Annotated in this window: 58 protein-coding genes (2 of these 58 only partly in view); 37 read left to right on the top strand and 21 right to left on the bottom strand. The window is 67.9% G+C overall.

Annotation, left to right across the window (positions count from 1 at the left end; genetic code table 11):
- From MUG95_RS01830 to MUG95_RS01785, 10 genes are all read left to right on the top strand, one after another.
- Positions 1–1340, top strand: partial view of a sodium-dependent transporter gene (locus MUG95_RS01830; RefSeq protein ID WP_247009365.1) — the 3' portion only. It extends 58 nt beyond the left edge of the window; 1340 of the gene's 1398 nt are visible here — the last part of the coding sequence; the start codon falls outside the window, past its left edge; it ends in the stop codon at positions 1338–1340.
- A 91-nt stretch (positions 1341–1431) separates the two neighbouring features.
- Entirely contained in the window at positions 1432–3399 is a 1968-nt protein-coding gene (gene acs, locus MUG95_RS01825) for an acetate--CoA ligase (RefSeq protein WP_247009364.1), read from the top strand.
- A gap of 153 nt (positions 3400–3552) precedes the next feature.
- A complete protein-coding gene (locus MUG95_RS01820) occupies positions 3553–5403 on the top strand; it encodes a bacterio-opsin activator domain-containing protein (RefSeq protein ID WP_247009363.1) in 1851 nt (616 codons plus the stop codon).
- Positions 5404–5640: 237 nt separating this feature from the next.
- On the top strand, positions 5641–7623 hold the full coding sequence (gene acs / locus MUG95_RS01815) for an acetate--CoA ligase (protein ID WP_247009362.1): 1983 nt from the start codon (positions 5641–5643) through the stop codon (positions 7621–7623).
- 59 nt (positions 7624–7682) lie between these two features.
- Positions 7683–8129, top strand: a complete 447-nt coding sequence (locus tag MUG95_RS01810) for a DUF4212 domain-containing protein (protein WP_247009361.1) — start codon at positions 7683–7685, stop codon at positions 8127–8129.
- Positions 8129–9766 carry a sodium:solute symporter family transporter gene (locus MUG95_RS01805; protein ID WP_247009360.1) on the top strand — a complete coding sequence of 546 codons (1638 nt, stop codon included), beginning with the start codon at positions 8129–8131 and terminating at the stop codon, positions 9764–9766. Before MUG95_RS01810 ends, MUG95_RS01805 begins: the two co-directional genes overlap by 1 nt.
- A 3-nt stretch (positions 9767–9769) precedes the next feature.
- Entirely contained in the window at positions 9770–10264 is a 495-nt protein-coding gene (locus MUG95_RS01800; protein ID WP_247009359.1) for a universal stress protein, read from the top strand.
- A gap of 64 nt (positions 10265–10328) precedes the next feature.
- Complete coding sequence (locus MUG95_RS01795; protein ID WP_247009358.1) at positions 10329–10544, top strand: DUF8119 family protein; 216 nt, start codon at positions 10329–10331, stop codon at positions 10542–10544.
- Positions 10545–10699: 155 nt separating this feature from the next.
- Positions 10700–12250, top strand: a complete 1551-nt coding sequence (locus MUG95_RS01790) for an acyl-CoA carboxylase subunit beta (protein WP_247009357.1) — start codon at positions 10700–10702, stop codon at positions 12248–12250.
- Between the two features lies 1 nt (position 12251).
- The gene (locus MUG95_RS01785; RefSeq protein ID WP_247009356.1) at positions 12252–12545 is read left to right on the top strand and encodes a DUF8022 family protein; all 294 of its coding nucleotides are present in this window, start codon (positions 12252–12254) and stop codon (positions 12543–12545) included.
- A gap of 1 nt (position 12546) precedes the next feature.
- Here MUG95_RS01785 and MUG95_RS01780 read toward each other — a convergent pair whose 3' ends face one another.
- A complete protein-coding gene (locus tag MUG95_RS01780) occupies positions 12547–13017 on the bottom strand; it encodes a cupin domain-containing protein (protein WP_247009355.1) in 471 nt (156 codons plus the stop codon).
- Between the two features lie 163 nt (positions 13018–13180).
- Between MUG95_RS01780 and MUG95_RS01775 the strand changes: the two genes are divergently transcribed.
- Positions 13181–15034 (top strand): acetyl/propionyl/methylcrotonyl-CoA carboxylase subunit alpha, encoded by a 1854-nt coding sequence (locus MUG95_RS01775; protein WP_247009354.1) that lies wholly within the window; start codon positions 13181–13183, stop codon positions 15032–15034.
- 16 nt (positions 15035–15050) lie between these two features.
- Here the strand turns inward: MUG95_RS01775 and MUG95_RS01770 are convergent, their stop codons facing one another.
- Positions 15051–15497, bottom strand: coding sequence for a MaoC/PaaZ C-terminal domain-containing protein (locus tag MUG95_RS01770; RefSeq protein ID WP_247009353.1), 447 nt, complete (start codon positions 15495–15497; stop codon positions 15051–15053).
- Between the two features lie 111 nt (positions 15498–15608).
- Here MUG95_RS01770 and MUG95_RS01765 point away from each other — a divergent pair, with 111 nt between their 5' ends.
- Positions 15609–16556 (top strand): biotin--[acetyl-CoA-carboxylase] ligase, encoded by a 948-nt coding sequence (locus MUG95_RS01765; RefSeq protein ID WP_247009352.1) that lies wholly within the window; start codon positions 15609–15611, stop codon positions 16554–16556.
- Positions 16557–16583: 27 nt separating this feature from the next.
- Here the strand turns inward: MUG95_RS01765 and MUG95_RS01760 are convergent, their stop codons facing one another.
- Genes MUG95_RS01760 through MUG95_RS01750 form a run of 3 tightly spaced genes read right to left on the bottom strand, consistent with a single transcriptional unit; the run spans position 16584 to position 19441 of the window.
- Positions 16584–17135, bottom strand: a complete 552-nt coding sequence (locus MUG95_RS01760; RefSeq protein WP_247009351.1) for a universal stress protein — start codon at positions 17133–17135, stop codon at positions 16584–16586.
- Between the two features lie 51 nt (positions 17136–17186).
- The gene (locus MUG95_RS01755; protein ID WP_247009350.1) at positions 17187–18212 is read right to left on the bottom strand and encodes an amidohydrolase family protein; all 1026 of its coding nucleotides are present in this window, start codon (positions 18210–18212) and stop codon (positions 17187–17189) included.
- Positions 18209–19441, bottom strand: coding sequence for an HD domain-containing protein (locus MUG95_RS01750; protein ID WP_247009349.1), 1233 nt, complete (start codon positions 19439–19441; stop codon positions 18209–18211). Before MUG95_RS01750 ends, MUG95_RS01755 begins: the two co-directional genes overlap by 4 nt.
- Before the next feature lie 127 nt (positions 19442–19568).
- On the opposite strand from MUG95_RS01750, the gene cofD reads away from it, so the two are divergent.
- The 7 genes from cofD to asd all read left to right on the top strand — a co-directional run bounded on the left by cofD (position 19569) and on the right by asd (position 24563).
- Positions 19569–20546 (top strand): 2-phospho-L-lactate transferase, encoded by a 978-nt coding sequence (cofD, locus tag MUG95_RS01745; protein ID WP_247009348.1) that lies wholly within the window; start codon positions 19569–19571, stop codon positions 20544–20546.
- Positions 20543–21304 carry a tRNA-dihydrouridine synthase gene (locus MUG95_RS01740; RefSeq protein ID WP_247009347.1) on the top strand — a complete coding sequence of 254 codons (762 nt, stop codon included), beginning with the start codon at positions 20543–20545 and terminating at the stop codon, positions 21302–21304. The genes cofD and MUG95_RS01740 overlap by 4 nt, the downstream gene beginning before the upstream one ends.
- A complete protein-coding gene (locus tag MUG95_RS01735) occupies positions 21301–22164 on the top strand; it encodes a triphosphoribosyl-dephospho-CoA synthase (RefSeq protein WP_247009346.1) in 864 nt (287 codons plus the stop codon). The genes MUG95_RS01740 and MUG95_RS01735 overlap by 4 nt, the downstream gene beginning before the upstream one ends.
- Positions 22165–22188: 24 nt before the next feature.
- Positions 22189–22617 (top strand): hypothetical protein, encoded by a 429-nt coding sequence (locus MUG95_RS01730; RefSeq protein WP_247009345.1) that lies wholly within the window; start codon positions 22189–22191, stop codon positions 22615–22617.
- Positions 22610–23188 carry a DUF447 domain-containing protein gene (locus tag MUG95_RS01725; protein WP_247009344.1) on the top strand — a complete coding sequence of 193 codons (579 nt, stop codon included), beginning with the start codon at positions 22610–22612 and terminating at the stop codon, positions 23186–23188. The genes MUG95_RS01730 and MUG95_RS01725 overlap by 8 nt, the downstream gene beginning before the upstream one ends.
- Before the next feature lie 59 nt (positions 23189–23247).
- Positions 23248–23439, top strand: a complete 192-nt coding sequence (locus MUG95_RS01720) for a 30S ribosomal protein S17e (protein ID WP_247009343.1) — start codon at positions 23248–23250, stop codon at positions 23437–23439.
- 86 nt (positions 23440–23525) lie between these two features.
- On the top strand, positions 23526–24563 hold the full coding sequence (gene asd / locus MUG95_RS01715; RefSeq protein WP_247009342.1) for an aspartate-semialdehyde dehydrogenase: 1038 nt from the start codon (positions 23526–23528) through the stop codon (positions 24561–24563).
- Between the two features lie 24 nt (positions 24564–24587).
- On the opposite strand, the gene MUG95_RS01710 is transcribed toward asd, so the two are convergent.
- Positions 24588–26429 carry a bacteriohemerythrin gene (locus MUG95_RS01710; protein WP_247009341.1) on the bottom strand — a complete coding sequence of 614 codons (1842 nt, stop codon included), beginning with the start codon at positions 26427–26429 and terminating at the stop codon, positions 24588–24590.
- Positions 26430–26596: 167 nt separating this feature from the next.
- On the opposite strand from MUG95_RS01710, the gene MUG95_RS01705 reads away from it, so the two are divergent.
- Both MUG95_RS01705 and MUG95_RS01700 read left to right on the top strand, forming a co-directional pair.
- The gene (locus MUG95_RS01705; RefSeq protein WP_247009340.1) at positions 26597–27031 is read left to right on the top strand and encodes a pyridoxamine 5'-phosphate oxidase family protein; all 435 of its coding nucleotides are present in this window, start codon (positions 26597–26599) and stop codon (positions 27029–27031) included.
- An 80-nt stretch (positions 27032–27111) separates the two neighbouring features.
- Positions 27112–27486 carry a VOC family protein gene (locus tag MUG95_RS01700; RefSeq protein WP_247009339.1) on the top strand — a complete coding sequence of 125 codons (375 nt, stop codon included), beginning with the start codon at positions 27112–27114 and terminating at the stop codon, positions 27484–27486.
- Here the strand turns inward: MUG95_RS01700 and MUG95_RS01695 are convergent.
- Complete coding sequence (locus tag MUG95_RS01695; RefSeq protein WP_247009338.1) at positions 27483–28433, bottom strand: D-2-hydroxyacid dehydrogenase; 951 nt, start codon at positions 28431–28433, stop codon at positions 27483–27485. The genes MUG95_RS01700 and MUG95_RS01695 overlap by 4 nt on opposite strands.
- A gap of 170 nt (positions 28434–28603) precedes the next feature.
- On the opposite strand from MUG95_RS01695, the gene MUG95_RS01690 reads away from it, so the two are divergent.
- On the top strand, positions 28604–29968 hold the full coding sequence (locus tag MUG95_RS01690) for an NAD(P)/FAD-dependent oxidoreductase (protein ID WP_247009337.1): 1365 nt from the start codon (positions 28604–28606) through the stop codon (positions 29966–29968).
- A gap of 543 nt (positions 29969–30511) precedes the next feature.
- Positions 30512–30787, top strand: a complete 276-nt coding sequence (locus MUG95_RS01685) for a hypothetical protein (RefSeq protein ID WP_247009336.1) — start codon at positions 30512–30514, stop codon at positions 30785–30787.
- Here MUG95_RS01685 and MUG95_RS01680 read toward each other — a convergent pair.
- A complete protein-coding gene (locus tag MUG95_RS01680) occupies positions 30784–31227 on the bottom strand; it encodes a hypothetical protein (RefSeq protein ID WP_247009335.1) in 444 nt (147 codons plus the stop codon). The two genes, MUG95_RS01685 and MUG95_RS01680, sit on opposite strands and share 4 nt — an antisense overlap.
- Positions 31228–31379: 152 nt before the next feature.
- Here MUG95_RS01680 and MUG95_RS01675 point away from each other — a divergent pair, with 152 nt between their 5' ends.
- From MUG95_RS01675 to MUG95_RS01665, 3 genes are all read left to right on the top strand, one after another.
- Entirely contained in the window at positions 31380–32252 is an 873-nt protein-coding gene (locus MUG95_RS01675; RefSeq protein ID WP_247009334.1) for a J domain-containing protein, read from the top strand.
- A gap of 45 nt (positions 32253–32297) precedes the next feature.
- A complete protein-coding gene (gene hisD, locus MUG95_RS01670) occupies positions 32298–33575 on the top strand; it encodes a histidinol dehydrogenase (RefSeq protein WP_247009333.1) in 1278 nt (425 codons plus the stop codon).
- 83 nt (positions 33576–33658) lie between these two features.
- Complete coding sequence (locus MUG95_RS01665) at positions 33659–34024, top strand: HesB/IscA family protein (RefSeq protein ID WP_247009332.1); 366 nt, start codon at positions 33659–33661, stop codon at positions 34022–34024.
- Here the strand turns inward: MUG95_RS01665 and MUG95_RS01660 are convergent.
- From MUG95_RS01660 to MUG95_RS01645, 4 genes are read right to left on the bottom strand one after another with little or no spacing between them, the layout of a single operon-like run.
- Positions 34021–34221 (bottom strand): dodecin, encoded by a 201-nt coding sequence (locus MUG95_RS01660; RefSeq protein WP_247009331.1) that lies wholly within the window; start codon positions 34219–34221, stop codon positions 34021–34023. The genes MUG95_RS01665 and MUG95_RS01660 overlap by 4 nt on opposite strands.
- Positions 34222–34275: 54 nt before the next feature.
- Complete coding sequence (locus MUG95_RS01655; protein ID WP_247009330.1) at positions 34276–34950, bottom strand: DUF2238 domain-containing protein; 675 nt, start codon at positions 34948–34950, stop codon at positions 34276–34278.
- Complete coding sequence (locus tag MUG95_RS01650) at positions 34947–35540, bottom strand: hypothetical protein (RefSeq protein WP_247009329.1); 594 nt, start codon at positions 35538–35540, stop codon at positions 34947–34949. The genes MUG95_RS01655 and MUG95_RS01650 overlap by 4 nt, the downstream gene beginning before the upstream one ends.
- Before the next feature lie 41 nt (positions 35541–35581).
- A complete protein-coding gene (locus tag MUG95_RS01645; RefSeq protein WP_247009328.1) occupies positions 35582–36571 on the bottom strand; it encodes a metal-dependent hydrolase in 990 nt (329 codons plus the stop codon).
- Between the two features lie 104 nt (positions 36572–36675).
- Between MUG95_RS01645 and MUG95_RS01640 the strand changes: the two genes are divergently transcribed.
- Complete coding sequence (locus MUG95_RS01640) at positions 36676–37857, top strand: pyridoxal-phosphate-dependent aminotransferase family protein (RefSeq protein WP_247009327.1); 1182 nt, start codon at positions 36676–36678, stop codon at positions 37855–37857.
- On the opposite strand, the gene MUG95_RS01635 is transcribed toward MUG95_RS01640, so the two are convergent.
- Both MUG95_RS01635 and MUG95_RS01630 read right to left on the bottom strand, forming a co-directional pair.
- Positions 37858–38172 carry a DUF7116 family protein gene (locus tag MUG95_RS01635; protein WP_247009326.1) on the bottom strand — a complete coding sequence of 105 codons (315 nt, stop codon included), beginning with the start codon at positions 38170–38172 and terminating at the stop codon, positions 37858–37860.
- Between the two features lie 66 nt (positions 38173–38238).
- Complete coding sequence (locus MUG95_RS01630) at positions 38239–38478, bottom strand: DUF5816 domain-containing protein (RefSeq protein ID WP_247009325.1); 240 nt, start codon at positions 38476–38478, stop codon at positions 38239–38241.
- Positions 38479–38575: 97 nt separating this feature from the next.
- On the opposite strand from MUG95_RS01630, the gene MUG95_RS01625 reads away from it, so the two are divergent.
- A complete protein-coding gene (locus MUG95_RS01625) occupies positions 38576–39970 on the top strand; it encodes a bifunctional metallophosphatase/5'-nucleotidase (RefSeq protein WP_247009324.1) in 1395 nt (464 codons plus the stop codon).
- A complete protein-coding gene (locus MUG95_RS01620; RefSeq protein ID WP_247009323.1) occupies positions 39970–40374 on the top strand; it encodes a universal stress protein in 405 nt (134 codons plus the stop codon). The genes MUG95_RS01625 and MUG95_RS01620 overlap by 1 nt, the downstream gene beginning before the upstream one ends.
- A gap of 4 nt (positions 40375–40378) precedes the next feature.
- Here the strand turns inward: MUG95_RS01620 and MUG95_RS01615 are convergent, their stop codons facing one another.
- Positions 40379–41428: a mechanosensitive ion channel family protein gene (locus MUG95_RS01615; RefSeq protein ID WP_247009322.1), complete on the bottom strand. Its 1050-nt coding sequence runs from the start codon at positions 41426–41428 to the stop codon at positions 40379–40381.
- Positions 41429–41505: 77 nt separating this feature from the next.
- On the bottom strand, positions 41506–42360 hold the full coding sequence (locus MUG95_RS01610; protein WP_247009321.1) for an eIF2B alpha/beta/delta subunit family protein: 855 nt from the start codon (positions 42358–42360) through the stop codon (positions 41506–41508).
- Between the two features lie 99 nt (positions 42361–42459).
- Here MUG95_RS01610 and MUG95_RS01605 point away from each other — a divergent pair, with 99 nt between their 5' ends.
- Positions 42460–42834 carry a DUF7969 family protein gene (locus MUG95_RS01605; RefSeq protein ID WP_247009320.1) on the top strand — a complete coding sequence of 125 codons (375 nt, stop codon included), beginning with the start codon at positions 42460–42462 and terminating at the stop codon, positions 42832–42834.
- Positions 42835–42846: 12 nt separating this feature from the next.
- On the opposite strand, the gene MUG95_RS01600 is transcribed toward MUG95_RS01605, so the two are convergent.
- From MUG95_RS01600 to MUG95_RS01585, 4 genes are all read right to left on the bottom strand, one after another.
- Positions 42847–43794, bottom strand: coding sequence for an alpha/beta hydrolase (locus MUG95_RS01600; protein WP_247009319.1), 948 nt, complete (start codon positions 43792–43794; stop codon positions 42847–42849).
- Positions 43795–43867: 73 nt separating this feature from the next.
- Positions 43868–46558, bottom strand: a complete 2691-nt coding sequence (locus MUG95_RS01595) for an RtcB family protein (protein WP_372608209.1) — start codon at positions 46556–46558, stop codon at positions 43868–43870.
- A gap of 305 nt (positions 46559–46863) precedes the next feature.
- Entirely contained in the window at positions 46864–47181 is a 318-nt protein-coding gene (locus MUG95_RS01590) for a hypothetical protein (RefSeq protein WP_247009317.1), read from the bottom strand.
- 121 nt (positions 47182–47302) lie between these two features.
- Positions 47303–47713 carry an archease gene (locus tag MUG95_RS01585; protein WP_247010509.1) on the bottom strand — a complete coding sequence of 137 codons (411 nt, stop codon included), beginning with the start codon at positions 47711–47713 and terminating at the stop codon, positions 47303–47305.
- A 175-nt stretch (positions 47714–47888) separates the two neighbouring features.
- On the opposite strand from MUG95_RS01585, the gene MUG95_RS01580 reads away from it, so the two are divergent.
- The 5 genes from MUG95_RS01580 (at position 47889) to MUG95_RS01560 (ending at position 53072) form a co-directional block, all read left to right on the top strand.
- A complete protein-coding gene (locus MUG95_RS01580; protein WP_247009316.1) occupies positions 47889–48377 on the top strand; it encodes a GNAT family N-acetyltransferase in 489 nt (162 codons plus the stop codon).
- A 93-nt stretch (positions 48378–48470) separates the two neighbouring features.
- The gene (gene priS / locus MUG95_RS01575; protein WP_247009315.1) at positions 48471–49652 is read left to right on the top strand and encodes a DNA primase small subunit PriS; all 1182 of its coding nucleotides are present in this window, start codon (positions 48471–48473) and stop codon (positions 49650–49652) included.
- Entirely contained in the window at positions 49649–50641 is a 993-nt protein-coding gene (locus MUG95_RS01570) for a hypothetical protein (protein ID WP_247009314.1), read from the top strand. The genes priS and MUG95_RS01570 overlap by 4 nt, the downstream gene beginning before the upstream one ends.
- Positions 50642–50672: 31 nt before the next feature.
- Positions 50673–51431, top strand: a complete 759-nt coding sequence (locus MUG95_RS01565) for an ABC transporter ATP-binding protein (protein ID WP_247009313.1) — start codon at positions 50673–50675, stop codon at positions 51429–51431.
- 3 nt (positions 51432–51434) lie between these two features.
- Positions 51435–53072 (top strand): hypothetical protein, encoded by a 1638-nt coding sequence (locus MUG95_RS01560; protein ID WP_247009312.1) that lies wholly within the window; start codon positions 51435–51437, stop codon positions 53070–53072.
- 1 nt (position 53073) lies between these two features.
- On the opposite strand, the gene MUG95_RS01555 is transcribed toward MUG95_RS01560, so the two are convergent.
- Complete coding sequence (locus tag MUG95_RS01555) at positions 53074–54171, bottom strand: LolA family protein (protein ID WP_247009311.1); 1098 nt, start codon at positions 54169–54171, stop codon at positions 53074–53076.
- Positions 54172–54252: 81 nt separating this feature from the next.
- Here MUG95_RS01555 and MUG95_RS01550 point away from each other — a divergent pair, with 81 nt between their 5' ends.
- A complete protein-coding gene (locus MUG95_RS01550) occupies positions 54253–54993 on the top strand; it encodes an ABC transporter ATP-binding protein (RefSeq protein WP_247009310.1) in 741 nt (246 codons plus the stop codon).
- A protein-coding gene (locus tag MUG95_RS01545) for an ABC transporter permease (protein WP_247009309.1) crosses the window boundary here: on the top strand, positions 54993–55966 show its 5' portion. 271 nt of this gene lie beyond the right edge of the window; 974 of the gene's 1245 nt are visible here — the first part of the coding sequence; its start codon is at positions 54993–54995; its stop codon lies off the right edge, out of view. Before MUG95_RS01550 ends, MUG95_RS01545 begins: the two co-directional genes overlap by 1 nt.

Raw genomic sequence — 55966 nt, 5'->3', positions numbered from 1 at the left:
CCGTCGGCATCGGGAACGTCTGGCGGTTCCCGTGGTTCACCGCGGACAACGGCGGTGCCGCCTTTCTACTGCTGTATCTCGTCTTCGTCGTGCTGGTCGGCGTGCCCGGTCTGTTGGGCGAGTTCGTCATCGGTCGCCGCGGTCGGAGCGACCCCGTCGGCGCGTTCTCGGCCCTCGGCGGCCGCAACTGGCGGGCGATGGGCGGCGTCGCGTTGCTCGCCTCGGTCGTCATCCTCTCGTTCTACTCGGTCGTCGGCGGCTGGATTCTCCGCTACCTGCTCGGGAGCGTCACGGGCGCGTACTTCGCGGCCCCGCAGCAGTTCTTCGCGGCCATCGACTACGGCCTCGGGTCGGTCGTCGCCCACGTCGTCTTTCTGCTCGTGACGGCGGGCATCGTCTACGCCGGCGTCGACCGCGGCATCGAGGTGGCGACGAAGATTATGGTTCCCGGCATCGTCCTCTTGCTCGTCGGGCTGGCCGCGTGGGCGAGTACGCTCCCCGACGTGGCCGGTGGCTACAGCTTCTACCTCTCGCTGGACTGGGGCTACCTCCAAGCGAACTTCGTCGACGTGGCCGCGGCCGCCGCCGGGCAAGCCCTCTTCACCCTCTCCGTCGGTGCGGGTGTGATGTTGACCTACGCTTCCTACCTCGGCGAAGACCGCTCGCTCGCCGCCGACGGGACGATAATCGCCGTCCTCAACACCACCGTGGGACTGCTGGCCGGGTTGGTCATCTTCCCGGTCCTGTTCTCGCTCGGCGTCCCGCCCGGCGAGGGCGGCCCCGGCGCGCTGTTCATCAGCCTCGCCGGGGCCTTCGCGGAGTTGCCCTACAGCAGGCTCGTCGGCGTCGCCTTCTTCGGCGTCGTCGCGCTGGCGGCGCTCTCCTCGGCCATCTCGCTGTTCGAGGTGCCCGTCGCCTACCTCGTCGACGAACACGGCATCGCTCGCTCGCGGGCGACCGCTGGCGTCGGCGGCCTGTTTCTGGTCACCGGAAGCCTCGCCGCGCTCTCCCCCTCGCTGTTTACGCTGCTGGCCGATACTGTCGCGAACGTGGCCCTGACCGTCGGACTGCTCGGGTATCTCCTGTTCGCCGGGTGGGTCCTCGGGCGTGACGCGCTGGCGGAGTACGAGTCGGGAGCCGGGCGGGTAGCGCGCGCGCTCGGTCGGCCGTGGCTGTACGCCATCGCGGTCGTGCTCCCGATGTTCTTGACCTTCACGCTGCTTTCCAGTGTCTCGGGCGTGCTCGGCGTGTCGGTCCCCGCACGGTGGCTGCTCGTCGCCGCCGTCCTCTGTGTCGTCGCGGCCATCGCCGTCCTCCGGCGACCCACGTCGGCGTTCTGACCACCGAGACACACGCCGCCCGGTCCAGCACCGCACTGCCGGCCGGAAGTGCCAACGTTTATTCGCGTCAGACCGTAGGTCCGAGCGATAGATGCCCTCTGAGGACCCGGCGGCGCGGTCTGCGAGCGCGTCCGTCGGCGCGGCCGTCGCCCCACCACCGGCGTTCGCCGAACAAGCCAACGTCACCGCGGCGTCGCTCCGCGAGGAGTTCGCGGAGAACTGGCCGGCCTGCTGGGAGCGGGCCGCCGACCTGCTCGACTGGCGAGACGACTACGAGGCGGTCCTCGGCGGCGACGGCCCGCCTTTCCGCTGGTTCGAGGGCGGGTCGCTGAACGCGTCGTACAACTGCATCGACCGACATGTCGAGGCCGGGCGGAAGAACCAAGTCGCCCTGCGGTGGGCGGGCCGCCTCGGCGAGAGTCGTGCGTACACGTACTTGGACCTCCACCGGGAGGTCAACGAGTTCGCCGCCGCCCTCCGCGCGCTCGGCGTCGAGGAGGGCGACATCGTCACGCTGTACATGCCGATGATACCGGAGTTGCCGGTGGCGATGCTGGCGTGTGCCCGCATCGGCGCGCCTCACTCGGTGGTGTTCGCCGGCTTCTCCGCGGACGCGCTGGCCACCCGCATGGAGAGTGCCGACTCGGAGTACCTCGTCACCTGTGACGGCTACTACCGCCGCGGGACGCCGGTTCACCAGAAGAGCAAGGCCGACAACGCCCGCGTCGAACTCGACCACAGCGTCGAGGCGACGGTGGTGGTCGACCGACTCGGTGACCAGCCACCGCTCGACGACGACGAGTACGACTACGAACGCCTCGTCAGACAGCACCACAGCGCGACGGTCGACCCCGTGCCCCGAGACGCCGGGGACATGCTCTTTCTCATCCACACCTCCGGGACGACCGGCGAGCCGACCGGGGTGCGTCACACGACCGGCGGGTACCTCGCACAGACCGCGTGGACGGCCCGGTCGGTCCTCGACATCAAGCCCGAGGACACGTACTGGTGTTCGGCGGATATCGGCTGGATTACCGGCCACTCCTACATCGTCTACGGCCCCCTCGCGTTGGGGGCGACGACGATGCTCTACGAGGGCGCGCCCGACTACCCCGAGAAAGACCGCGTGTGGGAACTCATCGAGCGGAACGCGGTCGACGTGTTCTACACGGCACCGACGGCGATTCGGGCGTTCATGAAGTGGGGCGCGGAGTACCCGGAGAGCCACGACCTCTCCAGCCTGCGCCTCCTCGGCACTGTCGGCGAGCCAATCAACCCCCGCGCGTGGAAGTGGTATCACGAACACATCGGGAACGGCGAGTGCCCCGTCGTCGATACGTGGTGGCAGACCGAGACGGGCGCGATGATGGTGACGACGCTCCCCGGCGTCGACGACATGAAACCCGGGTCGGCCGGACGCCCGCTCCCGGGCATTAGCGTCGAAGTGGTCGACGAGGACGGCGCGCCGACCGACCCCGGCGAGGCGGGCTACCTGACCGTCGACAAGCCCTGGCCCGCGATGCCGCTGTCGATGGTCGAGGACACGGGTTGGTTCGCGGACCACGAGCAGGGCCGCCCCCCGCTCGACCGGTTCGACTGGGCGTACTTCACCGAGGACGCCGCTGCCGTGGACGAGGACGGCTACATCACGCTGTTGGGCCGCGTCGACGATGTCATCAACGTCTCGGGGCACCGGTTCGGGACGATGGAGATAGAGAGTGCCATCACCGCCGTCGAGGGCGTGGCAGAGGCCGCCGTCGTCGGCGCGCCACACGACCTGAAGGGTGAGGCCATCTACGCGTACGTCACGCCGGTGAACGCCGACGACGAGGCGACGCTCCGCGAGCGTATCGTCGCGGGCGTCGAGGACGCCATCGGCCCCATCGCCGTCCCCGCCGGTATCGTGTTCACGCCTGACCTCCCGAAGACGCGCTCGGGGAAGATAATGCGCCGCCTGCTCGGAGCCGTCGCCCGCGACGACGACCTCGGCGACATCAGCGCGCTGCGGAACCCGGAAGTCATCGGCGAACTCGACCCGATTCCGGAGCGCGAGGACTGACCACCTGTCGTCTCGGGACACTCGACCTGCTTCGGGAAAATGAAGTAAAACGAAACGCTGGGACGGATATTTCTCCGTCGGAGGCCCAGAGTTCGGATACACGGGCAGCCTGCGGTGGATTTTTTACTTCGGATTGAGAGATATAGACGAAACATGGTCGGCGGCGAGGCGGTCGCGGACGACGGACTCACCGACTGGCAGTACCAGCAATTGCGGCGCGCGACGCGGACGCATCGGGAGGAACTGGTCGTGCGACTCGGCGGTGAAGTCGGCCTCCGGCCCGCGGAGATGACCCGGATTCGTCCGGCCCACGTGTCGACACACTCCCGGGACGGGCGGGACCACTCGCTCCTCACGGTGCTGGACGAATCGGGGGCGGCGGACCGAACCGCGTACCTCCCGCCCGACGTGGAACACGACTTCCGGCAGTTCGTCCGTGCCGAGGGCGTCGACGCCGAGGACCGGATACTGCCGGTGACGCCCCGCCGGGTTCAGATGCTCGTCACCGAGGTGGCCGAACGCGCGGCCGACCGAACCGGGGACGGTGGCCTCGCCGACGCGTCGAGTCGGGTGCTCCGCCGGTACTTCGCCCACCAGACGCTCACCGACGAGGGCGTGCATCCGCGCGTCGTGCAGGCCGTCGGCGGGTGGGACCGCCTCGCCAGCCTCGAACCGTACTTCGAGACGCCGGAACCGGAGGACGTGGTCGCCGCGTTCGCCGACACGTCTCTCTCGGGGAGCGGTCCCGACGCGGAGACGGCCACCGAGGCTGCCCCGTCCGCCGACGGGGACGCCGGGAAGCCTGCCGACGACAGTCGTCTCGATGCCGTCCTCGACGCCGTCCGGGACGCCGGTGACGCCCTCGTCCGCACGTCGACTGCCGACGAGGCCGCACGGACGGCCTGTGCGGAACTCGTGGGCGACGCGTACGCCGTCGCGGTGTTCTGTGAGCACTCGGGCGACGACGTGCGAGTCGTGGCGGGCGCGGGCGTGGCGGACGCGGCGGCGGTCCCCCTCGGCACGGCGAGTGCCGTCACCGAGGCACGCGAGACAGGCGCGCTACGGGCGACGCGGGACGTGCGAGACGACCCCGCTTTCGCCAACTGGGGGGACCACGCCGCGGAGGTGGGCTACCGGGCCGGGGCCGCCGTGCCGGTGGCACACGGCGAGACGACACACGGGGTCCTCTGCGTCGGTGCCGAGACTGCCGACGCGTTCACCGACCGGGAGCGGACACTGCTCGCCACCCTCGGGACCCGTATCGGGAGTGCCATCACCGCCGCACAGCAGCGGAAGACGCTTCTCGCCGACACCGCCGTCGAACTCGAACTCCGGAGCACCGACCCGGCGTCGTTCTTCGTCGCGGCGTCGGCCGAACACGACTGCACGTTCGCGCTCGAAGGCGTCGTCCCCGGCGAGGACCGCTCGCTGTTGTACTTCGTGGCAGTCGAGAACGTCCCGCCCGACAGCCTGCTCGAATGGGTGAACGACCACGAGTCCGTCGCCGACGCCCGCCTCGTGCGCGAGTACGAGGACGAGGCCCTCTTCGAGTTCGTCGTCGTCGGCCCCGACCCCTCGAAGGCTCTCGTCCAACGGGGGGCGACGGTCCGCGAGATGGTCGCGAGTTCGGGCCAGCAGCGCGTCGTCAGCGAGGTGCCGTCCGACGCCGACATCCGCGCACTGCTCGACGCCATCACGGACGCGTTTCCGGCGACCGAACTCGTCACGAAACGTGAGCGTGAGCGACCGGTCGAGACTGCCGCCGCCTTCCGTTCCTCGCTCCGCGACGGCCTGACCGAGAAACAGTCGGCCGTCCTGCAGGCCGCCTACCACGCCGGCTACTTCGAGTGGCCCCGCGGGAGTACTGCCGAGGAACTGGCCGACGCCATCGGCATCACGTCGCCGACGCTCCACAACCACCTGCGCCGGGCACAGCAGAAACTCCTGAGCGAGTTCTTCGAGGGGGAGGGCGGCCGCCGTCAGGAATCGCCGTGGGACCGCTGACCCGCTAACTGTTTAGTGGTCCGTGGTGCCGCGGACGTAATCCCCGTACTGCGGCGACGTGGGTTTCTAAACTGAAGAAATACACTCTCGATTCCAGTGTCTGAAACACAAATTTCGTTTCTCCTTGTTTGTTTGTAAACCGAATGCAGGCGGCCTGTACGCCGGCGTTCGTAGAATCGGCTTGTCATAATTAGACTCTGGGCTTAACAGGGATGTCGGTGAGTGTAATTATGAATCATGTCCGAAGACGGTGAATCAGCCGGTGAACTCGAAGCGCGATTGCCGGACGGCGAGACGTTCGAGCCACCGGCGTCGTTCGTCGAACAGGCGAACGTGAGCGACGAGGGCATCTACGAGGCGTTCGAGGAGGACTGGCCGGCCTGCTGGGAGCGGGCCGCCGACCTGCTCGACTGGGACGACGACTACGACACGGTCCTCAACGACAGTGACGCTCCGTTCTACGAGTGGTTCACGGGCGGGTCGCTGAACGCGTCGTACAACTGCGTCGACCGACACGTCGAGGCGGGCCGCGGCGACGAAGCGGCCATCGAGTGGGTCGGCGAACTCGGCGAGACACGCACGTACACGTACGACGACCTCCACCGGGAGGTCAACGAGTTCGCCGCCGCCCTGCGTGAACTGGGCGTGGCCGAAGACGACGTGGTGACGCTGTACATGCCGATGATACCGGAGTTGCCGGTGGCGATGCTGGCGTGTGCCCGCATCGGCGCGCCTCACTCGGTGGTGTTTGCCGGCTTCTCCGCGGACGCACTCGCCACCCGCATGGAGAGTGCCGACTCGGAGTACCTCGTCACCTGTGACGGCTACTACCGCCGCGGCGACGTACTCCCGCACAAGGAGAAGGCCGACGAGGGCCTCGCCTCCGTCGGCCACGACGTGACGACAATCGTCGCCGACCGGACGGGCGAGGAGTACGACCACCCGATGGCCGACGGTGAACACGACTTCGACGAGTTGCTCGCGGCTCACGAAGGGGCGACGGTCGAACCCGTCCAACGTGACGCCGAGGACATGCTCTTCCTGATGTACACGTCGGGAACCACGGGCAAACCCAAGGGCGTCAAACACACCACGGGCGGGTACCTGTCCTACGTCTCGTGGACGGCCCACGCGGTGTTAGACATCAAGCCCGAGGACACGTACTGGTGTTCGGCGGACATCGGCTGGATTACCGGTCACTCCTACATCGTCTACGGGCCGTTGGCACTCGGCACGACCAGCGTGATGTACGAGGGGACGCCGGACTACCCGGAGAAGGACCGCTTGTGGGAAATCGTCGAGGACTACGACGTGACTCAGTTGTACACGGCACCGACGGCGATTCGGGCCTTCATGAAGTGGGGCGCGGAGTACCCGAACCGTCACGACCTCTCCAGTCTCCGTCTGTTGGGGACCGTCGGCGAGCCAATCAACCCCCGCGCGTGGAAGTGGTACTACAAGCACATCGGCGACGAGTCCTGTCCCGTCGTGGACACGTGGTGGCAGACCGAGACCGGCGGCATGATGATTACGACGCTCCCCGGCGTCGGCGAGATGAAACCGGGGTCGGCCGGGCCGCCACTGCCGGGCATCAGCGCGAACGTCCTCGACCAGTCCGGCGATCCGGTCGACCCCGGCGAGGCGGGCTACCTGACCGTCGACAAGCCCTGGCCGGGCATGTTGCGGACGCTGTACCGTAACGACGAGCGGTTCGTCGAAGAGTACTGGCGGGAGTATTCGGACCCCGAGGACGACGAGTGGGTGTACTTCCCCGAGGACGGAGCGAAACTCGACGAGGACGGCTACATCACCGTCCTCGGGCGTGTCGACGACGTCATCAACGTCTCGGGGCACAGGCTGGGGACGATGGAACTCGAATCGGCCATCGTCGGCGTCGAAGGTGTGGCCGAGGCTGCCGTCGTGGGCGGTGACCACGACATCAAGGGTGAGGCAGTCTACGCCTACGTCATCACCGAGGACGGCCACGAGGGTGACGAGGCGTTGCGCGAACGCATCGTCACGGGTGTCGAGGACGCCATCGGCCCCATCGCACGGCCCGAGGACGTCATCTTCACCCCCGAACTCCCCAAGACGCGCTCGGGGAAGATAATGCGCCGCCTGCTCGAAGACATCGCGAACGGCGACGAACTCGGGAACACCAACACGCTGCGGAACCCCGAAATCGTCGACGACATCGCCGGAAAGGTCGGCGGGGACTGACTCACACCACGCTTTTCGAACACACACGACGCAAACGACGACACAACACGACCGAAACTATGACAGAGAACAACTCACACGAACCGGCCGACGACGCGGTGGTCGATACCGACGGTGGCACTGTCACCGGTGCCGCACAGCACCACCGCGACACCGACTACCTGAATCGCGAAGTGAACCTCCTGAAACCGAGCACGCCGTTCATGCGTGACCACTTGAAACTGGTCTGGGGCAGTTTCGCCGTCTGGGTTCTCGCCACGTGGGGGCCAGTCGTAGCGACGTTCCTCGCGCCGAGTACGATGACGTCGCTGACCATCCTCGGGTTCCCGGCGCACTACTTCATGGTCGCCCTGTTCGCCCCGACGAGTTCGCTCGTGCTGGCGGCCATCTACGCCCGCCGCCGGGACAAACTCGACGAGAAGTACGGCATCAACACCACCGCCCCGACCGGGACTGCCAGCGGGTCCGGTGAGAAGGCGGCCACCGACGGGGGTGTGAACGAATGATGCCGCTCCCACTCCAGGCGGAGGCACTCGACATCTCGTTCAAACCCACCGGCGCGGTCATCGTCTTCCTGATGATGGCCTCGTTCCTCGCCATCGGCTATCTGTTCAGGGTCGCCGACACCGAGGGGATGTGGGTCGCCGGGCGTGGCATCGGGTTCATCGAGAACGGCATGGCCATCGCGGCGAACTGGATGTCCGCCGCCTCCTATCTCGGACTGGCGGGTCTCATCGCCCTCGCCGGGTTCTACGGCTTGGCGTTCGTCATCGGCTGGACGACGGGCTACTTCGTCCTGCTCATCTTCCTCGCGGCGCAGATGCGCCGCTTCGGGAAGTACACCGCACCCGACTTCGTCGGTGACCGCTTCAACTCCCCGACCGCACGCGCCATCGCCGCGTTCACGACGCTGCTCATCGCGTACGTCTACTCGGTCGGGCAGGCAAGCGGCATGGGCTTGGTCGGGCAGTACGTCTTCGGCCTCGACTTCGTTCCGATGGTCATCGTGATGATGGCGATTACGGTCGGTTACCTCGCGCTCTCGGGCATGCTGGGCGCGACGAAGGGGATGGCTGTCCAGTACGTCATCCTCATCGTCGCGTTCCTCGTGGGCGTGTTCGCCGTCGGCTGGTACCACCAGGGGATGGTCCTCCCTCAGATTCAGTACGGGGCCATGATTAGCGACCTCGGCAACCAGTTCTCGGAGCCGTTCGTCAACGCGCCGTTCTACGTCTGGATTGCCACCGCGTTCTCGCTCATCTTCGGGACCTGTGGCCTCCCGCACGTGCTCGTGCGGTTCTACACCGTCGAGAACGAGCGGACCGCGCGCTGGTCGACCGTCTCGGGGCTGTTCTTCATCATGCTCCTGTACTGGTCGGCCCCCGCGATGGCCGCGCTCGGCGTCGACCTGTTCGCGGCTGACGCCGGCATCTCGGCGTCACAGGTGTTCGCAGGGGCCGAGGCTGGCGGCATGAGCGGTGCGGAAGGGGACGTCATCGTCGTGCTGGCGGCCCAGTTGGCACAACTCCCGCAGTGGCTGGTCGGCTTCGTCGCGGCCGGTGCGATGGCCGCGGCGATTGCGACGACTGCCGGCCTGTTCATCACGGCCTCCTCGGCCGTCGCACACGACATCTACACGGAACTCATCAACCCCGACGCGACCCAACGCCAGCAGGTCCTGCTCGGCCGTGCGACCATCGTCGGCATCGGCGCGCTCGTGACGCTCACCGCGCTCGACCCGCCGGCACTCATCGGCGAACTCGTCGCGCTCGCGTTCTCGCTCGCGGCCATCGTGCTGTTCCCGATGTTCTTCCTCGGCCTGTGGTGGGAGAACACCAACCGTCAGGGCGCGCTCTCCGGGATGACCGTCGGCCTCGTCGTCTGGATTGCGGCCGTGGTCAACGACCTCATCATGCCGTTCAGCGAGTTGTACGGCGAACTCGTGCCGGCCATCGGGGCCGCACTCGTCGGGACGCCCCTCGTGTTCGCCGTGACCATCATCGTCTCGCTCGCGACCAGTGACCCGCCGGAACACATCAAGAAGATGGTCCGGCAGTGTCACAGCCCGGAACCGATGGGCCAGCAACAAACCGCCGAAGACGTCGTCAGCACCGACGGGGGCCAGACCCCCGCGGACGACTGAACCATGTACGAGAACATCCTCATCCCCACGGACGGTAGCAAGACGGCAGAACGCGCGGTCGACCAAGCGGTCGACATCGCCGGAAAGTACGACGCGACGGTCCACGTCCTCTACGTCGTGGACGTCGACGCCACCAGCTATTCGCTGGGCACCGAACAGGTCGACCGCATCCGTCAAGGTCACATCGACGACATGCCGGAGGTACAAGCCGACGCCGACGAAGCGACGGAGTACGTCGCCGACTTAGCCGCCGAACACGGCCTCACCGTCGAGCGACACGTCCGCGTCGGTGAACCGGCCCGGGCGATTCGGAAGTTCGTCGAGGAGAACGACATCGACCTCGTCGTCATGGGTTCACACGGTCGCTCCGGCCTCTCGCGGGTCATCCTCGGGAGCGTGACGGAGAAAGTACTCCGCCGGACGCGACTCCCCGTCCTCGTCGTCGACGTACACGGGGACGATGTCGAAACCGACGCACCGCCGACACAAGAGGAATAGCGGTCCGCACCCGACACACGAACATGCACCACACGACAACACGAACGGGCTGGGGTGACGCGCGGTGAGTCTCGTCGAGACGATTCGAGAACACGTTCGCGAGAACGGGTCTGGCATGGTGTCGGACCTCCTGTTCGCGCTCGTGTGGGTGACCATCGTGGAAGTGTTCTTCACGTTCGTCGACGGCCCGCAGTGGGCGTACTACACGTTCATGCTCGCGGGCGTCGTCGCCTACTTCGGCTTCTTCTGGTCGCTAGATGTGGCACGGGAGCGGGCCTGACTCGCACCGTGCCGCCTGCCCGAGCGTTCCTGCGTGTCGCTCGGTGGCTGTCGGCGACGCACCCGATTGTGTCGAGACAGGTCGGAAAATCCTTTACCTGCGTGTTCGTGTTCACTCCGCATGGACCGACGCCTGACGACGGGATGTGAGACTGGATGACGATGGAAGAACGCGTCGCGGAACTCCGTGAGAAGAAACGCGAGGCCGAACTCGGCGGTGGCGAGGACCGCATCGAGGCTCAACACGACCGGGGGAAGAAGACAGCCCGCGAACGCATCGACTACTTCCTCGACGACGGGACGTTCAACGAAATCGACACGCTCCGGGAACATCGGTCGACCAACTTCGACATGGACGAACGGGAGATGCCCGGCGACGGCGTGGTGACCGGCTACGGCGAAGTCGACGGCCGGAAGGTGTTCGTCTTCGCCCACGACTTCACCGTGATGGGCGGGTCTCTCGGCGAGGCGTTCGCCCAGAAAGTCTGTAAGATAATGGACAAGGCAGTCGAGACTGGCTGTCCGATTATCGGGCTGAACGACTCCGCCGGCGCGCGCATTCAGGAAGGCATCGACTCGCTCGCCGGCTACGCCGACATCTTCCACCGCAACCAGTTGGCCTCCGGCGTCGTCCCCCAGATTTCGGCCATCATGGGGCCGTGTGCGGGCGGGGCCGTCTACTCCCCCGCTATCACGGACTTCATCTTCATGGTACAGGACACGAGCCACATGTTCATTACGGGGCCGGACGTCATCGAGACGGTCACCGGCGAGGAAGTCGGGTTCGAGGAGTTGGGCGGGGCACAGACCCACGCCACCGAGTCCGGCGTCTCCCACTTCACCGCCGCCGCCGAGGAGGAGGCACTGGACGACATCAAGTATCTGCTCTCGTTCCTTCCGCAGAACAACGTCGAGGACCCGCCCCGCGTCGAACCGTGGGACGACCCGGAGCGCGAACCCGACGAACTGCTGGACATCGTGCCGGAGGTACCACAGAAGCCCTACGACATGCGCGAGGTCATCGGCCTGATTGCCGACGAGAACTCCTTCTTCGAGGTGGCCGAGGGGTACGCCCGCAACCTCACCACCGGGTTCGCACGCCTCGACGGTCGGTCCGTCGGCGTCGTCGGCAACAACCCGCACGTCAACGCCGGGACGCTCGACATCGACGCCTCGATGAAGGGCGCGCGGTTCGTCCGCTTCTGTGACGCGTTCAACATCCCGATTCTGACGTTCGTGGACGTGCCCGGGTTCATGCCCGGTACCGACCAAGAGCACGACGGCATCATCAAACACGGCGCGAAACTGCTCTACGCGTACTCCGAGGCTACCGTGCCCCTGCTGACAGTCATCACGCGGAAGGCGTACGGCGGAGCGTACGACGTGATGGCGTCGAAACACGTCGGTGCGGACATGAACTACGCGTGGCCGACGGCCGAAATCGCCGTCATGGGGCCACAGGGCGCGGTGAACGTCCTCTACGACGACGAACTCGCGGACGCCGACGACGTGGAGGCCCGGCGGCAGGAACTCATCGACGAGTACCGCGATGCCTTCGCCAACCCGTACACGGCGGCCCAGCGTGGCTTCGTCGACGACGTGCTCGAACCAGCCGAGACGCGCTCGCGTCTCATCTCGGACCTCGAAATGGTTCGGAACAAGCGGAAAGACCACCCGGACCGCAAACACGGCAACATTCCGCTGTGACATGACCGAGGACCGCACAGGCACGGACGCAGCGTTGCTGGCGGCCATCGCGGCGGAGTTGGAGAACGCCGACGCGGACGAGGCCGCCGCCATCGCCGTCGCGCTCGGTGCCCATCTCAGTGACCGCGAACGCGCGGCCGCCGCCGCGGCGACGGACGACGCGACCCCCGGCTGGGAGGGCCGTCGCTGGGCCTACGCCGGGCGACTCGGACGCAAGCACGGCCGCCACGTCCGCGTGCCGGAGTCGGCACCCGCGGACCCGTGGGCCGCCGCCAGCCGCGCCGACAGACTGTAGGTCACCCGACCGTCGTCCCGCACTCGGGACAGCGGAGCGACCCGCCGTCGCTCCCGAACTCGACACCGAGCGCGTCCACGTCCTCACACTCGGGGCACGCGACGGGGACGCGAATTTTCCCCCAATCGTGGCGCGCGCCGGGCGCGCCGAGTGCCAGCACTTCCGCCGCCTCGTCGCCCTCGTTCTGCCCGTGGTGGTACTCGCCGGCGGCGAAGCGGATAACCTCGTCCGTCTCGACGACTCGCTCGCCGTCCTCGGTGTCGAACGTCACCGCCCCCGAGAGAACGTAGAACACTTCCTCCTGGTCGAGGTGCGTGTGGTAGCCGCCGTCACACGCGTCCCCCGGTTCCAGCGTGTAGTGGTTGAGTGCCACTTCTTCGGTCCCGAGCACGTCCGAGAGCGCGCGCGCACCGTCCGTCGCGCCCGCGGGATGCTCGAACGGGTCGAGGTCCGCGATTGCCGTGTGTTCCATCGTGCGGGTCGGACACGGACCATCGTGATAGCTCTTTCACCTGTGATGTGACCCACCCTGTCCACCGCCGCCGTCTGTCATCCGATTTAGAAACAACTGCTAGGACGTTTACGAGGTCGCCGTTCCGCATACTTTTATCACCCGAACCCCGGATAGGTTGCGTATGTTCGACAAGGTTCTCGTCGCCAACCGCGGCGAGATAGCAGTTCGGGTGATGCGAGCGTGTGAAGACTTGGGCGTCGATACTGTCGCCGTTTACAGCGAGGCCGACAAACACAGCGGCCACGTCCGGCACGCGGACGAGGCGTACAACGTCGGTCCGGCACGGGCCGCCGACTCCTACCTCGACCACGACACCATCATCGAGACGGCACAGAAAGCCGACGCGGACGCCATCCACCCCGGCTACGGCTTCCTCGCGGAGAACGCGGAGTTCGCCCGCAAGGTCGAGGAGACGGAAGGCGTCACGTGGGTCGGTCCCGCCGGAGACGCCATGGAGCGTCTCGGCGAGAAGACCAAGGCTCGAAACGTGATGTCCGACGCCGACGTGCCCATCGTCCCCGGGACGGACCCGATTACGGACCCCGAGGAAGTCGAGGCGTTCGCGGAGGAACACGGCTACCCGATAGCAATCAAGGCCGAGGGCGGTGGCGGTGGCCGGGGGATGAAAATCGTCCGGGAGGAGAGCGAAATCGAGGAGCAACTGGAGAGTGCAAAGCGCGAGGGTGAGGCGTACTTCGACAACGATTCGGTCTTTCTGGAGCGGTACCTCGAAGACCCGCGCCACGTCGAGGTCCAGATTATCGCGGACCACCACGGCAACGTCCGGCACCTCGGCGAGCGTGACTGCTCGCTCCAGCGTCGTCACCAGAAGGTCATCGAGGAAGGTCCCAGTCCCGCCCTGACGGACGAACTGCGCGAACAAATCGGCGAGGCCGCACGCCGCGGCGTCGACGCCGCCGACTACTACAACGCGGGGACCGTCGAGTTCCTCGTCGAGGAGGACCCGGACCGGGACGACGGCGACCTGCTCGGCCCCGACACCGACTTCTACTTCCTCGAAGTCAACACCCGAATTCAGGTCGAACACACCGTCACCGAGGAGATTACCGACATCGACATCGTGAAGTGGCAACTGCGGGTCGCGGCCGGGGAGGAACTCTCCTTCTCGCAGGACGACGTGGACGTCGAGGGCCACGCGATGGAGTTCCGCATCAACGCCGAAAACGCCGCCGAGGAGTTCGCGCCCGCGACGGGCGGTGAACTGGAGGTGTACGACCCGCCGGGCGGCATCGGCGTGCGGATGGACGACGCCCTCCGGCAGGGCGACGACCTCGTGACCGACTACGACTCGATGATAGCCAAACTCATCGTGTACGGGTCCGACCGCGAGGAGTGTATCACCCGCTCCCAGCGCGCCCTCGCCGAGTACGACATCGAGGGCATCCCGACCATCATCCCGTTCCACCGGTTGATGCTCACCGACGACACCTTCGTCGCGGGCAAACACCACACGAAGTACCTCGACGAGGAACTCGACCCCGAGCGCATCGACGAGGCACAGGAGAAGTGGGGGCCGGGCGACACCGAGGCCGAGGACGACGACGAGGACGTCGTCGAGCGCGAGTTCACCGTCGAGGTCAACGGCAAACGCTTCCAAGTCAACCTCGAAGAGCGCGGCGGCGCGCCCATCCCGGCCGGTGGCGGTGGCGGCGGCAACGGACAGCCCCAGCGTCGGAGCGGTGGCGGTGGTGGCGGCGGTGGCAGCGGTGGTGGCGGCGGTGACGCGGCCGCCGCCGTCGACGGCCAGCAGGTCACCGCGGAGATGCAGGGGACCATCCTCGAAGTCGGCGTCGAGGAGGGCGAGGAAATCGCCTCCGGCGACGTGGTCTGTGTCCTCGAAGCGATGAAGATGGAGAACGACGTCGTCGCGCCCCGCGGCGGCACCGTCGCACAGGTGGCCATCGCAGAGGGCGACAGCGTGGACATGGGAGACCTGCTCATCGTGCTGGAGTAGGCCGCCTGCGACCGCCTCAGCGGTCCGCCTCGCGTCGCCCCACCACGAGGTCACTCACCATCGTCATGACTGTCTCCGAGCCGACGTGGGCGGTGAGTTCGTAGTCCACGTACCCGTGCGTGTCCGTGTGGTCAGGTGTCTCCGTCGCCAGCGGTTCGCCCTCGATGCGGAGGGTGTCGCCGGGCCGGACCGGTTCGTGCCACCCCAGTTCCGAGAGGTACCGGGCACCCATGTTGGCGGTGTCGTCGAGGTAGGAATCGACCCACAGGCGCATCGCCACGGCGACGGTGTGGAGGCCGCTGGCGATGAGGCCGCCGTGGACGGACTCCGCCGCCGCGTCCGGGTCGGTGTGGAACCGTTGGGGGTCCCACTGTTCTGCGAACGCGACGATTTCGTCCGCGGTCAGCGTCCACTCACCGAACTCGCGGCGCGTCCCGACCTCGATATCCTCGAAATAACGCATGGGTCGGATTGGACTGACGCGGAATTAAAGCCCGGTCCCGTGCTGTCGACGCCGTTGCCCGCCAGTCGGTGGGTGCGTGCCCTTTTGTATAGCCGGGCTGCTATCGGAGGTATGAACGAGACACGCCGACGGGTACTGGACGCGCTCTCGGACGGGCCGATGTCGGGTCCCGAACTGGCGGAGCGACTCGACGTGTCGCGGGCGGCCGTCTGGAAACACGTCGAGGAACTCCGCGACGAGGCGTTCGAGATAGCGAGTACCGACGACGGGTACGAACTCGTCGGCGTCCCCGAGTTCGGCGGGGCGGCGGTCGAGTTCGGCCTCGACGCGCCCTTCGACGTGGAGTATCACGACGCCGTCGGGAGTACCAACGACCGCGCCCGCGAACTCGCGGAGGCGGGCCGGGAGGACGTCGCCGTCCTCGCGGACGAACAGACCGGCGGCCGCGGCCGACTCGACCGGGAGTGGGCGGCACCCAGCGGCGGGATTTGGCTGTCGGTCCTCACCCGGCCCGACGTCCCGCCGACACACGCCCCGCTGTTTACGCTCGCGGCCGCTGTCGCGGTGACGCGGGCGGCCCGTGAGGCGGGCGTCCCGGCCGAAATCAAGTGGCCAAACGACGTGCTCGTCCCCGCCGACGACGCGGACGCGCCGGTCGGCGGGCGGAAACTCGTCGGGATTCTCACGGAGATGGAGGGCGAAGCGGACCGCGTCTCGTGGGTTGTCGTCGGCATCGGCATCAACGCGAACGTGGACGTGTCCGACCTCGTGTCGGGCGCGACCAGTCTCCGTGCCGAGGGGGGCGACGTGGACCGGCGGCTGTTCACGCAACGCGTCCTCGAAGAGTTCCACGCACTCACCAACGACCTCGACTCGGTACTCCCCGCGTGGCGCGAGTACGCGTCGACGCTCGGCCAGCGCGTGCGCGTCGAGACGCCGAGCGGTGCGGTGGTGGGCGAGGCAGTCGACGTGACGTTCCCCGGCGCGCTGGTGGTCGAGACCGACGATGGGCAGGTCACGGTCACGGCCGGTGACTGCGACCACCTTCGCCCGGTCTGACCCGTCGCGCCCGCGTCTGCCGGCGGTTCACCGAACCCCGGGGTCGGGCGTCGGCTCCCGGTTGCCGCGGTCGGGCGTTCGCTCTTCGGCCGTCCGTTCGTCGGTCGCCTCGGCGCGCTCTTTGGCCACCACTTCCTCGGCACCCTCGGGACTCTCGACGCGGACCGTGAGGACGGGCACGTCGGCGGTGCGGACGACGCGCTCGGCGACGCTCCCCAACAGGAGGCGGTTGATACCGCCCCGTCCGTGTGTCCCCATCACGACGAGGTCACAGTCGTTCTCACGCGCGTACGCGACGATTTCACTGCTCGGCGACCCTTCGACAGTCGCGCGCTCCACGGGGGCGCGGTCACCGACGAGTCGCTCCGCCGCATCGAGCGCGCTCCGCCCCTCGTCGTGCAGTAACTCCGAGATGCCCTCCCACGATGTCTCCATCGGGAGACTGGAGAAACTCGCGGCGTCGACGACGTACAGCACGTGGACGCTCGCCCCGTGTGCGGCCGCGAGCTCCGCCGCGTGGTCCACCACGTCGTCCATTCCCGTCGAGCCGTCGGTCGGCAGGAGAATTCGGTCGTACATTGGCACCGTTTAACACACTTTCCCGCCCACGTACTTGACTGTTCCCCGGTGTCAGTCGGCCGCACCGAGGACCACTTCCGCCACGTCGCTCGTGCCCGCGCGGCGAACGACCGCCCGCACGGGGTCACGCGCGCCGGCGAGGTTGTCCGAATCGCCGTCGAGTACGAGGAGGCGGGCGTCCCGTCCCGGTTCCACGAGGCCGCAGTTCAGCCCCGCGATGGCCGCGCCGTTGTGCGTCGCCATGGCCAGCACCTCGCGGGCGGGGAGGTCGGACAGTTTTGCGGCGAACTCCATCTCCCGGAACATCGAGGGACTGTTGAGCATCACGTTGTCCGTCCCGAGCGCGACGGTCGTCGTGGCGGCCAGTTCGTCGAGGTCTGGCATCCCGACACCGGTGACGAGGTTCGAGCGCGGGCAGGCGACGATGGGGACATCGTCGTCCGCGACCCGCTCCAAGTGGAGCTGGTCGGTGTGGACCATGTGAACCAGAAAGTCCGGGTCGAGGTCGAGGGCGGCGTTCACGTCGTGGCTGTCACGCTCGCCTGCGTGGATGCCGAACAGTTTGTCCGCCTCGCGGGTGGCGGTGCGTTCGCGCCCGAACTCGCCGTCACGCGCGCCGCTGGCTCCGAAGCCGTCGCCAGCCTCCATCGCGGCGAGTTCCTCCCGACCCAACACCACGGGGTCGATATCGAGACCGTGGGCGGCGTCGTGGATTGCCGCCACACCCTCGACGCCACCTTCCCGGAACTCGATGCACGCCGCCGTCCCGCCATCCTGCATGAAGCGCAGGGACCGACGCATCGCCTCGACCATCTCCTCGCGGTCGGTCTCCCGGAGTAACTGGTGTTTCAGCCCGTCCGGCGGCGCGACGAGTTCGTCCAGCGAGAGACCGCCGCCCGCCTCCTTGGCGATGGAGTCGCCGATGTGGGTGTGTGCGTTGACGAACGCGGGGAGGATGATGTCCTCGCTTCTGGCACTCCCCTCCTCGACGGCCGCGATTTCGCCGTCCTCGACGACGACGCGGCCCTCGACGGGGTCGAACGCCGGGCCGCGCAGGACGGTCCCCTCCAGAATCATCGCTCCCCTCCGAAATCGTCGAGCGTGGCGTGGACGCCGGGCCGCGTGTCGCTGACGAGCGACCCGTCGATGTCGAGGCCGAGGACGCGGCTGGCGGCGTGACCGACCCGTTCCGCGGCGTCTTCGGGCGCGTACACCCCGAGTCGCCACTGGTCGCGCTGGACCGCACGGAGTGCCCCGACGAGCGCGGACTGGTCGCCGAGTGGCCGTATCTCCCCGTTGACGACGACGCGGCTGGTCGATTCGGTCATCTCCGGCCGCGCGGGCACGTCGAGGGTGACCGCGGCGGGGTCGACTTCCGCCTCGTCGGCGATTGCGCGTTCCTCGGCCCGGATGTCGTCGTGGTCGGCCGCGATGAGGGCCTCGGGCACGTCGCCCATCTCCGCCCAGACGGCGCGCTTGTAGAGGTCGCGGTAGGTCAGTCGCTCGGCCACGGCCGCCGTCTCGTCGCACTCCCTGAGCGCGACGAGGAGGTCGTGGTCGTCCATCCGCCGGAGCGTCTCGGCGTCGTCGTCGGTCTCCGCGAGCAGTCGCTCGGCGGCCCGCCGGAGCATCGACTTGGCGATGCGGGCGGTGTGGTGCCCGTACACCGTCGGCGTCATCAGTGCGCGCGCGACGAGCAGACTCTCGGCCGTCTGGACGTTCCCCTCGGCGAGGACGAGTTCGCCGTCCCGGAAGCGCAGTTCCCGGACCAGTCGCTCGTGGTCGATGGTCCCGTAGGGGACGCCGGTGTGGTGGGCGTCCCGCACGAGGTAGTCCATCCGGTCCACGTCGAGTTCGCCGGAGACGAGTTGGCCGAGTTTCCCGTCGCCGGCCACGAGGTCGGCCACCGCGTCGGGGTTCAGCCCGTGGTCCGTCAGGACGCTTGCGACCTCTCCCGTCCCGAGCAGTCCGTGTACGTCGTCGTGCCACTTGCCGGTCCGGCGGTGGGTGAGTGATTCGAGGTTGTGGCTGTAGGGTCCGTGGCCGACGTCGTGGAGGAGTGCCGCGGCCCGGACCCGTTCGGCCTGTTGGCCCTCGATGCCGAGGTGGCCGAGTGCCTCGTCCGCGAGGTGGTAGACGCCGAGGGAGTGCTCGAACCGCGTGTGGTTCGCCGAGGGGTAGACCAGCGTCACCGTCCCGAGTTGTTTCAGGTGCCGCAACCGCTGGACCGGCGGCGTGTCCAGCAAGTCGCGCGCCACGCCACGGACCTCGATGTGGTCGTGGACGCTGTCCTTGATGCTCTTCATCGCCCGGGCCTTCGAAGCCCGCCGACAAAAGCCTCCCCTCACGTTCGCGGCGACGAGTGACGGTGTGTCCGAACCCCCGGACCCACCCCGTCGAAAGTGTTTACCGACGGCGTTCCCGACCCGAGATATGGTCACGTATCTCGCCGGCGGGACGGGCACGCCGAAACTCCTCCGGGCCGCCCCGTCCGACGCCACCGTCGTCGCCAACACCGGCGACGACGTGGAGTTGGGCGGCCTGTTGGTCTGTCCCGACGTGGACACCGTCCTCTTCCTCGGCGGCGGCGAACTCGACCGCGAGACGTGGTGGGGCCGTGCCGACGACACCGACGCCACCAACGCGGAGCTCCACCGTCTCGCGGACGCGGCCGGCCTCGACGGTGGCCCGCGATACCTCGCACCCGACGAACAGACCGCGGGCCGTCGGCTGTCACGCTGGCGGCGGTTCTCCGGCGTCGCGGAGTTCATGTTCATCGGCGACCGGGACCGTGCGGTCCACCTCACCCGGACGAGCCTTCTAGACGAGGGCCACTCCCTCACCGAAGTCACGCGGACGCTCGCGGACGCGTTCGGCGTCCCGTGGGACGTACTGCCGATGAGCGACGACCCCGTGGCGAGCATCGTCCACACGCCCGACGGGCCGATGCACTTTCAGGAGTTCTGGGTGGCCCGCGACGGTGAACCGACCGTCGAAGACGTGGAGTTTCGCGGTGGTGCGGACGCGACGGCCACCGACGCGGTGCTGACGGCACTCGCCGACCCCGTGGTCGTCGGCCCCTCGAACCCGGTGACGAGCATCGGCCCGATGCTCGCCGTCGACGGCATCGCGGACGCACTGGCGGACACGCCGGTCGTCGCCGTCTCGCCGTTCGTCGGGGACGAGGTGTTCTCCGGCCCCGCGGCGAAACTGATGGCCGCCGTCGGGGACGAGCCGTCGACCGCTGGCGTCGCGGCCGCCTACGACTTCGCCGACGCGTTCGTGCTGGACGACGCGGACGACACCGAACTGGACCGACCGGTGGTCAGAACGGACACGACCCTCGCCACTGCGGCCGACGCCCGGCGGGTCCACGCGGCCGTCGAGGACGCGCTGGAGGCGGTAGAATGAGCGGATGGGGCGTCGAGTTCACCCCCCGTGTCGCCCTCGCCAGCCTCAGCGGGGAGGCGGACGCGTCGTGGGCGCGCGCCGGGGCACCGTACGCCGGTGCCGCGTTCCTCGGCGGCATCGCGCTGGACGGTCCGACCCGAGACGCCGCCCGGGAGTTGGTCGCCCGCGACCGCTCGGAGTTCCTGCCCGAGGACCCCGTCGGGTTCGTCGACGAGCAACTCGCCGCGCTCGCCGACGCCCCGCTCCTGCCGGGGTTCAACGTCCGCACGACGACGCTCGGCCCGCTCCGACGGGTCGCCGCTGTCTGTCGGCAACACGGGGCCGTCCTCGAACTCAACGCGCACTGCCGACAGGACGAGATGTGTGCGGTGGGTGCGGGCGAGGGCCTCCTCCGGGACACCGACCGCCTCTGCGAGCAGGTGCGCACCGCCGCGAGCGCGGGTGCGACGGTGAGCGTCAAGCTTCGAACGGAAGTGCCGGGCGTGGACCTCCCCGAGACGGCGCGCAGGGTCGTCGACGCGGGGGCCGACGTGGTGCACGTCGACGCGATGGACTCGGAGGCCGTCGTCGCCGACGTGGCCGACGCGACGGACGCCTTCCTCGTCGCCAACAACGGCGTCCGTGACCGCGAGACGGCCCGGGCGTATCTCGACTACGGGGCCGACGCCGTAAGCGTCGGCCGCCCGAGCGACGACCCGACGGTCCTCCGCCGCGTTCGCGAGGCGACGACGGAGTGGTTCCGGAGGGCAGTCGCGTGAGTGCGGACCCGCCCGGCCCGCCGCCGCGGCGCGGTGTCGCGGCGAACGCCCAACTCGCGCTCCTGTTGGAGGTGACGGGCACGCCGAAACCCGGCAACGTGGACCGCCACCACGACTACGACGACCTGCGGTTCGAGCACTTCGTGGCCGGCGGCGTGGGCGCGTTCCCCGGCCTGAAGCGGGCCGCCGACGGCGACCGGGTCGGCCGTGCCTTCGAGCGCGCCGTCGCCGGGATGAGCGAGCAACGCGCCGGCAACACCCAGTTCGGCGCGCTACTGGTTCTCACGCCGTTGGTCAGGGCCGCGGCCGACGGCGACCTCTCGCCAGCAGGGGCGACCGCAGTGGTGGACGAAACCACCGTCACCGACGCCGCGGACTTCTACCGCGCCTTCGAGCACGTCGACGTGGCCGTCGACGACCCGCCCGAGGGCCTCGAACCGCTGGACGTGCGCCGCGGCGCGGACGCGGTTCCCACGCTCGAAGCGCGCGACCTGACGCTCCGGGACGTGATGGCCGAGAGTGCCGACGTGGACGGCATCGCGGCCGAGTACGTCGGGGGCTTCGAGCGGAGTTTCGCGGCCGGCGCGCGCCTGCGCGAACTCGACGGCCCCGTGCCCGACCGGGCGGCGCGGGTGTTCCTCGAACTGCTCGCGGACGAACCCGACACCTTCGTCGCTACGCAACACGACCGGAAGACGGCCGAGCGAACGACCGAGCGGGCGGCCGCCGCGCTCGCCGGGGAGACGGACCCGGCGACGCTGGCCGACGAGTTGGTCGCCGAGGGGGTCAACCCGGGTACGACCGCAGACCTTACTGCCGCCGCGCTCTTCGTCGCACTCCAAGAGGGACTCGACGTATGACGACGGACACCACCGGAGGGAGACGTGGCTGACGAGGGCCGCCTCCCGATGTGGAAGGAGGACGGGGCGCGCGCGATCGGTGCGGGCGTGACCGTCGCCGTCCTCGGGTACGCCGCCGTCGCGCTCGTGACCGGCATCGAGGCGTCCGCGTCGCTCCGGACCGTCCTTAGACCCGGCGCGCTGGGGCTGTATCCGGGGGCGGTGCTGGCCGGGTGGCTCGACGGGGGGTCGCTCCGCCGGAGTGCCGACACCGGGTTCCGCGCCGCGTTCGTCGGGACGACGCTCGCACAGGGCGCGCTCTTCCTGCAGGTGGACGCCCCGCTCCAGTTCCTCCTCCTCGGGCTGATGGGCGTGGCCGTCCTCTACGCCCTCCCGGCGATGGCGTTCGGGGCGGCCGGGAGTGTCCTCCGCCGTCGGTTCGGTCGGGACCCGGAGGTGAGGATAGATGTCTGACTGGCCCGTCGAAATCGCCGGCGTCGTCGAGTCCGTCGTGACGACGCGCGGCCCGAACGACCGCTGGAACGTCGCCGCACTCGGCCTGCAGGAACCCGACGGTGACGGGCCGGTGACGGCCCGGACGTGGGGGCGCACGCGGACGTGGCGCAACTTCCGTGAGCGGGGCGGTGGCTACGTCCAGTTCACCCGCGACCCGGTAGACTTCGCCGAGGCCGCCCTCTCGATTCGGGAGGAGGACGACCCGGTTCTCGATAGCACCGACGCGTGGACACGCGTCGAGGTAACGCGACTGGACTCGGGGGCCGACGGCGGGACGCAGTGGGTCGACTGGGCACTCGACCCCGTGGAGACGACGGTCCGCGCGGAGACGGTGCCGAGGACCAACCGCGGCTACTACGCCGTCGTGGAGGCGACGGTGGCGGCCTCGCGGCTGGACGTGCCCGCGTACGACCGCGAGCGACTGCTCGACAGACTGGCGTACTTCGAGGACGTGGCGCGTCGCTGTGGCGACGACCGCATACAGGCGGCGTTCGACCGCGTACGGGACCTCACCGACGCCGACTGGTGACCGGCGAGGCGGTTCCCTACCGAACGCTTTTTCATGGTCCACAGACGAAATCAACTACAATGGCTATCAAACCGGCCTACGTCAAAAAGACCGGACGAACCCTGCTCGAACGATATCCCGACGCGTTCGGACACGACTTCGAGCACAACAAGGACGTCGTCGTGGAACTGACCAACATCGAGTCCAAGGGCGTGCGCAACCGCATCGCGGGCTACATCACCAGCAAGAAGGGCGCGCAGATTCCCGCGTAAGATTCTCTCCACTGTCTCCGAGTGTGGTCCCCGTCCGTGGGACGTATCCAAACCGTTTTGCACCGTGACTCTCCTACCCGTTACCAATGTCAGTACGTGTCGGCGTTCTCGGTGCGACAGGCGCGGTCGGACAGCGACTCATCCAACTCCTCGACCCACATCGGGACTTCGAAATCGCGGCACTCACCGCCAGCGACGCGAGTGCGGGCGAAACCTACCGGACGGCCGCCAAGTGGCGACTCGGGACGCCCATCCCGGAGGACGTGGCCGAGACGACGGTCGGCCCGACCGAACCCGACGCCGTCCCCGACGACGTGGACCTGTTGTTCTCGTCGCTCCCTTCCAGCGTCGGCGAGGCCGTCGAACCTGCCTTCCTGGAAGAGGGATACGTCGTCTCCTCGAACTCCTCGAACGGGCGGACCGACGAGGACGTGCCGCTCACGATTCCCGAGGTCAACGCCGACCACCTCGGTCTCATCGAAGTCCAACGCGACGAGCGCGGGTGGGACGGCGCGCTCGTGAAGAACCCTAACTGCTCGACCATCACGATGGTCCCGCCGCTGGCCGCACTCGACGAGGCGTTCGGCCTGACCGACGTGCGCGTCTCGACGCTGCAGGCGGTGTCGGGTGCGGGCTACTCGGGCGTCTCCTCGATGGAGATAATCGACAACGCCATCCCGCACATCGGCGGCGAGGAACAGAAGATGGAGACCGAATCGCGGAAACTGCTCGGCGAGTTCGACGGCGCGGCGGTCGACTGGAACGACGCCGACGTGGCCGCCTCGTGTAACCGCATCCCGACGCTCGACGGCCACCTCGAGAACGTCTGGGCGGACACCGCCGAGGACGTGACCCCCGAGGCCGCCGCCGAGGCGATGCGGGAGTATCCGAGCATCGACCTCCCGTCCTCGCCCGACCAACTCATCCGCGTGTTCGAGGAACCCGACCGCCCACAGCCACGTCTCGACCGGAATCTGGACAACGGCATGGGCATCGCTACCGGCGGCCTGCGTGAGACGGCCGACGGCGTGCAGTTCAACTGCCTCGCCCACAACACCCTGCGCGGGGCGGCCGGGGCATCCATCCTCAACGGCGAACTCCTCCTGCAGGAAGGCTACCTCTAGAACCGGCCGTCAGCGGTTCGGTCCTCACTCCTCTCGGTCGAGGTGGAGACGGCCGTCCTCGTCGAACGCCCCGGTGTCGCCGGTCAGTAACCACCCGTCACGAATCGCCCGAGCGGTCGCGTCGTCGTCCAGATAGCCCGCCATCACGGTGGGACCACGGACCAGCACGTCGCCGTCGGCCGAGAGTGCGAACTCCGTCCCCGGGAGCGGCCTCCCGGCAGTTCCCGGCTCGTAGGCGTCGGCGGGGTTCAGCGTCCCGACGCCGCTGGCCTCCACCGGCCCGTGGAGTTCGCTCACGGGGACGCCGAAGCCCCGGAGGAAGTGGACGAGGTGTTCGTCGAGGTGGCCGGCACCCGAGAGCGCGTACGTCACGTTCGCCAGCCCGGTTTCCTCGCGAAGCGGCTTGAAAACGAGGCGGTTCGCGGCGGAGTACTTGAACGGGGTGCCCCGCCCGGAGACGATGCCGCGGCCGTAACTGGCGACGCGGCCGGCGAGTTTCCGCTTCATCCACCCGAGGTCACCGATACGGTCCTGTAGCGTACCGTACAGTTGCTGGTAGATGCGCGGGGTGCCGACGACGACGTCCGGCTGGAGTGCGGCGAGTCCGTCGGTCAGGCCGCCGGGGTCGACGTGCGTGACCGACCCGCCGGTCGACCAGAGGTAGTACGCCGTGACGCGGGGGAACACGTGTGCGAACGGAAGCGGGAAGGCACCTGTCGCTCCCGGGTCGAGCGGGAGGGCCGCACGTATCGACCCGACGGCCGCGAGCAGGTTCTCGTGCGTGAGCGCGATGGCCGACTGCTCGTCCGGACTGCTGGCGTCGAACACGATCGTCGCTACGTCGTCGTCGTCCGCCTCGAAGCCGGGGAGTGCCCGGGGGTCGGCCGTCGGCAGGTCCGCGATGTGGACCACCGTGCCGGCCGCGTTCTGAATCTCGCCGGGCGTCTCCGTCTCGCAGACGATACCGTCCACGTCCGCGCTCGACATGGCTGCACGCGTCTGTTCGCTGTCCAGCGACGGATAGATGGGGACGGAGACGAGGCCCGCAATCTGACACGCTATCTCGACGACGGACCAGTCGTACCCGCTCTCGGCGACGATGGCGACCCTGTCGCCGGGTCGGAACGCGTCACTGAGCAGGCCGCCCGCGACCTCTCGCGCTCGTTCATAGAGGGTATCGAAACTCCGCTCGGTGTAGCGTCCGCCCTCGGGGACCCGGACGGCCGTCCGCTCCCCGTGTATTTCGGCGAGGCTCTTGAACCAGTCCGCGAGCGGCCCCTCCGGTATCGAGCGGTCGCCACCCGCGTGCACCTCGCTCTCGACGGTCAGGTCGAACTCCTGCTCGTGCTGGTCGTCGGTGTCGGCGGTATCGGTCCGGTCGCCGCCTCGGTTCGGCCGCAAGCCGCCGGGGTTGTACTCGTAGTCCTCGACTTCTTCCTCGTAGTACTCGCCGTAGTTCTGGTCGACGTCGCTGGCGGCGATGTGGGAGTCCAGCCAGTCACGGACGAAGGTCAGCACTTCCATCGTGATGTACTGGCCGTTCTCGTGTTTCTCCCGGAGGTCGGTCACCCGCTCGGCGAACTCGTCGTGCATCTCGCGGTGGTTGAAAAAGCAGTCCGAGCAGTCCATCGCGTACCCACAGTCTTGCATGAACTCTTCCTCGTCTCCGAAGTGGTAGTCGGTGTATCGCTCCAGTTCCCGGAGGATGTCACCGACCTTTTCGTCGGAGTGTCCCTCGTCCATGGCCGTGTGGAGGTCGTTCAGCAGGCCGAACAGCCGCTGGTGTTGCTCGTCGAACCGTTCGATTCCCACGCTGTATCTGTCGTTGTCCCATTCCGCGAACGCTTCCTGCGACGATGGGGCCATGTGCAAACCTTTTTGATGTCCGGTGAAAAACGGGGTATCCCGTTCCCGATTTTTGAAAACACGGGCATGTCCCACTCTTGTTTTATATTAATGTAGTCGGACCGACCGTTCCGGTCAGGAGTCAACGCAACTGATTTTACCGGAGCCAGTGAACTATCGAAACGGGAATGAGACGACTCACGGACGACGAGGTAGTCGATGTCCTCCAAACGAACGCAGTCGGGGTGTTGGGGTTGAACGACGACCCCAACCCGACGCCGTATCAGGTCCCCATCGCGTTCGGGTACGACGCTGCCAGTGACTGTTTCGCCGTCCAACTCGAAGGCGACGACGACAGCCGGAAGAAGCGATGTCTCGGACGCGACGCCGAGGTGAGCTTCACCGTCTACGAGGAGACTGACGCCGACGAGTGCTGGCGGAGCGTCGTCGTCAAAGGAGAGTTGACCGAAATCGAGTATCGGGAGGCGGAACCGGCCTTCGCCAACCTCGCACAGACTGCGCAGTCGACACCGAACCCCGTCGTCTGGGGCGACTCGGAGACGGTCACGCCGTACAAACTAGACATCGACTCTTGGAGCGGCCGGGAGTTCACGCTCGACTGAGACTGAACGCTGTCTCGACGGCTCCCGGCCCGCGTCGGTCCGCGCCACTTAACCCCCTCTCGCTCGGAGGACCCGACGCAATGGACATCATCCACGTCTGTATGAACGTCTCGGACGCCGACGAGAGCGCCGACTGGTACGTCGAGAACCTCGACTTCGAGCGCACGTGGGAGTTTACCACGCCGGACGGCGAGACGGACAACGTCTACGTCGCGGGCGGGAACGGCATCGAGATTCAGCTCTCGGACACCGACGGTGAGGACGACTTCGAGAGCGGCGACGCGTGGGACCACCTCGCCGTCTCCGTCGAGGACACCGACGCGGCTTTCGACCGTATCGACAACCACGGCGTCGTCCAGGAACCGGCGGACAACGTCGAAGCCGGTGCCCGGACCGCCTTCATCGAGGACCCGGACGGCCACGTCGTCGAACTCGTCGGCCCCATCGAGGACTAGCGGACGCGGTTGCGTAGCTCCGTCCCGGACGCCAACCGCTCGACGTTCTCTCCGACGATATCGGCGAGCCTGTCGTGATAGTTCGGCGTGAAGCCCGCGTTGTGCGGCGTCAGGAGGACGTTCTCGAAGGTCCACAGCGGGTGGTCGCTGGGGAGCGGTTCCGGGTCGGTCACGTCCAGTGCCGCGCCACCGAGTTGGTTCCGACGGAGCGCGTCGACGAGCGCGTCGGTGTCGACGACTTCGCCCCGAGCGACGTTGACGAGGACGGCCTCCGGAGACAGCGTCGCCAGTTCCGCCGCCCCGACGAGGCCCCACGTCTCGTCGGTAAGCGGGCACGCCAACAGCAGGTAGTCGGCCCGAGCGAGTGCTTCGTCTAGCTCGCCGTAGCCGAGGACGGTGTCGGTGGGACCGCCCTTCTCGGGCGAGTGACGTACGCCCACCGTCTCCACCTCGAAGCCGTCGAGCCGTCGGGCAATCGCCTGCCCGATTGCACCCAGTCCGACGATGCCGACGGTACTCCCGGCGAGTTCGCCGGTCGGGTACGCGCGCCACTCACGCCGCTGTTGCCGTCGCCACCCCTCCTGTAACCGTCGCGCGAACGTGAGAACGAAGCCGATGGCCTGCTCGGCGACGTTCGGCCCGTGCAGGCCCGCGGCCGTCGTCACGGCGACGCCCGCCTCGGCCATGCTGTCGAGCGGCAGGTGGTCGTACCCCGCGTAGGCACAGGCGAACAGTTCGAGGTTCGCCGCCCTGTCGAGCAACGCCTCGCTGAACTCGACGCCCGTCACGGTCGTCGCGCCTTCGACGAGCGTCCGCTCGCGTTCGGGCGTCCGGGCGACCCTAACGTCGTAGTCCGGGAGCCGTTCGGCCAGCGTCGCGGCGTACGCCCCCGGGTCGAGGCCGTGGAACTTCTGCCCGAGGACGAGCACGTCGGTCGAGTCGGTCACGAAACGCTCCCCCCGAGTGGTCGACTGCGTCCCATCACGTTCGAAGGCCGACAGCGACGGACAAAAACGTGTGCCACGGTGGGCCGGGGCGACGGGCCGACGCGCGTTGGGTCCCGGTCCGGCCTGTGCGAAAGGGAGGGCTTTATTCCGTGTCGCCGCTGGGTAGGGATATGCAACAGGTGGATGTCGCCGTCGTCGGCGGCGGCCCTGCGGGGTCGTCCGCGGCCCACGAGGCTGCGGCCAGCGGGGCCGACACCGTCGTCTTCGAGAAGGGCGTGCCACGCGCCGACCGCGAGGGGCTCGGCGCGGATTCGACCGACGCGGCCGGGATGCTCGACTACTGGGTCGACATCATGGACTTCAAGCCGTCGGAGATTCCCGACGACGTGATTCTCAGCGAACTGGCGGGTGCGCAGTTCCGCAGCCCGAACGAGTCCGTCACCATCCGGGACACGGGCATCTCGTCGAGTTACCCCTCGTTCGGCTTCTCGTTCCACCGCGCACGCTTCGACGACTGGCTCCGCGAGCGCGCGGAGGACGCTGGTGCCGAGTACCGCATCGGCGTCTCCGTCTCGGACGTGACCACGGACATGACTGGCGGGCACTCCCACCACCTCGAACTCGCCGACGGCGAGGACGTGGAGGCGACGTATCTGATACTCGCCGACGGCCCACAGCGGACCGTCACGACGGGCGCGCTCGACCAGTTCATGCCCCGCAACCGCTCGATTACCGAGTACGTCGGTGCCGACTCGGCGAACCACATCGCTTACCAGGAACACCGCCGCGTCCCCGAGGAACTGTTCGACGAGGGCCTGCTGAAGTTCTGGTGGGGCGTCATGCCCGGCCACACGGCCTATCCGTGGGTCTTCCCGAACGACGACAACGTGGCTCGCATCGGGCTGACGATGCCGATGGGGATGGACCTCTCGACGGTCCCGAACCGCCACGAGTACGACTTACTGGACCCGGACGACGAGCAGGTTCCGGCGGGCGCGACGTACATCCGCCGCCTGCTGGAACGCGAGTACCCAGAGTACGACGTGGACGAGGACTTCCCGCTGGTCGAGGACCGGGGGAAACGCGGCGGCACCGAAGCCTACCCAATCTCCTCGACGCGCCCCATCGAGTCACCGACTGCGGCGGGCATCGCCGTCACCGGCGGCGCGATGGGTGCCACCTCCGCGTTCCACGAGGGCGGCGACCACGTGGCCGTCCGGACGGGGAAGATAGCCGGCCGACTCGCGGGCCGTGGGCGACTCGACCGGTACAACGACCAGTGGCGGGCCGCCATCGGCGAGGAGGTGCGGCGCAACGTCACCCTCGCCGACATGGTCCGTGACTGGGGACCGTCCGACTGGGACCGGACCTTCGCCACCGTCGACAACATGATGAACCGCGGCCGGTACCAGCCACGCCAAGTCCTCTCTGCGGGACTCTCGGGGTTGAAACTCCTCGGTGAGTACGAGTACCGGAAACTCAGACTGCGACTCGGTGACTACGCACAGGTAACCGAAGACGACTACGTGGCCTAGCGCGCCAGCCTTATTCCCGGCGGCCGTCTACCCCGACGTGCGTGCCTTTAGTCCCCGCCCGAGCAACCCGTCAGGGCGCGATGACAGCGCGGAGAACCCGGGCACGCGACAGCGGGTTGGTTCGCCAGCCCCGACTGGTCGCACGCACGTGACTCACCCGGCACGAGGGTTTCCCGGCCGACGCGGCACACCGCCACGGAATGAGGCCGGTCGTTAGTGTTCCGGGTGTACACTTTCGCAGACGACGACTGTCGTTCGGGAGCGTATCGAAGCCGTCCAGAGGAGTAACTACCGGACGTAGAGCGGGCGTTTAGCAGAGGCCGACGGGACAGTTACACCGATACTAATCGGCGACCACCCCGTGAGAGCCTCGCTCGCCCGGGGATACGAACGGCAGATGAACGATACAGCGGAGGACTGTGTGGCGGGAAGCTCGCCCGTCGGAAGCCGTCTCCACTCTTCTGTTGCTGGACGGTGTCTCGTGACGACTGCGTCGCATCCGAGGAAACACTCAAGCAAAGTGTCTCTGCGTGTAGTACTCATGTGAACAGACGAACGTTCGTGCTCGTAGCCGCTTCGTCGCTCGTCGCTGGATGCACCGGAGTCGATCAAGAAGAGACACAAACAGAAACCGAGCCACAGGCATCGACTGACCCCGGGACCACAACCCAGACCGAGACGCCAACAGAAACCCAGACCGAGACGCCAACAGAAACCCCGACCGAGACGCCAACAGAAACCCCGACCGAGACGCCAACAGAAACCCAGACCGAGACGCCAACAGAAACCCCGACCGAAGAGGACGACTCCGGGTACTAAAAGCGGAGAACTCTGCTCAACATCGGGATGAGGCCCTGTGTCAACAGTTGCCCCTGTCGTTCGACGAGTGACGTCGTCAGTTGGCCGGCGACGCGGACGGTCTGTACCGTCGCGAACAGCGGCAGCGTCGCGACGGCACCGGTACTCACGTCGTTGCGGGCGTGACCGATGGGCCGGTGGTGGGGATTGAAGTTGTCGACTGCGACCGTCCAGCGGTCGAGATACTCGCGTATCTGGAGGTGTTCGCCGGGACTGTCCTCCCGGTAAACGCGGCGGGCACCCTTGTGGATGGACCACGGGAAGTTCGAGCTACGGAGTTCGAGGTCCGGCGGGAGGCTCGGCTCGGTGGATTTCGGGACGGCGACGCTCGCCCCGGGTCCCAGATGCTTGACGACGGCGAGTGCCTCTTCCCACCCCTCCGCAGTGTACGTCTCGCCCATGTCGCATTCGAGGTACGACCCACGTAAAAAAGCTTGTACCACCGGATTTGTCCCCCAGTGCGCCCACTGGTGCCACGTCCGGGCCGTTTTCGACGCAGTTCCGGGTGAAGTTTATGAACGGCGGGACCGAACGTGGGGTCACTGTTTCCGGCATGGACGAGACGTTCTACGCCGCACTCGGTGTCGATGCCGACGCCGACACCGACAGGATACAGGCGGCCTACCGCGAACGGGTCAAGGACACCCACCCGGACGTGAGTGACGACGCCGACGCGGCGGAGTCGTTCAAACGCCTCACCGAGGCCCGCGACGTCCTCGTCGACGAAGTGGCTCGCGAGCGATACGACCGAGTCGGGCACGGAACGTACGTCCGCGAGTTCCTCGACAGCACCGTCTGGACCAGTGCGGAGACGGGTGACACTCGTCCCGATGACCACTCCCCACGTGGGCAGGAGGGGTCGACAGGGCCGACGAGCGGGCACGAGTCGACGGCAGGTGCGACGACCGACGACGGGACTGGGACTGCGGGCAACTACGACCGGTACAGGGCGAGCGACGCGACGTGGGACGATATCGAGGACGACGACGAGCGGTCCGACAGTGGTGGTCGAGGCACGCACGTCGGGGAGGGGTCCGGCGACGGGTCGGCCAGGGCGTGGCCGGGCGACGGGACAGGGCGAACCGACGCCGCCGACGGCGTTGGGGGTGCGGGGCGACGCGAACAGGCCCGGACGAGTGGCTGGCAGCGGACGCACACCGCGACGGGCACCTACAGTCCGTCGGGACGGGACCAGTCGGCGACGGGCGCGCGGATGTCGCCGTCCGTGTCGAACGTCCGATCGGGTCTCGCCGAAGTCGGGCCGTGGCTCGTCTTTCACACGATGTTCCTCCTGAGCGCGCTGGTGACCGTGTGGCTCCTGTTGTCGCTCTCGCCGACAGTCCCGACGCTCCTGTTGGGTGTCGCGCTGTTCGGAGGGACGCTGTTGGCTTCGTCCCTGCACGTCATGTCGCGGCTCTACTCCTGACGGACGATTCGACAACCGTTTTCCGCGCGCCCGAGTAGGGAGCGTATGAACGTCCGACAGCTATCGGACCTCGGGCCGAACGAACGGGCCGCAATCTTCGACCGGGACGCCGGCATCGAGGCGGTCCGCGACGACGTGGCCGAAATCGTGGGCCGGGTTCGCGAGGAGGGAGACGTGGCGGTCCGGGAACTCACCGCCGAGTTCGACGACGTGGACGTGGGCAACCTCGACGTGACCGACACGGCAGAGCGAGCGGTCGACGAGGTGGACGACGACGTACTCGACGCAATCGAGACGGCCGCCGAGAACGTCCGCTCCTTCCACGAGGCGGGACTTCCCGAGGACTGGCGCGCGGACTTCGACGGCCGGGAACTCGGCCGCCGGTACCGCCCCGTCGAACGGGCGGGTGTCTACGTTCCCGGCGGGACTGCCGCCTACCCGTCCAGCGCGCTGATGGGTGTCGTCCCGGCGAAGGTCGCCGGGGTCGAACACGTCGCCGTCGCCACGCCGCCCGCAGACGAGGTGAACCCGGCGACGCTCGCGGCTATCCACGTCGCGGGAGCCGACGCCGTGTACCAAGTCGGGGGTGCCCAAGCCATCGCAGCGCTCGCGTACGGCACCGAGACGGTCGACCGCGTCCAGACGGTCGTGGGGCCGGGCAACCGCTACGTCACGGCGGCGAAAGCCGAGGTTCGGGGCGACGTGGAGATAGACTTCCTCGCCGGGCCGAGCGAAGTCGCCGTCCTCGCCGACGGGACGGCCGACCCGGAACTGGTCGCCGCCGAACTCCTCGCACAGGCCGAACACGACACCGACGCCTCCGTCGTCGCGGTCACCGACGATGCGGACCTCGCGGCGGCCGTCGCCGAGGCGGTGGATGCACAGGTCGTGGACCGGAAGCGCGCGGACGTGATTCGGGGCGCGCTCGACAACGAGGCGAGCGGCGTCTTCCTCGCGCGGTCGATGAGCGAGGCGGTCCTCTTCGTCGAAGAGTACTCGGCCGAACACCTCGCCATCATCGCCGAGGACGACGAGCGACTGCTCGACCGGATAGACAGCGCGGGCAGTGTCTTCCTCGGCCCGTACTCTCCGGTGGCGGCCGGAGACTACGCCAGCGGTCCGAACCACGTCCTCCCGACCGGTGGCGGCGCGCGCCGGTACGGTGGGCTCTCGACGGAGACGTTCCTGCGCTCGACGACCGTCCAGCGACTCGACGAGGGCGCGCTCGCGGACCTCCACGACACCGTAACGACCCTCGCCGAGGCCGAGGGACTGGAGGCCCACGCAGAGAGCGTCCGCAAGCGGTTCGACGGCGAAGAGTAATCGGTGTCGTCGCCGGGTCGACGTAACCGTTCGTGGTTCCCTCACCCGTCAGGATTAACAGTGTCGGCCCGAAAGGGGTCTGTATGAGTAGCACGACAGCAGACGGGGCATCTGGAATTACCATCGAGGTCACGGAGGCCGCCGCGGACGAGGCACTGCGCCTCCTCGACAGCGAAGGCATGGACACCGACGAGGCCGGACTTCGCCTGTTCGTCCAGCAGGGTGGCTGTGCGGGCCTCTCCTACGGGATGCGGTTCGACTTCGAACCGGAGGCCGAAGACACCGTCTTCGAGCACCACGGGCTCCGAGTGTTCGTCGACGAGGCCAGCATGAACTACATCGAGGGCAGTCGGCTCGACTTCGAGGACGGACTGCAGGGCGAGGGGTTCACAGTGGAGAATCCCAACGTGGTCTCCGAGTGTGGCTGTGGCGAAAGCTTCCGTACCTAGTCTTCCAGCTCGAAAGCCACCTCGACCTCTGCCTGGTACTCCCTGTTCGTCGCACCCGCTATCTCGACGCCCATCTCTTCGACTTCCGCCCACATCACGTTGTCCAGCGTCGTCTCCGCCCGGCCGAGGGCGTCGTCGACTGCCTCGTCGAAACTCTCCGTACTCGTGCCGATGAGTGTAATTTTCTTGAATACCATGCGCCTTGCCACTACATCGCACGGAAACATAAATCTCCGCACGCCGCCCGTACGTCAGGACCCGTCGCCGTCCCGGCGTCGTCGCCCCACGTACTCCCCGAAGGCACTGACGACGCCGGTCAGGTGGGCACCACCCCAGAGCGCGACGATGATCGCGCCCACGGTGTCGAAGACGAGGTCCAACATCGTGTCTTCGAGACCGTACTGGGTGAGGACCGTACTGGTTCCGAGGGTGGTCGCCACCTCGGCGAGGACGAACTCGATGACTTCCCAGAGGACGCCGAACGCGAGGACGAACAGGAGGATGAACACGGTCATGAACTTCGGCGGTAGTGTCACGCCCTCGGCGTACTCGTCGAACGAGCGGGCCGTCGCGTAGCCCACCGCCGCGACGATGGACGACGAGAGCGCGTGGGTCAGGTGGTCCCACCACGGGATTGTGCGGTAGAAACTCAGTCCGCTCCCCGGCACCCCGACTGTCCCCAACGCGTGCAGGAAGACGGCCGTCGTTATCCAGAGCGTCAGTCCGGCGTTCATCGGCACGTCGAAGTCCCGACTGAGAATCGGCGGCAGCTGCGTCACGCCCAACGCGACGGCCGTGTTGACGATGATGCCCGTGTTCCCGCGGTCGATGCCGATGAAAAACATTCCGACGAGGGCAATTTCCATCAGCCACGTCAGCCGTCGTTGCCACACCTCGGGGAGGTGGAGATACTCGCGGACGCTCATCGCCCCACCTCGTCCGGGACACGCCCCTCGGGTCGGGACCGCCGGCGGTAGAGGACGTAGACGAGGCCGGCGGCGGCTCCGGCGAGTGCCGACGCGGTGAACTCGACCATCAGCGCGTGTTCGCTCTCGATGAACCCGGTGCCGAGAAACAGGTCCGCGCTCCAGCGGACGACGGCCCAGACACCGGCCGCGGCGAGCGTCGTGACGACGACGAACAACACCGCGAACCGGTCGTCCATCTCGACGGTGGTAAACACGTCGAGGTCGACGGCGGTCAGCAGGGCGAGTGCCGCCACCGAGAGGTACGTCGCTATCTGTCCGGTGATGATGGTCGTCGCGAACAACCCGCCGAGGACCGGTAGTGCCGCGACCAATACGATTTCCCACGGCGGCATCACCCACCACGACCGAACTGAGAGTGCCGGTGACGCGGCGATACCGGCGACGGTCAGCGTGAACACCGCCCACAGGAAGTCTCCGGTCAGGAAACTACCCACACTGGCCAGTAGGACGAGTGCGACGAGTGCCCATCCGGCGACGGCGTTCGTCCGCTGAGCCCTGATGAGACGACTCAGCCCGTCCCGTTCCATGCCGAGAGCGTACTCTCCCCTCTGTGGAAACGCTGTCGGCTTTACACCACCAGATACGCCATCGTGTACCCGACGGCACCGAGCGTGACGGCGGTCAGGCCGGTCACCACGGCCGTCGGCAGGTCGGTCCGCGCCGGGCGGCGGGAAAGCAGGGCGGTCTGGAACCGGCGGCGGTCGTGCCGTGCCGCCCGAACCGGACCGACCATCCCCAACGCGAGGACGCTGAACACGAACTGGTAGGACGCCGCGAGCGTCGGTGCCGGGAGTGCCACGGCCGCCGCGGCGTAGCCGAACCCGACCGCCGCCCGCGGCCGAACGTGGTCACGCAGTCGGCGGTCGGACAGCGACAGGGCGGCGTAGACGGCGAGCCACACCGTCGCCAACTCTACCGCGAACGCCCCGAGGAGGTGGAGCGTCGGGTCCGGGTGGAGGACGACGCGCTCTGCGACGACTGTCGTCTCGAACGGGTACAGTAGGACCGGCGGCTCCCCGGTCAGCATGTCACCGAACGGGTGGCTGAGGAGGCCGAAGAGTGCCGTCGCCCAGACCGTAACCGGCCCGACGCCGCGGCGGGCCGCGAGCGTCGTCACCGCGAGGCCGACGGCGGAGAACAGTGCGAGGACGACGCCCGCGAGGCCCCCCGTGACGGCCGTCGCCACGGCGACGAGGCCGGCGAGGAGCCCGACGGCGAGCAGCGCGGCCCCGCGGCGACGCGTCCGGCCGAACGTCTCGGTCCGGGAGCGGACGCTCCACAACGCGAACGCGAGTGCCGCGAGGAGGGCGACGGGGAGCGAGTGTGTCATCGCCCGATGGACTAGGTTGCCGGTCTGCCAGAACGCCTCGGCCGCGTCGAACGCGCCCGTCACGCCGCCGAGTAGGCCGACCGGCGCGTAGGCGATGTCGACGTCCGGGAGCGTCCCGAAAGCGAACGCGAGGACGGCGACAGTCAGCGTCCGCTCGCGAGACCACCCGAGGGCACGGCAACCGAGGGCGACGAGGGCGAACGCCAGCAGTCCGTGTCCGACGAACATCGGCGGAGATACGACGCGCTCGGTGATAAGTCACCCGTGAGACTTTGGTTCATGCTACTACACCCAGCGAACCACTTTTGCGTTCGTCCGTGAGAACGTCTCGTATGGAGCGACCGAGGGTCGGGGAACTGACGCCGCCGGACAGACTCCTGATGGGGCCGGGACCGAGTGAGGTTCACCCCCGTGTACTGCGGTCGATGAGCACACCGCTGGTCGGGCATCTCGACCCCTCGTTCGTCGAGTTGATGGACGAGGTACAGGACCTCCTCCGGTGCGCCTTCCGGACTGACAACGAGTGGACGATTCCGGTCAGCGGAACCGGGTCGGCCGCGATGGAGACGGCCTTCGCCAACCTCGTCGAACCTGGAGACACCGTACTGGTCCCCGGGAGCGGGTACTTAGGTGAGCGGATGGTCGAGATGGTCGCCCGCGCCGGTGGTGAGGCGGTGGTCGTGGACGCACCGTGGGGCGAACCGCTCGATACGGCGGACGTGGCCGACGCCGCCGCCACGCACCACCCGGACGTGGTCGCGTTCGTCCACGCCGAGACCAGCACGGGGGTCCGTCAGCCGTCGGTCCCCGAACTGACAGCAATCGCACACGACCACGACGCGCTGGTCGTCGCCGACACCGTCACGTCGCTCGGCGGCGTCGAACTCCGGGTCGACGAGTGGGACATCGACGCCGCCTACGCCGCGGGGCAGAAGTGCCTCTCCTGTCCGCCCGGCGCGAGTCCGCTCACGCTCACCGACCGCGCGATGGCGAAGGTCCACGGCCGGGACGAACCGGTTCGGTCGTGGTACCTCGACCTCTCCCTGCTGGGCGAGTACTGGGGCGAGGAGCGGGCCTACCACCACACCGCCCCAATCACGAACGTCTATGCCCTCCGGGAAGCCTTGCGTCTCGTCGCCGAGGAAGGTATCGAACGGCGATGGCGACGCCACGAGCAGGTCGCCGGCGCGTTCAAAGCCGGCGTCGAGGCGATGGGGCTCTCGCTCGAAGCGGACGACGAGTGGTGGCTCCCGAGTCTCAACGCCGTGTCGCTCCCGTCCGAGGTAGACGACGGTGCGGTCATCGACTCCCTCCTCGCGGAACACGACATCGAAGTCGCCGGCGGACTGGGCGCGCTCTCGGGCGACGTTCTCAGAGTCGGCTGTATGGGTCACAGCGCGCGCCCGGGGAACGTCCTCGAACTCGTCGCCGCGCTGGGCACGGCTCTCGATGCACAGGGCGCGACGGTGGACGTGGCCGCGGGACTGGCCGCGACGCGGCGCGGCCTCCTGTAGTCAGGCCGGATACCGGTCGATGGGCCGGTGGACCTCGTAGTCGCCGTCGTCGCCGACGCCGAGGACGGCCCACTCGCCGTCTACCTCGTCGTCGTCGAGTTGCCGTCGCACGTCGTCGGCCTCCTCGGCCGGGGCGACGAAACAGTGGAGGTCTCCCGTACTCGGTGCCGTTGGACTGTCGGAAACGGGCGTCACGTGGACCGTTCGCCACTTTCGCTCTGCGCGCAACCGTGTCCCCTCCGTCGATACCGCGTACCCGAGGTCACTGAAAATACGCTCTGCCCGTTCGACGAGTGGTGTGGTAACGGTCACCATCTGGGGACAGTTACCACGCCCCTCGACTTGAATGTATCTACTTGACAGGTTACTGAACGGTGGGCCTCACTCGTGGGCCGCGTCCCACTCTTCGGCCTTGTGGATGTTACTGCAGACGTTACACTGGATGCGGCCCATCGAATCCATCGCGTTGTCGAACGTCTCGCAGTTCGAGCAGAAGTAGCCCCAGCGACTGTCCTTTGCCTCGGTGCTGTAGACGACGTAGAAGGGGCCTTTCGACCCTCGCTCCGTCTCCGCTCGGGCGACGTACAGTTGTCTCCCGTCGTCGGTGGTCCGCGTTTCCATGCCGCTCCGTACACTCGCCTGACCTATATCCTTGTCTCTGCCCGCCACCGCGCTACATCCGAAGGGGATTTGCGCTGGCCGCCCGTAGTAGGGACGAATGCCGCTGTCCCTCCTCCACTACTCGGACATCGAGAACGCCTACGACGACCCGGCCCGCATCGGGCGTCTCGCGGGCTTGCTCGACTCGCTCCGTGACCCGTCCACCGTCGCCGTCGGAAGCGGCGACAACACCGCGCCGGGTGTCACCTCGCTGGTCCACGAGGGGCGACAGGCACTCGACTTCTTCGACGCCGTCGCGCCGGCCGCCGATACCTTCGGCAACCACGACTTCGACTACGGCCCGGCGGCGACGCTCGACATCGTTCGCCGGTCGCCACAGACGTGGGTCAGCGCGAACGTCCGCCGCGGCGGCGACCTCTTCGGCCGGGATGCCGGTGTCGTCCCCGCAACCGTCGTCGAACGCGGGGGGCACCGTGTCGGACTGGTCGGCGTCACCGACCCTGCAACCGGGTCGATGTGTCCGGGTGCTGCCGAGTTGACGTTCACCGACCCCGTCGCGGCCGTCGAGCGGGAAACCGACCGTCTCCGCGCGGCCGGCGTCGATTCGGTCGTCGTCCTCTCACACCTCGGCGCGGGCGACGAGGCGTTGGCCCGCCGGACGGACGTGGACGCGATACTCGGCGGCCACGTCCACGACCACCGCGTCACGAACGTGGCGGGGACTGTCCTGACCCGACCCGGCGCGAACGGCCACCGAGTGCTCGAAATCGACCTCACTACCGGAACGGTCACCGAACACCCCGTCGCCGACGCGCCCTGTTCGGACCCAGTGAGAACCGCGCTCGAACGCCGACGGGAGACGATGGACTTGGACGAAGTCGTCGGCCACGCCGAGGAGCCGATTCCGCGCGACGGCGAGCGCACGGGCGCGGGCGAGTGCCGTGTCGGCAACTTCGTCGCCGACGCGTACCGCTGGGCGGCCGACGCCGACGTGGCCCTCCAGAACACGGGCGGCATCCGCGAGGGGCCGCCGCTCTCGGGGGCGGTGACCGTCGCGGACCTCGCCAGTGTCATTCCCTTCGACGAACCCGTCACCGTCGCCGAGGTGACCGGTGCCGAACTCCGGACACTCGCGCGGCAGGCCGACGGGAATCACCTCGACCCGGTGCCGAACCGCTGGCACGCACACGTCAGCGGCGTGTCCATCACCCAGCACGGGGACGGCCGCGTCACGGTCAGGCACGACGGCGACCCGGTTGCCGCCGACGAGACGTTCCGACTCGCCACCTCCGACTACCTGTTCTACACCGACCACGAATTCCCGGTCCTCACCGAAACCCACCGCGTGAAGACGCTCGGCACGCAGTACGAAGTGCTCGCCGAGTACGCCCGCGAGTGCGGTATCGACCCGCGAATCGAGGGGCGGGTCCGACGGGGCGGTCCAGGCGAGAGTCGAAACGTTGACACCGAGGGGGGCGAACACGTCGATTGATGACGCAGGTGGTCGTCCCGGTCAGATACCCGCTCTCGAAACACTCCCGTGCGACGCTCGAACGCGCCGTCGAGGTGGCACGGACCGAGGACGCCGACCTGACCGTTCTCCACGTCAACCTCTATCAGGACAACGAACACGCCTCACGCTCGGACCTCAAGCGGGCCGTCGAGGACGCCGTCGGCCGCCTCCCGAACGCCCGGTACGTGGTTCGGACGGGCCTGTTGGTCGAGGAGACGATTCTCGACGAAGTCGTCACACAGCGTGCGGACATCGTCGTCATCGGACGCAAGCAGGCCAGTCGCTGGCGGCGGATGGTCCGTCGCATCGCGGACGACCCCGACATCGAGCAGTTCCTCGCCGACGAAATCGACGCCCGCATCATCACCGTCAGCGCGGGGTAGCCGCCTACTCGCCCTCGGAGTCGTCGACACCCGTCCCGTCTAGTTCGTCCCCGATGACGGGGCCGGTGTTTTTGCTCGGGCCGTCCATCGCCACCCCGACCTGCCCGCTCGTCTCGTCGAAGACGTGGTGCTGGTGTGGGTAGGCTATCTCCACGTCGGCGTCTTCGAGTCGGGTCCAGACGTTGGTCTGGACCTTCGAGCGCGTCGCCAGCAGTTTGTACGGCTCCCGTATCCAGTACCGCAGGCGCAGGTGAACGCCGTGGTCACCGAACGTGTCGATGTAGCAGGTCGGGGCCGCCGGGTAGCGAGCGGCACCCACTCGGATGTCGGGGCCTCCCTCGATGACCATGTCCACGTCCCGTGCCGCCCGCTCGACGAGCGACCGCGCCTGTTCGAGGTTACCTTCGTAGGTTACAATGATGTCGAGCGACTGTCTGGTCCGGGGGTCCTCCGCGGAGTAGTTGATGACGTCGCGACTCCGAATCTCGCCGTTGGGGACCACGACGAACGTATTGTCGAGCGTGAAAATCTTCGTGTATCTGAGGGTGATGTCGTCGACGAAACCGCGCTGACCGCTATCGGCTATCTCTATCATGTCGCCGATTTCGTATGGCTGGTCCGCGAGCAGAAAGACGCCGCTGATGATACTCCCGACGATGGGCGCGAGGATGACACCGACCACCGCCGTGAACACCGTCACCGAGAGGACGAGGTCACCGAGCGAGAGCCCGTAGATACGCAGGATGGTCAGGAATCCGACGAGGTAGATGCTCACGCGGATGCCGCGGAGAATCATCTGCGTGATGCTGGGTCGCTCGAAGCGACGGGCGATGCGGCGACCGAACAACGAGATGACGACACGGGCGGTGAGAACCGACAGGAGGGCGACGACGACGGCCGCGCCGAGGCTGACGACCCACTCCGGAATCCACGCGGGAAGCAGTCCGATTTCGGGGACGCCGCCTGCCGCCGTCGTCGTTGTCTGTCCGGCGGGCGCCGTGGTTGGCGTCGATGTCTCTTGGCTCGCAACGACCACGTCGGACGCCCCGCTCATACCTGCCAATCCGACGCCGCGGTTATAAACAGTCCGCACGGGTCACGTCGCTACACATCCGACGGACGGGACACCGGTCAGAACTCCCGGGTGCCCTCGTCGGTGACGACAGTATCGAGCAGTCGGGTCGGCGTCGCGTCGTACGCCGGGTTCTCGACGGTGAACCCCTCGGCCGGCTCCCGCATCACCTCGCTGGGCGAGCGCAGTTCGTTCTCGAACGCGAACCCGCCACCGTCGATTATCTTCGCGCTGGACCCGACGACGGTCACCGGAACGTCGGTGTCCGCGGCCGTCGCCGCGAGTGGATAGGTGCCGACGCGGTTGTACAGCGTGTCGCCGACGATGCAGTCCATCCCGATGACCACGCGGTCACACGCCGGGAGGAAGTGCCCCGCCGCGCTGTCGACCAACAGGCGCGTCTCCACGCGGTCGATTCCCGCGAGGACTCTCGCCGTCTTCCGCCCGAGGTAGCGGGGCCGCGCTTCCGTTACGTACACGTCGAGGTGCGCACCGTCGCGGGCGGCCGACTCGATTGCCTCCAGCACCGTCGAGGAGTAGTCGTGTGTGAGGACGGTCATCCCGTCCTCGAAGATATCCGCGGCGTTCTCGGCTGCCCGGTGTTTGCCCGCTTCGACTGACTCGACCACGCGACCTATCGCCGCGTCGAGTGCCTCGACGGCCGCGGCCACGCTCTCGGCGTCCGCCGCCTCGACGGCTCCGACTATCTCCCGCTGTGTCTTCTGGAGGGAGGCGTGTGAGGGGTTGGCCCGCCGGAGCGCGCTGCTGTTGCGTTCGAGGGCGCGCTGGAACTCCTCGACCGTGGGGTACTCGTTCTCGGCGAGGGTTCGGAGGGCCTTCGCGGCGTTCACTGCCACGACCGACGAGGAATGAGTCTGCATCTCCTCGATCTCCTCGACCGTCTCGTCTATCATATCCTGACTGTCGGTTGCACCGGGGAAGTACCTTCTGGGCTGTCCGACGCCCGTCTGCCGAGTAGAGACACATAAACCGCCTCGTCCCCTACCCGTGGTATGGTCGAAGTGACGTACCACTGTCCGTACTGCGGGGCAGTCACGGGCGTCGAGCGCGACGGCTACCTGCAAGACAAGTGTGTCTCCCGAGAACCACTGGACGGCTGGGAGTACGCCGGGACGACCGACGACTTCGACGACGCCGACGGCATCGAGTTCGTCTGTCTCGGACGCGACGGGACCGACACTCCGGACCCGCGTGCCGACAGCGACGCCGGGCAGGCCGTCGGTGACGGCGGTGCCAACGACCCCGACCCCGCGGGCGACGGCTGTGGTCGCACCTTCTATCTCAGTTTCCTCAAGTACGAGGGCGGCGAGGAAGTTCCTCACCGAACTCCCGACATCGACCGGCCCCGGTTCGACTTCCGACCCTGAGGTTGCCGCTCGCTACGACTCCACGCGTGTCTGGAACGCCCGCACGGTGTCGTACAGTGCCCGACACCGCCGCTCGATGTGGACGAAGTGCGTGCCACCCTCGATTTCGGCGTAAGCCGCCTCGTCGCCCGGCACGTCCAACGCGTCGTACAGGGCCGTCGCGTCCGCCCGTGTCGACGTGGGGTCGAGTGTCCCCCTGACGACGAGTGTCGGCACGTCGATGGCACTCGGGTCGTACAGCGACCCCTCGGTGGCCGCCGCGAGGTCAGCCAACGTCCCGTTTGGAGCGACGACGCTGTCCCCTCCGGGTCCCGCCTGCCCGGACCGGAGTAGTTCCGCCCAGAACGCCTCGAATACCGGGTCGTCGTCTTCGTCACCGTCGCGTAGAGTGGCGGGCACGGACCGCGGAATCTGTTCGTTCCAGCGTTCCAAGGCCCGCTCTTTCGTGAGTTCCCGGGTCGGCGCGGCGCGGTCCGGCTCGAACCCGCCGTACTCCGCCGGGTCCGGTTCGTACATCGGCGCGTGGAACGTCACCGACGCCACGTCGGGCGCGTCCGCGGCGGTCAAGAGCACCCCACAGACGATGGTCCCCCACGACGTGCCGACCAGATGGACCGGGCAGTCGACACGCTCGTGGACGGCGTCGAGGGCCGCCCGCACGTCCGTGGCGGCCGCCGGTGCGCGGGAGGGGAGGTGCTCCGGGTCCTCGGCGTCCATCGCCGGCGGTCGCTCGCTGTCGCCGTACCCGCGGATGTCGACGCCGAAGGTGCCAGCCCCGGCGTCGGCGACGGCACCGAACCACGAGTGGGCCGGCGCGCCCTCGGGGGCGAAAATCGACCGGATAGCGTAGGTCGCACCGTGGACGAACAGGACGGCCCGCTCCGGGTCGTCGGCCGACTGCTCCCACAGGCACAGTCGCGTTCCGTCGGCCGCCGCTACGTCGTGGGCTGTGACTGGCATGGACCGATACAGACCGGGTACCCGCCTAACCCTTTCGGCGGGACGAACGGCCGGGCGGCCCGCACCCCGCCGTTCAGCCCTTGATGTTACAGACGGGGAACGTCCGCGCCACCCGGTCGCCGATACCCAGTGCGTCCGAGACGCGAACCACCTCGTCCACGTCCTTGTAGACGCCGGGTGCCTCCTCTGCCACCGTCGCGCCCGACTGCGCCTTCACGTAGACGTGGTCCTGTTCGCGCAAGTCGTCCTGCACGTCCTCACCCCAGAACTCGTTTTTCGCCTGCGTCCGGGACATGAGTCGCCCAGCACCGTGGGCCGTCGACCCGAACGTCTCCGCCAGCGAGTTCTCGCCGCCTCGGAGGACGTAGCTCCCCGCCCCCATGCTCCCGGGGATGATGATGGGTTGACCCACGTCGGCGTAGGCGTCGGGCACCTCGGGTCGTCCCGCCGGGAACGCCCGCGTCGCGCCCTTGCGGTGGACGAACAGTTCGCGTTCTTCGCCACCCTCCACGGTGTGGACCTCCTTCTTGGCGATGTTGTGGGCCACGTCGTACAGCAAGTGCATGTCCATCGATTCCCACGACCGGTCGAACACGTCCGCGAACACTTCGCGGGTCCGGTGCATGATGAGTTGGCGGTTGACCCACGCGTAGTTGATGGCCGCACACATCGCCCCGTAGTAGTCCTCGGCGAGTTGTGACCCGGCGGGCGCGGCGGCGAGTTCCTTGTCCGGCAACTGGTTCAACAGCCCCTGATGTGCCTGCTCGATGTCTCGCAGGTAGTCCGTGCAGACCTGATGGCCCAGTCCCCGCGACCCGCAGTGGATGAGGACGACGATTTGGTCCTCGGAGAGGCCGAACGCCTCGCCCACGTCCGCGCGGAACACGTCGGTGACCCGCTGGACTTCGAGGAAGTGGTTGCCGGACCCGAGCGACCCCACTTGGTTGCGCCCCCGGTCTTTGGCCTTCTTCGAAACCTTGCTCGCGTCCGCCTCCGGCCGATACCCCTCGTCCTCGCAGTGGGCGAGGTCGTCCTCGATTGCCCACCCCTCCTCGAGTGCCCAGTCCATCCCGCGTTCGAGGATGGCTCTGACCGTCGGCTGGTCCGTCTCGACGACGCCGCCGCCGCCCAGCCCCGACGGGACGGCCTCGAACAGGGCGTCGACCAGTTCCTCCTCCCGGCCCTGCACGTCGTCGTAGGTCAGGTTGGTCCGCATCATCCTGACGCCGCAGTTCGAGACGACGAACCCCTCCGCGATGAAGTTGTGCGCGGCGTGTGCCACGCCGATGTCGTACACCGGTTTCTCGCCGACCTCGGTGATCGACGCGATCTCCGTCTCGACGGTGAGGTCGTCTCGAACCTCGACGGACTCGCGGAACTCGTCGAAGCCCGGGAAATCGGCACCGGGACGCGGTTGCGTGTCGCGGCCGCTCCAGACACTTCGTTCGATGAACCGTTCGTTGATGTCGAACTCGGATTTGATATCGTCGATGTCTTCCCCGCCGTCCGCGAGTGCCTCCGCTCTGTCGGCGACGTGGGCGCGTCGCTCGCGTTCGCGCTCTTTCGTGGTGAGGTACTGGATGGCTTTGACAGCTTCGCGGCGTTTGTGGTGGTTGTACGCGTACCCCACCGTCGAGTAGAAGCGGACGAGGTTCTCCGAATCGTTCTTGACGCCGAGACGGAGCCGCACCGTCTCGTGGTCAGCGTTCGAGTCAGTCTCGAATACCTCCAGTTCGTTCGTCTCGATGCCGAGGTCAGCGAGCAGGGTGCGCACGTCCTCGAAGAACTCCCGCCCCGCGGGTTCGGTCTCGGCAGTTCGCGTCTGGGACACTTTCGGGCAGTAGAGGTTCTTGTCGTGCTGTGCGGACGGTTCGTTCATCTCCGCGCCGAAATACGCACGGAAGTAGAGGGCCTGCTGCCAGTTCGTGAGCCGGTCGAAGTACTCCGGCGTCGTGAATCCGGACGATACCTTCGGTCCATCCGGGATACCGAGTGCTATCAGCAGCTTTCTGAGTGCCTTCGAGGTGGTCTTGAAACTGTACTCGGTTCGCTCGAACTCGTTCCCGTCGATCTCGTGCTCTCGCTCTCGCGAATACACTTTCGACGGCGTGAAACCGACCCGCTGAACGTCCTCGCGTATCGATTCGAGGTCTTCCGGTTCACCGTAGAACCAGACCTGCCCTTCGCCACCGAGTGACCCGTCCCCGACGTGGTAGCCGACGAGTTTGAGCAGTCGATTGAACGCCTCATCGGTCGATTTCAGCGGCAACAGGTCGCGCTCTTTCAATACCCGAACGAGTTGCGGGTTCGCGTCGTCGAACTCGTCCTCCGAGACGACGGTGAACTCTTCGGGGCGTTCGTCCTCGATGCCGCGGAACGGCTGGACTGTCACCTCGTCGCCGGGCGTGAGGTCGGACAACTCGACCATCCCCTCGGGAGTCCGGAACGGATGGTCGGCAGTCGCTTCGATTCGTTCGCCAGTCTCCGTCTCCACCTCGTACACCGGTTTCGTTCCGGATTCAGTGAACAGCCGAATGTCGGATTCGGTCAGTCGGTCCCCCGCGACGACCGCTCGCTCGTCCTCGAACCGTTCGCGTAGCGACTCGATGTCCGCTCGCCGCTCGAACGACAACCGCACGTCCGTATCGCCCGGCAAGCAGTTGATGTCGTAGCCGACCGCTCCCGGCGAAATACAGCCGTTTTCGGCATCGATGCCGGCCACGCCGCCGACCGGGAAACCGTACCCTTGGTGGCCGTCCGGCATGCAGATGGCGTGCTTGCGGACACCCGGCAGGTGGGCGGCGTTCTTGAGTTGCTGGAGGGTCTTGTCCTGTGAAATCTCGTCCAAGAGCGTCTCGCTGGCGAGGACGCGGGCCGGGGCGTTCATCCCGTCCTGCTGTGGAATCTCCCAGACGAACTCACGGACCCGTTCGAGGGTGATGCCGTCGGCGTCGTAGGTGGTCATACACACACCTCGCCCGAGCATCGGGGAATAGATTACGACTGGTCAGTCGCGCCACGGCCTACGGACGGACTGGTCGGACGGCCGACGGCGAGCCGCGGCGACTGTCACTCGACGCGCTGCCACGGTTCGGCGGTGTCGAGACTCGAAAGCGCGGACTGCAGGTCCGACCGGGCGACACCGTAGAACCGCTCCCGTCCCACCGGCGTCTGCACGGTGACGATGTCCGTGTTGGTCGTCGCGCGGAACGCCGATAACTCCCACGACGTGCGCGTGTGTCGCCACGTCCCGTGGTGTGCCGACTCCTCGCCGTCGACGATGCGTGACCCGAGTTCCCAACTCAGTCGGGTCAGCTGTGCGATGTCGAACGACACCACGTCGGGAAGTTTCGTCCCACTACCGCCCCGAGAGTCACGAGTGGCCATACCACGCTTTTCCTCACAGTCGTCGAACATATAGTTACCGTTCTCGTCGCGGCGCGTGCGGCGATGCGGTGGCTGGCGGCGGTCGGTACTCTCCACTGCGTCCCCGTAACGTTCTAGCGGGTTACACGTCGAAGACGACGTACGCGTGCCAGCCGTCGTCTGTCTCCGTGAGGTCCATCTCGGAGTACGTGACGGCCTTCACTTCGCGAGCGACCACCGCGTCGAGCGGGACCCCTCGGGCACTCGCCTCGCACACCCAGTCCGCCCCGTCGTGGCGGACGGACGCCTCGTTGTCGGCGGGGAGGATACCGCGTACGTCGCGCTCGTAGATGAGGTCGCCGAGGTAGTCGAACAGCAGTGCCTCGCGGCTCTCGGCCCGCACGTCGATTGTGAAACGGTCACCGTCGTCGGGGACCGTCTCGCACATCGCCGCGGTGAGGCCGTCGGCGACGGCACCGAACACCGAATCGAGGGTCGGCCCGGTCGCTTCGACGGCCACGTCCGCCGTGTGGTCGCGGAGGGTGTAGCTCACGACCCGACTCTTCGTCGCCATCCCCTGTCCCCTCTTCGGTCCGGCCGTCGGTGTCGGTTGACGGGAACGCCAGCCGAGACGTATTCTCGGACCGACACTATCGGACGGGGCGGATGGCGGCGTCTCGACATTGTGGCGGTGGAGTTAATATCGTCAACCCGCTATCGGTGGGGTAGTGAGCGCCACAATCGAACGGCGCGTAGTCGACCCGGGTGCCGACACCTACGTCGGGGACGCGTGGGAGTTGAAGGAGGAAATCCGGGACCGTGAGGGCGTCCTCAGACAGCGGCGGGGCTTCTTCCGCGACGCCTACCGCCGGTCGACCGTCTACTGTTACTTCGAGAGCGGGCCGGTCGACCAGGAGCAACTCGTGGGTTTTGCCGCTGTCCGGCGTGACGGCTACGTTCTCTTTCTCGCCGTCCATCCCGACTACCGGGACGAGGGGTTCGGCGAGCGACTCATCGCGCGCGTCGCCGAGGACCACTCCACCGTGTCCTGTCACGCCCGCACTACAAACGACCCGGCGATCGGCTTCTACGAACACATCGGCTTCACCATCAAACGCCGCATCGAGGGCTACTACGAGGACGGCGGGGACGCCTACTACTTGAAACTCGGCACCGGCGGCGGCATCAGACAACGCCTGCAGGACCTCCTCGGGTAGTGGCACGGGGTGCCGTGGGCGATGCCTCGTTGCCGCGTGTCCCGTCCCGGAGCGGAAACGCTTTAGCCCCTACTTTTCCAACCCCGTTGTAGCATGGAGGAGCGAACGCGGGCGTACCTCAGGGGCCGGTTCGGCGACTACTATCGCCGGGCGGACCTGACGCCACCGCCGGACGCGAACGAGCGCGAGTGGGGGTACATCCCGTGGACCGAGGGGCCCGGCACGACGATGGTCCGGCACGAGTCCCTGCTCGACGTGGGGACGATAGACTCCTTTCTCGAACGCGAACGGCCACGTCACGTCTACTTCTCGGCCGGTCGGTACGACGACCCGAGCGCGTCGAGCATGAGCGAGAAGGGGTGGCGTGGCTCGGACCTCGTCTTCGACCTCGACGCCGACCACCTCCCGTCGGTCGAACTCGGCGAGGACTCCTACGCCGAGATGCTGGCGAAGTGTAAGGACGCTCTCCTCCGCCTGCTCGATTTTCTGGAGCGTGACTTCGGGTTCGAGGACCTGACCGTCGTGTTCTCGGGCGGGCGGGGCTACCACGTCCACGTCCGCGACGAGAGTGTGTTCGAACTCGAACGCGACGCGCGCCGCGAAATCGTCGACTACGTGCGCGGCATCGGACTGGAGTTCGACGCGCTCATCGACGAGGAGGCGGTCGGCGGCGAGGCGGGCCGGACGAGTCCCGCCCAGAAGCGCACGCTCTCGACGGAGGGCGGGTGGAGCAAGCGCGCGCTGGACCACATCGTCTCGTTCACCGACGAACTGCTCGCGATGGACGAGGACGCGGCAATCGAGCGGTTGCGGGAGTTCGAGAACGTCGGCGAGGGGAAGGCCACCGCCGCACTGAACGCGGCCCGGACCAACCGCGGTCAAATACGGCAGGGGAACATCGACGTCCACTCGGCGTTCGTACAGATAGCGAAGATACTGATGGCGGACGTCGTCGCGGCCGACAACGCGCCAATCGACGAACCGGTGACGACGGACACGAACCGGCTCATCCGGCTTCCCGGGAGCCTCCACGGCGGGAGCGGGTTGGCAGTCAGACGCATCGACCGGGACGCGCTCGCGGACTTCGACCCGCTGGTCGACGCCGTGCCGGATACGTTCCGCGGTCACGACATCACTGTCGAAGTGACGGAGGGCGGCCCGGTCGAACTCGACGGCGATAGTTTTACACTGTCGGAGGGCAATCGTACCGTTCCAGAGCACCTCGGCGTGTTCCTGATGGCGAGAGGCCGCGCCGAGAAGGGTCCGGAGGCATGAATCTAGACGAACTCCAATCGGTTCGGGACCGCGAGCGACAGAGCGACAGCCTCCAGCAACTCCGCGAGTCGTTCTACGAGGACGCCGGCACGCTCGTCGCCGAACTGCGCGAGGAGCGTGAGGCCGCCGCCGCGCGCGCCGACGACCCGTTCGACGCGCCGGAGGTCAACCGCTTGACCGACGACATCAAGACTGCAGAGCAGACGGTCGAGGCCATCTACGAACGCCGGGTCGGCAAACTCGTCAAGATGGCCTCGTTCGCCGCGGCCGACATGCCGACCGAAGACGAGGGGCTGACCGCCGAGGAGCGGACGCTGTTCGAGAACCTCGTCCAGTCCATCGAGCAGAATCGCGAGCAGGTGTTCGCCGCCCTCGACAACACGGACGCGCCGACGCCCGACACCGGGGGCGCGGCCGACCCGGCACAGCCGACAGCGGACGAGAGTCAGGGCGTCGGTGCGGCCGACCTGATGGGCAGCGACGCGTCGCCCGACGGCACGACCGCGTCACCGGACGACGGGTCCGGTTCGACCGACTCGACGCGGGAACACCCGCCCGAGACGCCACCGCCGGACACGGACCGTGATACCCCCGCCGAAACTGGGACAGACACCGCACCAAGCCCGGGCACCGAACCGGTGGGAGCCGACGACGTGCCGACGCCCGGTTCGGGACCGGACGACGCGGCGGGACCGGAGTCACAGCCCCCGGCCGACCGGCCGGAGACATCGACAGACGAGACGGAGGCCGCTCCGGCACCGCCAGCCGGTGGCGTGCCCGAGGAGACAGACGGGGAAGCGACGGCGCGTCGGTCCGACGGCGGCGAGACGCGGGTCGACCGCTCGACGGTTCGCATCACCGAGGACGTGGGCGAGATATTCTGCGTCGACGAACGCCAGTACGACCTCTCCTCGGAAGACGTAGTGACGCTCCCGACGGCGAACGCGGCCCCGTTGGTCGAGCGCGACGCCGCCGAGCGTCTCGACTGAGTGTCCCGGCGGGCGGTCAGTGTACAGCACAATGCCCCCAGCTATCGAGACGGACTCGTTACACAAGGCGTACGGCGACGCGACGGCAGTGGCGTCGCTCGACCTCTCGATTCCGTCGGGCGAGGTGTACGGCTTTCTCGGCCCGAACGGCGCGGGGAAGACGACGACGATGCGGATGCTGACGACGCTCACGCGGCCGACGAGCGGCGACGCGTGGGTGGCGGGCGAACACGTCTCGGACCGCGACGCCGTGGTCGAGCGAATCGCGTACCTGCCGGAGACGCCGCCCGTCTACGAGGAACTCACGGCACGGGAGCACCTCGCGTACCTCGCGGACCTCCGTGACCTGCCGCCCACAGACCGCGAGCGCGTCGACTCGCTGGTCGAACGGTTCGGCTTGGCCGACGCCGCGGAGGACCCGATTCGGACGTACTCGCAGGGGATGCGGCAGAAGACGGCACTCGCCGGAACGGTGTTGCAGGACCCGGCCGTCCTCTTTCTCGACGAACCGACCAGCGGACTCGACCCGCGCGCGGCCCGGACAGTGCAGGATTTAGTCGCCGAACTGGCCGCGGAGGGCCGGACCGTCTTCCTCTCCTCACACGTCCTGTCCGTCGTCGAGGAACTCGCCGACACCGTCGGCGTCCTCAGCGACGGACGACTCGTGGCCGAGGGGGCACCGGCGGCCCTGACCGAGCGTGCCGCGACTGGGGCGGAACGGACGCTCGAAGACGTGTTCCTCGACGTGACGGGCGGACAGACAGTCGACGGCGTCGGGTCAGGGGGCTGACCGGTGGCCGGCGCGCTCCGGACCGACCTCAGAACTGCGCGGGTCGTCGCCGCCGTCGAGGTGCGGCGGAGCGTCCGGGCCGTCCTCACGGACCGCCGCCAACTGCTGGGGTTCGCGCTCCTCGTGGCCGCGTTCGCGCCCGTGGCCGTCCTCGTGGCAAGCGGGAGTTACGTCGCCGGGCTTCGGGTCGGCGGTGGGACCGACCTCCCGGTGGTCACGCTCGCTCGCGCACAGGTCACCGCGTGGCTGGGGTCACTGACGGCGTTGTTCGGCCTGCGGATGGTCGAGCGCGCGGGCGATATCGACCACGCGGACCTGCTGTTGACGACGGTTCGGCCGCGCGCACTGGTGACGGGCCTCCTGCTCGCGGAGTACGTGCGCATGCTGGCGGTTCTCGGCCCGCCGATGGCACTCGTGGTTGGCGCGTTCGCGTACGGTGCCGGGACGCCCCTGCTCCTGCCAGTCGCCGTCCTCGGCGTGCTCCCGCTGCTCGCCGTCGCGCTTCTCGGCGGTGCGACGGTGGGCTACCTGCTCCGAATCGGCTACCGGCGGGTCGGCGTGGGCAGCGGAACGCGAACCGTGCTCGGCGTCTCCGTCGCCCTCGGCCTGTTCCTGTGGCTGAACGCGGCCGCACCCGCCGACCCGTTCCAGTTCGCGGCGTCGCTTCGGCCACTCGCCGCCGTGCCGGTCGGCGCGTACGCCGACCTGCTGCTCGTTCCCGGTCCCGTGTCAGTGACGCCCGGTCCGGCGTCCCTCGTCGCCGTCGTCGTCCTCGTCTGTACCGGGACCGTCCTGCTCGTCGCTACGTGGCGACTCGCCGTCGTCGTCTGGTACGCGGACCCGCCGGCAGGCGGACCCGGGGACGCGACCGGTCGGCGTCTCGCCCGAGCCCCGTTGCCCGGCGTGCCCGGAATCGGCACCGGCACGACGCTCCGGGAAGTCCGGTGGCTGTGGCTCCGCGGCGTCCGGTCGCCGTCGCGGTTCGTCCACCTGCTGTACTTCGTGTTTCTGACCGCGCCGACGGCACAAGTAGCCCTCGCACACCCTCGCTCTCCGGCACTCCCGGTGGTCGTCGCCGTGGTCGGCGCGCTTCTGGCCGGTGGGACGTTCGGGTTGAACCCGCTGGGGATGGCGGGGACCGTCCTCCCGTCGGTTCTGACGACGCCGTCACCCGGGCGGCAGTTCGTCCGTCCCCGCGTCCTCGCCGGGCCGCTCCTGTGGGTGCCGCCGACGCTCGTCGGCGTCGTCGTCCTCGGCTGGTACGGACACCTCACGCTCACCGAAGCCGCACTCCTCTGTGTGTTCGCCGTGGTGTTGGCCGCGTTCAGTAGCGCGCTCGCGGTGGCTCTGGGGACGTTCTCACCGCGTTTCGAACCGGTCACGGCCTTCGGCGGCGTCGAGACGGCCACGCCGACGACGCCCGTCCTCCTCGGGCACACGCTCGGGACGGGAACCGCCGCGCTGCTCGGGTTGGCGACCGTGTTCGTCCCCGCACTCGTCGACGCGCCCCCGTTCGTCGGGCGTGGCACGGTGTTGGCACAACTCGTCGGCCTCGGGGCGTGGACGCTGCTGGTCGCCGTCGTGGCCGTGTTCTGCTATCGGTATTCGGTCGGACGCGTCGAAACCTTTGTCTACGAGTGAGTTACGTCGAGAGGGTGCCTGCCAGTTCGACTAGGCGGTCACGCGGTTGGTCGCCGGCGACGGCGTAGGTCAGGCCGTCGGCACGCCAGAACACGACGCCCGTGTCGCCGGCCGTGGCGTACGACGCCTCCCGGTCGCCCACCGTCACCGTCTCCGTGTCGGCGTCGAACCGGTCGAGGGGGTCACGCTCTGACGCGACCACGGCGAGACGACTGTCGTCGTTCGCGTAGGCGACCGTGGCCGTCCGGTCACCGTCGAACGTGGCGACGGCGACAGTCGTGACCGTGTGGTTCGGCGCGTCGACTGTCGGCACGACGGCCCCGCTCTCCTCGCGTGCCTCGGCGACGGACTCGTACGTCGTGCGGTCGAGCGACGCGACGACCACGTTCCGGTCACTCGGCGGCTGGAAGGCACTGTCGTGGATGCTCACGCCGAACTCGAACGCCTCGAACGTGACCGTCACGCTCCCCGTCTCACCCTCGTGCTGGCCGGACCCTTCCATCTTGAGGAGTCGGTAGTCGTCGGTCGACACCCACACCGTCGCGCTCGCGTCGGCACTCTCGTTGCGGGGCGACACGTCGAGGACGTACGCCTCCTCGCCGTCGACGGTCGCGGTGCCACGCTTCTCCACCGTGACGTTCTCTCGGAGGTGGTCGACTGCGGCGGAGACGTTCGCCCGTTCGACCCACCCCTGTTGTGTCTCGTTGAGCGGTCGAACGAGCGTGGTCCCGGCGGGACGGGTCGCCCACGCGACACTCCCGTTGGTCGCCATGACGGTGCCGTTGGCTGACTCGGGGGCCACTACCTCGGCACGGTAACTCCCGGGCGCACGGTACTGGACGCGGACCCGCGCCGAGCGTTCGACGCGCTCGGTGCCGTTGTCGTACGTGCCGTCCACGACGACGGTGCCGGTGTAACTCTCGGCGTCGTCGTAGCGGTCCTCGACGCCCGCCACGATGTCGTCGGCGGAGGGCGGCGCGAGTGCCGGCGCGCCGACGACCATCCCGACGGCGACGCTCGCGAGGAGGGCCACAGCGAGGGCCGCCGTGACGTACCCCCACGTCACGCCACGGTCCGATGACTGCCCGTCTCGGTTCATATATGTGCCAAGGGATTGCGCGTCTTAACGGTTCGGACGCCGCTCGCAGGGTTCAATGCTCTCGAACCCGTTCCCGAAGTAATGGCAGCACGCGACAAGGGTGACGCCGCGGTCACGCTCAACTCCGTCCGCCGGACCTACCGCCGCGGTGAACCCGTCCACGCGCTCCGGGACCTGTCGCTCTCGTTCCCGCGTGGCTCGTACACGGCCGTGATGGGGCCGAGCGGGTCGGGCAAGAGTACGCTGTTGAACCTCGTCGGCTGTCTCGACACTCCCTCGGCCGGGACGGTCCGCGTCGACGGCCGTGACGTGACGACGCTGACCGAACCCGAACGGGCGGCGGTTCGGGGTGAAGACGTCGGGTTCGTGTTCCAGACGTTCAACCTGATGCCGCGTCTCACTGCCGTCGAGAACGTCGCACTCCCCCTCGTCTTCCGCTCCGTCCCGCGCGAGGACCGCCTCGACCGGGCGCGCACGCTCCTCGGCCGGGTCGGACTGGGTGACCGCGTGGACCACCGACCCGCAGAACTCAGCGGCGGCCAACGGCAGCGCGTCGCCATCGCCCGGGCGTTGGTCACCGACCCCGCCATCGTCCTCGCGGACGAACCGACGGGCAACATCGACACCGACACCGGCGAGCAAATCATGGCGTTGTTCTCCGACCTCCACGCGGCCGGGAACACGATTCTCCTCGTCACGCACGAGCGCCGCATCGCCGAACACGCGGAGCGAATCGTCCACATCCGCGACGGCCGCGTCGAGCGAACCGAAGAACTCGATGGGGAGGTCAATCCGGCCGCCGATGGAGGGAGGGACGCCTGATGCACCTCGGCGAGAGTGTCCGGATGAGCCTCCGGACGATTCGGAGCCACAAACTCCGCTCGGCGTTGACGACGCTCGGCATCGTCATCGGCATCGCCGCGGTCATCACGTTCGTCACGCTCGGAGCCAGCGTGAAGGCCGAAGTCGTCGGGCAGTTCGGCGACACGCCCGCGAACCGCGTGTTCGTCGTCTCGACGCCCGCCGACGAGGGTGGACCGCCGAGCGCGCTCGCACAGCCAGTGTTCACGGAGAACGACGTGAACAACATGGCCGATATCGAGGGCGTCGAGCGGGTCATCCCGCGGGGAACCGTCTCCACGTCGGCCCTATCTCACGGCGACCAGACGCTGGCGCGCGACCAGTTAGTGGCGACGCGGGCCGCACTCTTCGACGGCGCGCCATTCGCCGCCGGCGGCCCCTTCACCGACGACGACGGGGGCCAACTCGTCGTCAACCAGCGAGCGGCGAGCCTGTTCGCCGAGAACTTGAGCGTGGGCGACAGGGTGAACGCGAGCACGCGCGGCGGCGGGTCGCTGAACCTCACCGTCGTCGGCGTCCTCGGCGCGAACGCGAGCCTCAACCCACTCTCGGGCTTCGGCACGCAGCCGCGGTTCTACGTCTCGACGGCGGCTTACGACACCGTCGTCGAGAGCCCGACGCTCGGCGTCACACAGCGCGTCTACCCGCAGGTGACCGTCGTCGCGGCCGACCCGGCCGAGACGAACGCGGTCAAAGAGCGCGTCCGTACGTACCTCGAAAGCGACGGGGCAGACGCGCCCCGCCTCGCACCCGACTCCTACGAGGTGAGCGTCGAGACGAACGACGACATCGTCGACCGCATCCGAACCGTCGTGAACCGCCTCACACAGTTCGTCACCGGCATCGCCGTCATCTCGCTCGTCGTCGGGGCCGTCGGCATCGCCAACATCATGCTCGTCTCGGTCCGGGAACGGACTCGTCAAATCGGAATCAT

Origin of the sequence: Halorientalis litorea (assembly GCF_023028225.1) — an archaeon.
Classification (GTDB): Archaea; Halobacteriota; Halobacteria; order Halobacteriales; family Haloarculaceae; genus Halorientalis; species Halorientalis litorea.
Note: the sequence above shows the minus strand (reverse complement) of the source record. Positions and strands in the feature narration are given on the sequence as shown.

Coding starts and splice junctions, on each gene's coding strand:
- MUG95_RS01810 (WP_247009361.1), top strand. CDS start 7,683: ATGACAGAGAACAACTCACACGAACCGGCCGACGACGCGGTGGTCGAT.
- MUG95_RS01630 (WP_247009325.1), bottom strand. CDS start 38,478: ATGGAAACGCGGACCACCGACGACGGGAGACAACTGTACGTCGCCCGA.
- MUG95_RS01610 (WP_247009321.1), bottom strand. CDS start 42,360: ATGATAGACGAGACGGTCGAGGAGATCGAGGAGATGCAGACTCATTCC.
- MUG95_RS01820 (WP_247009363.1), top strand. CDS start 3,553: ATGGTCGGCGGCGAGGCGGTCGCGGACGACGGACTCACCGACTGGCAG.
- MUG95_RS01620 (WP_247009323.1), top strand. CDS start 39,970: ATGACGCAGGTGGTCGTCCCGGTCAGATACCCGCTCTCGAAACACTCC.
- priS (WP_247009315.1), top strand. CDS start 48,471: ATGGAGGAGCGAACGCGGGCGTACCTCAGGGGCCGGTTCGGCGACTAC.
- MUG95_RS01710 (WP_247009341.1), bottom strand. CDS start 26,429: ATGGCCCCATCGTCGCAGGAAGCGTTCGCGGAATGGGACAACGACAGA.
- MUG95_RS01780 (WP_247009355.1), bottom strand. CDS start 13,017: ATGGAACACACGGCAATCGCGGACCTCGACCCGTTCGAGCATCCCGCG.
- cofD (WP_247009348.1), top strand. CDS start 19,569: ATGGTCACGTATCTCGCCGGCGGGACGGGCACGCCGAAACTCCTCCGG.
- MUG95_RS01675 (WP_247009334.1), top strand. CDS start 31,380: ATGGACGAGACGTTCTACGCCGCACTCGGTGTCGATGCCGACGCCGAC.
- MUG95_RS01760 (WP_247009351.1), bottom strand. CDS start 17,135: ATGTACGACCGAATTCTCCTGCCGACCGACGGCTCGACGGGAATGGAC.
- MUG95_RS01690 (WP_247009337.1), top strand. CDS start 28,604: ATGCAACAGGTGGATGTCGCCGTCGTCGGCGGCGGCCCTGCGGGGTCG.
- MUG95_RS01655 (WP_247009330.1), bottom strand. CDS start 34,950: ATGAGCGTCCGCGAGTATCTCCACCTCCCCGAGGTGTGGCAACGACGG.
- MUG95_RS01800 (WP_247009359.1), top strand. CDS start 9,770: ATGTACGAGAACATCCTCATCCCCACGGACGGTAGCAAGACGGCAGAA.
- MUG95_RS01605 (WP_247009320.1), top strand. CDS start 42,460: ATGGTCGAAGTGACGTACCACTGTCCGTACTGCGGGGCAGTCACGGGC.
- MUG95_RS01755 (WP_247009350.1), bottom strand. CDS start 18,212: ATGATTCTGGAGGGGACCGTCCTGCGCGGCCCGGCGTTCGACCCCGTC.
- acs (WP_247009362.1), top strand. CDS start 5,641: ATGTCCGAAGACGGTGAATCAGCCGGTGAACTCGAAGCGCGATTGCCG.
- MUG95_RS01680 (WP_247009335.1), bottom strand. CDS start 31,227: ATGGGCGAGACGTACACTGCGGAGGGGTGGGAAGAGGCACTCGCCGTC.
- MUG95_RS01645 (WP_247009328.1), bottom strand. CDS start 36,571: ATGTTCGTCGGACACGGACTGCTGGCGTTCGCCCTCGTCGCCCTCGGT.
- MUG95_RS01775 (WP_247009354.1), top strand. CDS start 13,181: ATGTTCGACAAGGTTCTCGTCGCCAACCGCGGCGAGATAGCAGTTCGG.
- MUG95_RS01565 (WP_247009313.1), top strand. CDS start 50,673: ATGCCCCCAGCTATCGAGACGGACTCGTTACACAAGGCGTACGGCGAC.
- MUG95_RS01765 (WP_247009352.1), top strand. CDS start 15,609: ATGAACGAGACACGCCGACGGGTACTGGACGCGCTCTCGGACGGGCCG.
- MUG95_RS01660 (WP_247009331.1), bottom strand. CDS start 34,221: ATGGTATTCAAGAAAATTACACTCATCGGCACGAGTACGGAGAGTTTC.
- MUG95_RS01615 (WP_247009322.1), bottom strand. CDS start 41,428: ATGAGCGGGGCGTCCGACGTGGTCGTTGCGAGCCAAGAGACATCGACG.
- MUG95_RS01625 (WP_247009324.1), top strand. CDS start 38,576: ATGCCGCTGTCCCTCCTCCACTACTCGGACATCGAGAACGCCTACGAC.
- MUG95_RS01700 (WP_247009339.1), top strand. CDS start 27,112: ATGGACATCATCCACGTCTGTATGAACGTCTCGGACGCCGACGAGAGC.
- MUG95_RS01550 (WP_247009310.1), top strand. CDS start 54,253: ATGGCAGCACGCGACAAGGGTGACGCCGCGGTCACGCTCAACTCCGTC.
- MUG95_RS01600 (WP_247009319.1), bottom strand. CDS start 43,794: ATGCCAGTCACAGCCCACGACGTAGCGGCGGCCGACGGAACGCGACTG.
- MUG95_RS01740 (WP_247009347.1), top strand. CDS start 20,543: ATGAGCGGATGGGGCGTCGAGTTCACCCCCCGTGTCGCCCTCGCCAGC.
- acs (WP_247009364.1), top strand. CDS start 1,432: ATGCCCTCTGAGGACCCGGCGGCGCGGTCTGCGAGCGCGTCCGTCGGC.
- asd (WP_247009342.1), top strand. CDS start 23,526: ATGTCAGTACGTGTCGGCGTTCTCGGTGCGACAGGCGCGGTCGGACAG.
- MUG95_RS01770 (WP_247009353.1), bottom strand. CDS start 15,497: ATGCGTTATTTCGAGGATATCGAGGTCGGGACGCGCCGCGAGTTCGGT.
- MUG95_RS01665 (WP_247009332.1), top strand. CDS start 33,659: ATGAGTAGCACGACAGCAGACGGGGCATCTGGAATTACCATCGAGGTC.
- MUG95_RS01790 (WP_247009357.1), top strand. CDS start 10,700: ATGACGATGGAAGAACGCGTCGCGGAACTCCGTGAGAAGAAACGCGAG.
- MUG95_RS01570 (WP_247009314.1), top strand. CDS start 49,649: ATGAATCTAGACGAACTCCAATCGGTTCGGGACCGCGAGCGACAGAGC.
- MUG95_RS01640 (WP_247009327.1), top strand. CDS start 36,676: ATGGAGCGACCGAGGGTCGGGGAACTGACGCCGCCGGACAGACTCCTG.
- MUG95_RS01750 (WP_247009349.1), bottom strand. CDS start 19,441: ATGAAGAGCATCAAGGACAGCGTCCACGACCACATCGAGGTCCGTGGC.
- MUG95_RS01650 (WP_247009329.1), bottom strand. CDS start 35,540: ATGGAACGGGACGGGCTGAGTCGTCTCATCAGGGCTCAGCGGACGAAC.
- MUG95_RS01590 (WP_247009317.1), bottom strand. CDS start 47,181: ATGGCCACTCGTGACTCTCGGGGCGGTAGTGGGACGAAACTTCCCGAC.
- MUG95_RS01720 (WP_247009343.1), top strand. CDS start 23,248: ATGGCTATCAAACCGGCCTACGTCAAAAAGACCGGACGAACCCTGCTC.
- MUG95_RS01555 (WP_247009311.1), bottom strand. CDS start 54,171: ATGAACCGAGACGGGCAGTCATCGGACCGTGGCGTGACGTGGGGGTAC.
- MUG95_RS01725 (WP_247009344.1), top strand. CDS start 22,610: ATGTCTGACTGGCCCGTCGAAATCGCCGGCGTCGTCGAGTCCGTCGTG.
- MUG95_RS01705 (WP_247009340.1), top strand. CDS start 26,597: ATGAGACGACTCACGGACGACGAGGTAGTCGATGTCCTCCAAACGAAC.
- MUG95_RS01635 (WP_247009326.1), bottom strand. CDS start 38,172: ATGGTGACCGTTACCACACCACTCGTCGAACGGGCAGAGCGTATTTTC.
- MUG95_RS01785 (WP_247009356.1), top strand. CDS start 12,252: ATGACCGAGGACCGCACAGGCACGGACGCAGCGTTGCTGGCGGCCATC.
- MUG95_RS01595 (WP_372608209.1), bottom strand. CDS start 46,558: ATGCCGGACGGCCACCAAGGGTACGGTTTCCCGGTCGGCGGCGTGGCC.
- MUG95_RS01805 (WP_247009360.1), top strand. CDS start 8,129: ATGCCGCTCCCACTCCAGGCGGAGGCACTCGACATCTCGTTCAAACCC.
- hisD (WP_247009333.1), top strand. CDS start 32,298: ATGAACGTCCGACAGCTATCGGACCTCGGGCCGAACGAACGGGCCGCA.